Consider the following 57671-nt stretch of genomic DNA (forward strand, 5'->3'; position numbering starts at 1 on the left):
GAAAGAGATTATCAAAAAATTTAAGTTTAAAGACAGCGGCATTGTTCTTAACGCACCATTGACACTAAAGGAAGAATTTGAAAAACTTGGCTTTAAGACAAACTTTGACAATAAAGTTAAAAACGCCAATACATTGGTTTTTATCTATGACAATAAAGCGTATTTGAACTTTCTAGAAGCAAGTTTAAAAAATATAGAATACGACAGCGTGTTATGGTTTGCCTACCCTAAAGGGACATCGAAAATAAAAACAGACATTAATAGGGACACCATTAGGGTAACTGGTGAAGCATTTGGCATTACGACCGTAACAGCCATTTCAATTGACGAGACATGGAGCGCATTGCGTTTTAGACCTATTGAAAAAGTAGGAAAGTGAAAAAAGTATTACTTAATTCACACATTGCGTTATAAATTTGAAAAATTGTATGTTTCTATTTGAGACAAAGTTTATCATTCATCAGAAAATCGCCTCCCCGCAATGGAAAGGGGTTAAACAATAAAGACTATGAGGCCTATTGCCGTTACTGCTTATGCCAAGGAATGCTGGGATGCACTGGAACAGCCCAATGTGATAGAAAAAGTGCGTGCCGCTTATGCTCAGCTTCGTAAAACGGGCGAGCCAGAAGTGTCAATCGTGATGCCTGCATACAACGAGGAAAAGAATATTGTGCAAACGTTGTATTCCTTGTGTCACAACAACACTGGGAAAGCTGTGGAAATAGTGGTGGTAAACAACAATTCTAAAGACAAGACGGAGGAACTGGTGCTGTCTATGGGCGTTACCTGTATTTTAGAGACAAAGCAAGGCATTACAGCAGCCCGCAATGCAGGGCTGGCAGTAGCCAAGGGCAAATATGTGCTGAATGCTGATGCCGACTCTATTTACCCGAAAGACTGGGTGGCAGAAATGGTGAAGCCTTTTGACAAGGACAACGGCATAGCCGTGGTGTATGGCCGATTTGCTTTTATGCCTATTGGCAGCACGGGCAGGCTTACTTATTTTTTTTATGAATACTTTGCCGATGCCATGCGCTTCATGAACAAAAAACTAAAGGACGAGGCGGTGAACGTATATGGGTTTAATTCCGGCTTTAGGCGGGAGCAGGGCCTGCAGGTAGAAGGTTTTAACCACCCCCCAGGCACGAATGAGGATGGCTGGCTGGCTGTAAAACTTCGGGACAAGGGCTTTGGCAAATTATACGCCGTGAAAAGCATAAAAGCATTGGTATGGACAAGTGACCGCCGCATAGAGATAGATGGCGGGTTGTGGAAAGCTACTTTTACAAGGATAAAAAGGGTGTTTTTAAAAGCAGGCAATGACAGGACGGATTTGTAAAATATGGCTTCATACGCGTGTCATTTTTTTTCTTTTCTTTCTTCCTCTTCCCTTAAAACTTTGTGCAGCTTTGTTTCTTTGTGCTTTCGTGGCTTTGTTGCAAAAAATTTATAACAAGCCTTCAGGGTAAGCTACTTCTGCCAAGAAAAGCCCATGGGCGGGCGTATTGAAGTTGGCTTTGGTGCAATCTTTCCCTTCAATTATTTCCTTGAATTGGTTTATGGTAATAATACCCCTGCCTACTTGCAGCATGGTGCCTACTAAGCCCCTTACCATGCCTCGGAGAAAGCGGTTTGCTTTTACCTCATACACCAAGCAATCTTTTTCATAATACCATTGCGAATTCATAATATGGCAAATGAACGTTTTTACCTGTGTGTTCCGTTTAGAAAAAGCAGTGAAGTCAATATGCACCAGTACCATTTTGGCAGCTAGATGCAATGCCTCTATATCTAACGTGTAGGGATAAAACCAAGCTGTTTCGGTTAAAAAAGGGTTGCGTTGGTTGGTTATATAATATTTATAGCAGCGGTGCGTGGCACCAAACCTTGCATGTGCAGTGTCGGGAACCCTAGTGATTTGTTTAATCACAATATCCGAAGGCACAAGTGCATTGAGGTTGTAAATATGTTGTGGCTCTATTGTTATTTCCGTGTCCACATGAAAAAAATTCTGTAAAGCATGCACCCCCGCATCTGTGCGTGACGAGCAGGTAAGTTCAAAAGGCTGTTTGTAGCGTGTTTGCAATGCCGTTTCTATTGCAGCCTGTATGGTAAGGGCATTTGGCTGGCTTTGAAAGCCGCTGTACCGAGTGCCTTTATATGTAAGTTCTATAAAATAGCGAGGCATACACTAAAGCGTTTTTTGGAATTGTTGAATAATTGCAGGTTTAGTCAGTTGTGCCTTTAGGCTAGCATAGTTGCTTGCATCATATATGCTTGGCTTAGCAGCAATAAAAAAAGCCAGTTTATTTGACTCCGATAAAATGAGGAGGCTAAGGTTTTTTACCTGCTCGGCCGAAAAACAGTTTTTGGCAAATGTTTGCTTGGCTATCTCAATCATTTCTTCTTCCGTGGCGGCAGCCGCCATTTGCTTTCTTAAAGTAAGGAAATCGGCATTGGTGGCAATAATACACTCAGGCTTATTGGTTAATTTAGTTGCAACCGAAGGGGGTATTTTTTTTGAAGCATGGGCGTTGCTTTTTGTAGCCGCTTGTTTGACAGGAGCTACAACCGTAGCATTTGTAAAAGTCCCTGGCTTTTGCTGCATACCAGCCAAGGCTACGGAAGATGCCACTGTAGTATATGTTTGTAAATTTACAAGCCCAAAACTACTATCCCTTATTGGTTTTAGCAAAAAACCAAGGTCTTGGCTATTGATACTTACAATAAAATGCTGCTCGGGGTACTTGTTGCCCACAAAACCAATTTCTGCGTCATAATTGCCATTGACCAATTTAGGGATGGTAAGAAAGCCGTTGATAGAGGAGCTGTAGTTTGTTTTGCCATTGAGCAAAAGATAAAATGGTTCTTTGGTGGACGATTCTATGTATAAAAAGCATTTTTGTTGTGCTTGGGCTACACTGCATAATGCTATACATATTAATATGGGTACAATAAGCCGGATCATATTGGTTGTTTAAATCTGTTTTTACAAACATAATACTTTTAGTGGCTATTGAATACTGCTAGCTTCTCTTTTACAATCCCATTATAAAAGCCCCCTTACTAGCCACTGTATAAAAATGCTGCTGCAAGCGGGCAGCATCTTTTTCCCAATATCTTACTTTCCAGGCAGGGTTGGAGGCATCAAATACATATTTCTTGCAATCGAAAATGGAAGGCAACTGGCTGAAATATATTTTAGGATTATGCGTAATGATAATAACATCTGCCTTTATTTTCCTAGAAATAGGTGGGTGCTTGGGCAGTGGCTTGTCAATGATTAGTATTGTTTTTCCATTCGTAGTAATAATATGTTGATACACGGCTATGGTTGGCAGGCTATCGCAGGGGCTTATCCTGTTTAGCACCCGGCAAGGCTGCAAATGAAAATTGCGCAAAAAAGCATCTTCCGCTACTAGGCTGTCGCCAAGAAACTGGTACTGACTGCCTTCCACTATATCAATGGCGGTATGCTGGGGGATATTGTAAACTATAAGTTGCTTTTGTTGTGCTTTAGTTATAAAGTCCATACTCCGTAAAATGATAAAAGTCACTAAAAAGGCCATTGCGGTGAACAACCACTGTTGTTTTTTATACAAAAGCCAGCAGGCAATGCCAATAATGCTGCCATACAAAAGCAATGCCTGTGGGATAGATATTTGGATTCCCTCCCATACCGAGAATGGCAAATCGTTTACACGGGTTATATAATTGTTCATCAGCCCTATTAGCCATGCGGTTATTTTGCCAGTGAGCATGGCAAGCGGCGATATAAAGGAAACTATGAGTAACACTAACTCGGCATACAATATAAAGCCCGACAACGGCACTGCCAGCAAATTAGTAAACAGGAACAAAGTAGGCAACTGGTGGAAATGGTACAAGATAAGCGGCAGGGTAAGTATCTGGGCAGCAATGGTTACCGAACACAAGCCCCACAAACCATGCAATAATTTGTTTTCGAAATAAAACCAATGCTGGATATGTTTAGAGAACAACACAATGCTTAATACGGCAGCATAGCTTAGCTGGAAGCCAACATCCCACAAGCTAAAGGGATTGATTAGTAGGATGACGAAAGCCGATGCTGCTAGGTTGTTGTATATATTGGTTCGCTTGCCAATCCCCTCGCCAAGGGCAATAAAAGTAAACATAACTGCACTGCGCAAAATAGACGGGGCTGCGCCGGCTATAAAACTAAAGCCCCATAGAACAATTATTATAGTAACTGGCTTGGCTAGTTTTATCCATCTGCTAGGTTTAAAAAAAGAGAACAAGCTCACTATCAGGCCGTAGATCATGCCTAGGTGCAGCCCAGAAATAGCAATGATATGAACCACGCCCGTATTGCTGTAAGCCTGCACAAGTTCACGATCCAGGTCGTCCCGGTAGCCTATCAGTAGTGCTTCTGCCACGCTTAGTTGACTTGTGCCGGGGATGTTTTTCCTTAGGATGGCCAAGACTGCAAACCTTGCCTTGAAAATCCATGCGTCGAGCAAAGATGTCTTAGTGGTTTTTAACAATAGATAATTAGGCGTTGATAAAAAAGCCTGGTAATAGGTATGCTGAAAAGCGCAGTACTGCTGGTAATTGAACCCGCCGGGGTTGCCTGCTCTGGAAATGGCAGACAATGGTTTTGTAACTACTAGCTGGCTGCCATAATGCAATGAAGGCAGTGTGGTGTCTTTTTTAAAATACAGCAGCACATTCCCATCCACTTGCTGCCATTGGTTGTTTATCAAAATAGCTTCCGCTTTTGCCAGTGCCTTCAACGACTTTGCTTTTGTTACCAAAGGTTCTTGCAGGGTTAGCAACACAGGTTGGCCTTCTTTGTAATGGTTGCCTAGCCAGGAACTATCATTTGCTCCATTTTTAGTAAAACTAAGAATGCCGCCCAAGGCAACAAATAATATAGCCAAGGCACACCCAGCCAGCCAGCCGAATGAAAATTGAAACCCTAGCTTGGCAAACCTGAAAACCGCAAGCACAAACAGCGCCATGGCTGCTACCAGCAAAAAAGGGAATATGGGAATATTGCCATGATATTGAACCAATATGCCTATAGCAAGGGCAACAAGATGCCGCAAGATGGGTGCCTTTTTTAGGATAATATTGGTAGCCTGATTTTTCATGCAGTATTTAGAAAGGTTGAAAGAGTCTTAAAAAATGCTCATCATCACAGTATAATGTGATAATGAACTATTACCAAAAAGCCTCCCATTTGCTTTGGCATTGAGAGGCTTTTTGATAATAGTCATAAGATAGGAATTTCACAGAACGTTGGATTTCAAACGGGCGAGTATGGTTGAATGGTGAATGTCGGTAAAGCATTTGGATTAAACGGTAAAATGCCCCAATTATTTTACACGGTATTTTTCTGCACTTTTTACGCAAAAATTTTTGCGTAAAAAGTGCAGTTTTTGTTGCGTGTTTGACTATGATTTTTGTGTTGGTTACACGGTATTTTTCTTGCGGTTTTTACGCAAAAATATTGATAATCACATACATTATATATTATAGTATATTGATAATCAATGTATTATGCCTTTCAGGAATGATAAAAATGAATGAAGAGTAGATAGTTTTATACTGTTGAAATATAAAATAATTAAACTCAAAAATTTATAATCATGATTGCAATTGACAAAAAACCCCTAAGTGTTGGAAATTACGTTTCTACCGAGCATGTTGATACTGTAATTAAAAGCTACAAGAAAGAACGCTGGGTACACAACAGCGAAAGAATTGGCAAAGAAGACAGTCTTAGTGGCTGGTGGAGCATAGAAGAAATGGAAGATTACTTGGAACAAGCTAAAATGCACGGGGCTGATGGCGTTAAGTTGTATTTTGGTGCATATCCTAGCGATTATGTAGAAGAACCATTATATGCAGGCAGGCAAACATTGGTAATGGTAGCCACAAGGCAAAAAGAATGTGCTGATGGTGCCATTGCAAATAAGGATATTTATGTTAATAGGAACAATAAACCTGCATTAATTGCATATAACCGTATACAATTATGCCCGCCAAGCTGTAAGAAAGACACCAGCTTAGATATAGAATCTCCAGAAATTGGCGTTACAATAGTTGATCGTGGTGCTGGTGGTTTTGTAGTGATTTAAATAGTGTTTATATAAACCACAAAACAAAAAAAGTGTCCAAATGGACGCTTTTTTTGTTTTGTGGTTTATTCTCTTTTATTTCGATGCAATATGGCAGCTCAAATTGCAATTTTTTTTATTTTTCTAGGATTTCTTCTTTCTACCATTTTAGTTTTCAAGAAGGAGATGCCATTTTTTTTAAGGCCATTTTCGGCATTATTGCTAATTACTTTTTTGGTAGAAGTAACAGCACAAATTCTTGTTAGCCAAAAAATGCATACACTTGCGCTATATAATTTTTTTGGCTTAGTAGAAACACCATTATATATATATATTATAAATTGCTTAATCAAAACAGAAAATATCAAAAAAATTTCTACTTATTTAATAATATTCCAATTCTGTTTTGATATTTTTGATTTTATATTTATTCAGGCATCAGATACATTACATACAATACCTTATTCAACAGGATCATTAATTATTATTTTTCTTTGTATTTATTATTTTTACGAGTTGTTTACCATACCCAACTATATTCGGTTAATAAAAGACCCTGGATTTTGGATATGTACAGGCTTGCTATTTTATACTAGTGTAAGCTTTCCTATTTTGGTATCTATAAACATCATGCGGAATTTTCCTATGCAACTTGGGCGTTTGATAGGCGTGGTAAGTAGTGCCATGAATATTATTATGTACCTGCTTTTTTGTGTTGCTTTTTTGGTATTGTACAAACCCCAAAAAATGTTGCCTAGCAGCAAAGGACGGTAAGGGTGCATTTCAAAATTTCGTTTTTTGTTGTTTTGTTTTTGGCAGAAACTGGAAATATTTAATTCAATGTCTTGATATTTGGCACTTAAAAAGTATCCTATACGGGGGAATATTTGGATACCAATGGGGGAATATTTCCTCCAAGTAGGATTTTTATTTTGGGCTATATACCTAGCCATGCTAATTTTACATTAAAGGAGGAATTTGGGCATCTTGGCCTTTCCTCCCGAATCGAATGTTAGGTTGCTAAGGAAAATGATAATTCACCATCTAAATCTTATCAGTTTCTTATCAATAAACTATCATTTTCTTATAATAAAACTATCATTCCATTATCAATAAATTATAATAAAATTCACTTAAATTATCATAAAAAATGAGGCTAAAAAAACAAAAACAACTGAATATCAATGAGTTATAGGCAAAAAAGGAAAATAGCAAAAAAATAAACTAATAAAAAACAAGAAATAACCCATGTGAAATATTCGCTCAAGCTTTCGCATTCCCCTCCTTTGTTCTTGCTACATCTCCCTTGTTCTTGCCCCCTTTCCCTTTGGAGAGGGTTGGGCTGAGACCGGGCTGGGGTCGGATTAGTGGGCGGGTCTTTCACAATCAATTATCTATCCTTCCTTTAAATAGAAACCAATGACAATGAAAAGCGAAGATTTGAAATGCACCTGACAGTAAGCCAAAAGCATTTTGTTACTTTTTATTTCTTTTCTTTGTACCACTTTGAGCCTCTTTGGCTTTGTGGCAAAAAATACCCTCAATGCACTCTACCAATCAGGAAATTATCTTTGTCATAGCGGTTGCTTGTGCTATTGCACTGCTAATGGTGGTTTTTATTATTACTATTTTGTTTTTCTATCAACGTAGGCAGAACAGGCAAGAGCGGGAAATAATGGAAATGAAGGAGCAATACCAAAAAGAACTGCTGAACAGCCAGTTGGAAATGCAGGAAAATACGATGAAGCAAATAAGCGTGGAGCTGCACGACAACATAAAGCAGCAATTACTGCTGGTGAACATGACACTTAATTCATTGCTTGGCGAGGCCGATAGTTCGCTATATGGTGCCTTACAGGAAACCCGAACGGAAGTAAACAATATTATAAACGATGTTGGGCAACTTTCGCACAGCCTACATACAGACAGGGTAATGCAGATAGGCTTGCTGGATTCCATTCACTTTGAAGTGGAAAAATTAAAAAGAGTAAGGACTTTAGCTGTAACATTACGCCTTGCCGCACGTTACAATTACTACGATGGGCAAACAAGCACATTTATTTTCCGGATGTTCCAGGAAATATTGCAGAACATCATTAAACATGCGTGTGCTACCGAGGTAAATATTGATGTTTTTGACAAAGATGAAACACACTTTGTTATACAGGTGCAGGACAATGGGGTTGGGTTCGTTGTAAAAACAGTAGATGCAAGTGCAAAGCCGTCTGGAATTGGGTTGATGAACTTGTACAATCGTGCTAAATTGATAGGGGCAACAATAGATATAAATAGCGTGCTACAAAAAGGTACGATAGTTTCCCTAACTTTACCTATTCCCGAAGAAGAGGAAGTTTAAAATAAAACAATCCAATTAAGCGGATTTGAAAGAATGGCGAAAAAAATAGATAAAATAGAAGTTGCGTTGGCAGACGATCATCAATTGGTTCGTAATGCTGTGTCTAGGTTGGTTGCTTCGTTTACTAATTGTTCTGTTTTGTTTCAAGCTGCCAATGGCGAAGAGGTACAGGAACAATTGAAAAAAAACATTATACCAGATGTGTTATTACTAGACATTAGTATGCCTGTGATGGATGGTTTTGAAACAGCACAATGGATGTCAAAAAATTATCCGCAAGTGCGGATCCTTGCCTTAACCATGGAAACCGACGAGCAAAGCATAATAAAGATGCTTAGGTGCGGCGCTAAAGGCTTCTTATCAAAAAATACGGAACCTACAGAGTTGAACAAAGCCATCAACACGGTAATGCTAAAGGATATTTACATGCCAGAGGAAATGTCGTGGAAGCTGGTAACTGGGTTACAAAACGAAGCCCAAATGGCAGCCCAGCTAGATACATTAAGCGACAATGAAAAAAGGTTCCTAGCACTAACATGCACCGAGCTTTCCTACCCAGATATAGCCAAAAAGATGTTTATCAGCTTGCGCACGGTGGACAATTATAGGGCTACTTTATATGACAAGCTGAAAGTGCATTCAAGAACCGGGTTGTCTTTATATGCCATCAAGAACGGTTTGGCAGAAATTGAATTGCCTAACCCATAAAATGAAACTAATTTTTTAATGTGTTGCTATCTTCACAGCCATGCAATTTAAAGATGTAATTGGCCAGCAGGCCGTAAAGCAGCACTTAGTAGAAATGCTAGAGCAAAACCGCCTTAGCCATGCCCTTTTGTTCTTGGGCAAGGAAGGCTACGGTGCGTTGCCGCTGGCACTGGCTTTTGCACAATTAATTGTATGCCAGCCTGCCCCATCCCCCGTGGTGGAAGATTTGTTTGGAGGCATGTCTGCCTTGGAAACGAAGCCCAGTTTTATTGGCCCAGAAAACCTGGAAGAGCAGGATGCCTACCAGCGGGCAGCACAACTAATACACCCCGATTTGCATTTTTCGTACCCCATAATACCCCGCAAGCCCGGCGACAAGCCCAAAAGCAGCGACTACATTGCAGAATGGAGGGAATTTGTAAAACAATCGCCCTATAGCAATGTTTATGACTGGCTACAATATATAGGAGCAGAAAATAAGCAAGGAAATATTACTGCCGAGGAATGCAACGACATTATGCGGCAACTGAGCCTGAAAAGCTTTGAAAGCGAATACAAAGTGCTATTGCTTTGGATGCCCGAATACCTTGGTAAGGAAGGCAATAAGCTGCTGAAACTAATAGAGGAGCCACCACCCAATACTATTTTTATATTGGTGGCGGCAGACGAAGAACAAATTTTGCCTACCATACTCAGCCGCTGTCAGTTGGTAAAAATTCCCATGCTTGAAAACAAAGACATTGAAGAAGCGTTAGTAGCAAGAGCCAATGCCACTACTGAAAACGCATTGCAAATAGCTGCCATTGCGGAAGGCAACTACAGGGAAGCATTGCAAATACTGCAACATAATGAGGAAGACTGGCAGGGCCTACTAAAAGAATGGCTTAACAGCACGCTCCGTGGCGGACCTGTGGCACAGGTAAAATTTGCGGATGAAGCCAGTAAGCTAGGGCGTGAAAAGCAAAAGCAGTTTTTGCGGTATTTCAACCATTTAATAGGGCAAAGCATCCGCATAAAAGTTTTAGGGGCAAATGGCTTTGCCATGGCAGACAATGAGCTGGACTTTGCCTTGCGGCTAAATAAAATTGCCTCTGTAAGCCAGCAGCAAGCTATTATAGAAGAGCTGGACAAAGCATCTTATTATATAGAACGCAATGCGAATGGCAAAATGTTGTTCATGGCATTGACGCTTAGAATGTACCATATTATTCAAAACAAAGTGGTGGTAGGTACTAGGTAGTGTGTAAAATATAACAATGGCATATAAAAAATTCATTGGGGATTATTTGTTTACTGGCACAACAATGCTGGGAGGGGATAATGTATTAATTACTGATGAAAGGGGGGGGGTGCAAGCAATTGTACCGATGGCAGAAGCTGGGGAAGGCATTGAAAAGCTATCTGGCATTATTAGTCCTGGGTTTATCAATTGCCATTGCCACTTGGAACTTAGCCACATGAAAGGGGCTTTGCCAGAGCATACTGGCCTCGTGAATTTCATACTGGCTATATTGCAACAACGCCATGCCTCGGAGGATACGATTTATGCTGCAATGGCTAAGGCAGAAACGGAAATGCTAAACAATGGCATTGTAGCCGTGGGCGATATTAGCAACAATTTTTTTTCGCTTGAACAGAAGAAAAAGCAGAGGCTTTACTACCATAATTTTATAGAGGTAAGCGGTTTTTCGCCAGCAATGGCACAGCACCGTTTTGATGCGGCCATGCAAGTATATGATGTTTTTTTGGCCGAATTCCCTGCACAAACATCGCTTGTGCCGCATTCGCCTTATTCGGTTTCGCCAAAATTATTTCAACTGATTGATGGCATTACTGGTACCATTTCTTCTATCCATAACCAAGAAACTGCCGCCGAGAACGAGTTTTATTTGACAGGCAAAGGTGATTTTAATCGTTTGTACGAGACAATTGGCGTTAACCTAAATGCTTTCTACCAACCGTCTGGAAAATCTAGCTTGCAAACCGTGCTTCCGCTGGTAAGTAAGCCACAACAATTGCTGTTGGTGCATGATACATTTACCACACAACCCGATATTGACTGGCTTCAGTCATTGCCGCAGGCGCAGCAATATTTCTTTTGCATTTGTGCCAATGCCAACTTGTACATAGAAAACAAGCTCCCCCCAGTAGATTTGTTTTTACAAAACAATTGTTTACTGGTTATTGGCACAGATAGCTTGGCAAGCAATCACTCATTGAGTATTTTGGATGAAATAATAACTATTACTAAGCAATTCTCTCAAATACCCCTGCCCACTATTTTGCAATGGGCAACGTTAAATAGTGCAAAGGCACTGCAAATGGACAGCCATCTAGGCAGTTTTGAACCAGGTAAAAAACCGGGTGTCATACAAATAACCAATTTGAACGAAGATGGGGCTATAAATAAGGATAGTAAAGTAAAAGTGATTTTATAGTTGAATAGGCATTTGATGCTTCTGCCTACATTTGTTTAGTGTCCCTTTTAGCCTTCGTGCCTTGGTGGCGAGACAAAACTACCCCAATATTTCATGCAGTACAGGCAATGTTTTTAGTATCCCAAAGTCGGTAATATGCAGCGAGAGGTATTGCCCATAAGCTTCCAGCAGTTGAATACGCACCTGCCTGTTTAGTTTGATGTTTTCCAAATCCGTATAATAAACAATATTGTTTATTTGAGAAGTGAGCATGGCTAGCTCGTCTGTAAGGTAGTAAGCATGGTTTGGCGTTTCTGGCACAAAAAAGCCCTCTGCCAAATCTAAATAAGGGGTAGCTAAGCTATAATTTCCTTGTACTTGAAAGCCAAGTTGGTTGCCTAGGTGCAGCATAAAATACAAGGGCAGGTTGGCCGTAAGTGCATTACTACCTTTATCTACTTGCTGCAAAGTGTTTTCTATCAGGTAAAACAAGTCGGGGTTGGCTTCTGGCTGTTTTAGGGTATGCTGTAGCACTTCTACTATGTACATGGATACGCAGTTTTTTACCACGTCTGCTTGTATGGCTTGGTATGGGTATGCCAGGTGGTATTCCTTGATAAACTGGAGATGCTTTTGCTCGTTGTGGTAAACAGCCATGTCTAAAATAGTTGCTGCCTGAAAGTAAACAGCCTTGCCTTGCTTGCCCTTGGCAGCTTGCCTTGCCCCTTTTACAATATAGCTCTGCACGCCAAAAAGCTCGGTGTATATGGTGGTGATAATACTAGTGTCGCCATATTTCACGGTGCGCAAAACAATCCCCTTGGTATTGTGCAATTGCATGTTTGCAAAATACGGTGTTTAGGGGCAAGATATACAAATGTTGTTTTGTGTTTGTTGGCAGGAGCTGTGTAGAAAGTGTAGCTAAACTGTTTTTGCTTTGGATTCTAGCCATGCAGGCTTAGTATATGCTTATTGCGTCTTAGTTAACTAACCTATTTGAGGGAGTACTATTAATAGATAATAAAAAACGCTCAATGATATGCTCTTTTAAAAGATGATTTTTTGCATACGTTAAGGCATTTTTTTTATATCCGTTACAAGTATCTTCACTTGCAAGCAAATAAAGTATTGCTTTATACAATTCGTCAGGAGAAGATGGGGGTACAATTTTGCCCAATGTGTATTTATTAATTAAATGATAAAGCGACCCTGTTTCATTTACTGTAGCTATTAAGCACCCCCCAACTGCCATTATATTGTTTAGCTTGGAAGGGAAAAACAAATCGCCATCTATATTTTTTTGAATAATTAGATGTATGTCTGCCCGGTTTAGCAATACATTGAAGTCCTTGGCAGGTGCCAAATTAAAGAAAATAATATTTTCTAGGTTCTTGTCTTTGCACCTTGCTTCTAAAACCACCCTATATGGGCCTTCGCCACAAATGACAAATAGTATTTCAGGAAATGTTTTTAGTTTATCAGCTACTTCAATCAATATTTCCAGCCCTTGTTTTTCCCCGATAGAACCAGAATAAAGCATTACTTTTTTGTTTTGAAAAGATGCCAGCCCGTTTTTTTGTGGTTCAAAGCCATTAGTTGAAAAAATGGCGCTATCATCAATCCAATTTGGAAATAGCAAGCAGTCTTTTTTTGCTTTTACTTTTGCCGATATTTTAACTTTCATGCCTGCTGAAATGGTGGATATAAAATCTACACGGGCAAGTATTTTTTTTTCCAAAAAGAAAAGGACTTTTAATAATTTTTGGTTACTGATAAGCCTTAAATCTTTGGCAGCATCAATTTGCAGGTCTTGGATGTGGTATATAATTTTTGTTTTTTTAGAAAATAGCTTGTAATACATACCTACAAAACCAAGCAAAAAAGAAGGTGCAATGATGACTAGATAGTCATATTTTTTATCTAAGATAAGTTTTTTGCTTACAGAAATCATACTTAGTAACAAGAAAGAAAAGTCTTGAATCATTCTTTTTCGTCCTGTAGGCTGCTGGGGTATATAAATGGGTATCCTGCTTACATGTACACCATTATGAAATTCTTGCTTAAATTTATTTTGGTAACCTTCATATAGTTTCCACATTGGGTAATAAGGATTTCCGGTAATAATACTCACATCGTATTTTTTAACGTTTGCTAAATAATCACACATTTCTGCTGTGTACTTAGCAATGCCCGTAAACTCTGGGTAATAGTTATACCCAATAAATAGGTATCGTTTTTTTGGCATTAAAAGTTGTTTTATTAAAAGTAGAAAGTAAAATATTTTAGTGTTTTATGTTCACGCTATTGGATTGGTTTTTTGTAATGTAACGATGGGCTATACCCATCGCTAGCATATGACACCCCTTCGGGGCTTTGCGAACCTATTTGCCATAAATCTTTGTTGTATAGGAGTTTTTCGCATTTATCTATAAGGTTTGGCAACTTTTGGAAAGTTGCCAAACCAAAACAAGGAGTTAAGCGAAAAAATTTTATGCACCCTTACTTACCTTGGATTAAATCATTGCACATATTTGAGTCGAATCGTTTTTTCGTTTGTAAAACTAAAAATTAACATCAGTCAACTCTTTTATCCTGCAATAAATATTTAAAAAATAGCTCATTTTAAAAATTGCAAAAACAAACCCTCGTTTGCCATCCCTAAACCCACCCATTAAAATGTAACTGCCAAAAAAAAACAAAATGCCGATAGCAACAGACTGCATTAACTTATATTTTAATTTTTGTTTGTATGTGAAATTTGATTGATTGCTCCCTTTAATATTAAATACAAACCGTTTTGCCTCCCAAGCAGCGTAGTCATTGTGTTTTAGGATATAATGGTTTATACCCCGGTAGTCTTGGTGGTCTATCTTGCTAGAAAAAGCAGCAGTCTTGCCTTGGATAATAGGGTGCTCGTGTATTTCCATATCCAGTTTGCTCCAAGAGTCTTCATCAATCCTTTCATATTCCCCAGAGCCTATTTTAAAAAGGGCTAGTTTGTTTAAAGGATAACCTCCTTTTAACTTTTTGCCCATGAAATATATATTGTATTTCAGCCAATACCCTGCAATATTTGCGTTGGCATCGGCAATCTTATGTGCTAATTCTTTTTTAAAGTCTTCGGTGAGGTATTCATCCGCATCTAAAAACAATATCCAAGAACTAATAAAAGCATAATTGCGGAGCAGCCAATTCCTTTTCTTTGGGAACTTGCCATCCCATTCAAAATTAATGAATGTTGCCCCAAAGGCTTTTGCAATTGCAGGCGTATCATCAGAACTAGAAGAATCTATAATAATAATTTCCTTTACAAAACCTTTGCCGATGGCTTCCAAGCATTTTGGAAGGTTTTTAGCTTCGTTTCTAACAGGAATGGCAATGGTTACATCTAACGGTAATTGCATACTATATATCTATGTAAGGATACGCTTTTTAATGGGTAAACAAGGATTTCCAGAACATATCATCCAAGGAGGCAGGCTTTTTGTTACAACAGAGCAAGCACCCACAACTGCCCCTTCACCAACGGTAATGCCAGGATGGATAAAACATTTGGTTGCTATCCAAACTTTGTCTTCTATCTTGATTGGCTTTGTCTTTAATGGGAACCCCCTATCGGTATAATCGTGTGTGCCTGTGCAAACATAGCTGTCTTGCGAGATCACTACTTTTTTGCCTATACTTATATGGCCTTGCGAGTAAAGGTTTACGCCATTGGCTATGCCGCTATAATCGCCAATTTCAATATTCCAAGGCGCCCAAATGGTAACTTGTGGGTACACATGCACGCCTTTGCCAATTTTTGCACCAAAGCAGCGCAACAAAAAGCTACGCCATTGATGCAACGGCCTAGGGGAGTACCGAAAAAAAACAACATAAACAATACCCCAAACCAACCTGCCAATCCTGTTTTTCAAGGGAAAAGATGCACCAGTATAAGTATCTATGTTTATCATTATTAGTGCTCAATTTGTTTTTGCCACAAAGCCCTAAAGGCTCAAAGTGGCACGAAGGGAAGAAAAAAGAAAAAAAGTTACCATTCAGGTGCAAGTTTGGTTAATCTGCCATGAAGGCACGAAGACACAAAGCGACACAAAGTTTTAAGGGAAGAAGAAGAAAAGAAAAAAATTATGTTATTTATACCTTTAAATCTTTGTGCTTCTTCTTGTTTTCGTGCTTTTGTTGCAAAAACATAGCCTACTTGGAGAGTGGTAACAACTCCCTTTCTTGGGCAAGCAGGCACTCACTAATTTTCGCCGCAGTCTTGTTTAGCGTAAAATGATGGCTGTAACAACTTCCTGCATTTTTACTCATGGTTTGCTTCGCTTCTATCGATAATGCCAACCAGTTTTTTAAAAGTTGTACTATCCCTTCCAATGTATCATCTTCTGCAATACCAGCATTTGAAGCTATTATCTCCTTGTAGATATTTACTTTATTTGTTATTAAAACTGGCTTGCCACATGCTAAGGCCTCTGCCACAGCCAACCCAAAGTTTTCTTGATGGCTAGGCAATACAAATGCCTGAGCAGCATAATATGCACCCCACTTTGCATCGCCTGTCAACATCCCAGTAAAAAAGACTTTTGAAGCGAGGGCCGGGGAATTAGTTACCTTGTTAACATTCATTTTGCCATATTCTGTATCTGCTCCGGGCCCAGCTATAACAAGGTTGGGGATAGGGACCCCATCATTTTCGTTAACAATTATTTCGTATGCATCCAATAATAAATCTACACCTTTCTTCTCGTGTATGCGGCTTAAAAACAAAAGAAAAGGCACTGTATTTTGTGGGGGATAAAAATGATAGAAGGCATTTATAAAGGCTTGTTTGAAATTGGGGGGGGGCGCAATGCCCAAACTAATATTAAACTCAAGCCTAGGCGCATAACCACTAAAAGTTTCCCTTGCCAAGGCCATTTCCTGTTCACAGGTGAATAATAGCCCATCTGCCTGATTAACAACTTTCGCTTCTATTAACCTCCAATAAACCTCATTTCTAATGGCTTTTAGCTTTCTTGTGCTATCGTTTTGGAAATAAGGATCCAACATGCCATGAGGCATAATGTAATAATGCAGGGAAGATTCTGTTTTTTTCTTTATTTTTTGATAAGCTTTTAAGAAAACATACCCATGGGAGAGCCACAAAGCATGAATAATAACTTTATTATAATTCAGTAAATTATTTTCAAGCCAGGCTGAAAAGGCTTTGTTGTACTGCCATAGACCCTTTGCCTTGCCAATGGCGTGTATCACAAAGCTTTCTTGGGAAATATAATATTCAGCAGCATTGTCGAAACAAACAACTTCGTTTTTTATGTTTATTTTTTCTAGTTCAGGAATAATGTCTCTGATAACTTGGCAAGGCCCCCCAGAGAGCGGATCCATGGTTGGAATGATGTGTAAAACGGTCATTATTCGTTTATGAATTAAAAAATTGAATGTACTTCTTTGTTATAATATCTAAACTGTACCGCTCAATGTTTTTTTTGCCTTTTTGAATTAAGTCATCCCTGTATACGCTATCATTTAACTTTTCAAAAGCCAATTTAAAATCGTTTAGATCATGCGGGTTGGCAAAAAGGGCAGCCCCTTCTCCTGCCACTTCTTTCATTGGTTGTAAATTTGAAGTAATTACAGGTGCTTCACATGCCTGTGCTTCTATAATAGGCCAACCAAACCCTTCTGAAAAAGAAGGGAAAATAAATGCAAAACAATTGCTATACAATGTTACTAATTCTTGATGGGTTACATTGCCAATGTCGATTATCCTATCTTGAATTTCTAATTTTTCTACCAGTTGCATCAATTCGGCATTTAGGGCTTCGCCCGCAAATATAAAAACACCACCCCATTCATTTTTAACTGCCCCTAAAAGTTTAATAAGGAGCTGGCGGTTTTTCCTTTCGTGCGAAGTGCCAACGTGAAAAACAAAAGGCACCCCTTCTTTTATCCCAAACTTTTCAAGCGAGGCAATGCTTTCTGCATTGCCAGCGGCATTTTCTTGCTTGGCAAATGCGTTGTTAAATGAATTGGGGATGGCCAACCAATTGGCATTTTTAGGTTTATCTATGCCTGCAAGCCCGGTAAGCTCATTCAGGGTAAACGTTGACACACAGGCTATTTTAGGTATCTGCACAAGATTCCTTAATATCATTTGCTGCAAGTACTTGCCTGTTTTTGTAGACGTACAGTAAGCATCCTTATAGCCCAACGAACCTTTTATGGCCAACACATCGTGGCAGGTGATGCTTGTTTTGTTTTTGGGCAAATATTGATAGTACATGGAATTGGAATGGTCGCAAATATGGTATCGGATATTATTATCCTTTGTAAGCTTTAGTTTCAACAGTTTTATTTTTAAAATAGCTGGAAACAAAAGCCATTTGTCAATATATCCAACCCATTTAGCGATGCCTGTTTTGGTATTGGCAAAAAAATGCCCCAAAATGATTGTAGGCGACCAGATGCTTGCATCTACCCCTTCTTTTGTAAGGCCTAGTAAAAGCATCTCGGCAAACCGGATCATGCTTTCTTGCTCGTCTGATTTATAATTGCCAATTAAAATTATTTTCATATCAGTTTACTGGTATTGAATAGTATTTTAACCACAAGGGTCACAAGGAATAAAAACCACAAGGTACACAAGGCAATACGGATAGCAGGGCACAAAGAATTTGCACAACCCCAAAAAATAGCAGGGTTCCCGCATAGCCTTGTGTCCTTTAAGTGAAACGGTTTACCTAAATATTGCGCCTGCCTTGTGTGCTTTGTGCTAATCCTTTGTGTGCCTTGTGGTAAAACCCCCCCTTCTTCATATTAGGTTTAGTATAACTTACTTTTATTCATTGCCGCCATATTAATACCTGCACCAAAAACGGAAAACCCCAACGAAGTGGGCTGCGCCCATTGTCCTTGCAGCAATAATAAACCAGATGTGCTTATTAAAAGCCAAGCAAGGGGTTCATTTTCTTTTAAAAGGGCCCAGCTTTTTTGTAGGATGTTTACTGTTAATGCACATCGTGCAAGTATAATAACCATCCCTAAAAAGATGCCCATCTCGCCAATTAACCTGCCCCATTCACCCTCTGAAATTAAAAACCCTTTTGCCGACATTAGCCTAGCACCAGCATTGGTGCCCATACCTAAGCCCAAGCCTGCCAAGGAAGTGTTTTGATTGGTTATTGCACCCCACATGCCGCCTAAAAACCTATCTACAAAAACCCCCTGCACACCGCCCTCAATCCTATTGGCATTTTGAAACCTGTCGGAAAATGCAATAGTGGCTATCTGGAAGAACGTAAAAAAATTTAATATAAAAATCAACAATGCAAAAACACCCAAGCCTAACAGTAGCTTCCCAATTAGCTTTGGCTGCTTTAAACTATATAGCAGTAGAAAAATAAACGAGACCACTAATTGAAAAAAAACTGCCCTGCTAATGCTTAATGGAACTGCCGCTATAAGGGCTACGGTGGAAGCGATTAACAGCAACCTATTTTCTTTGATAAATTTACTATCCAACCAAAAATAAAAAATAAAAGCCCCAGCAAAACCATAAAACATAGAAAGCCCATTGGTAAAGGAAAAAGTGCCAGGCACCCTGAAAAAATGCCCTGACCCTGAAAACCCTGAACCTTCCTCGCCACCCACCCCTCGGTTTACCCATGCTGATTGGGGGCTAAACAATTGCATGGCTACCAGTATAGTCATGGCGATATTCAGCCAAAGTATTGTTTTACCTATTTGCAACACATCGTCTTTGTTTAAATAATGTGCTATAATGAATATAAGCGGGTAATGGAGCAAAAAAATGCGCAGGCCATAAACATCCACCAATAAATTGCCATGGCCAAAATAGATGGTTAGGAAAAAAGACAAAATGGTAGCTGACCACACTACCAACACAGAAATAGGGTTTGTGTAAACCTTGCTTTTGAACGATAGGTAAATTAACAGCATAGCAATAGGCTCCCTTGCCAAGAGCAATGGGCTGGCCAAAGAGGGGAACACCCATTTGCGCAATGCCCCTTCAAAAATCAACAAATAAAAATATACCCAAACAAGGTTTTTTACTTGCTTGATATTTTGTTGCTCAGCTAATATATCGTTTGCTACATTTTTCATTTAGTGTTTCTAATCACCACATAGACACATAGGACACGTAGTGCTTTTAGCATTTGTCTGGCTAATTCTTTTTTTGAGTTGCTGGCGAGTGCCAACCGAGCATTGCTTGCAACCATGATGGGGCAAAACTGAAACTTTTATGACCCATTTAGAGGGACATTGCCCGCTTGATTTGGCTGACTTTTGGCACCCTGAATTTATTTTTTAGGCAATCCCGCACCTCAACTCATTGAAATACAGCGTTTTGAGTATTTTACAAGTGAGTGTTTTGTGAGTGAAATGTGAGTGATTTTTGGGTGAAATGTGAGTGATTTGTGAGTGATTTCCGAGGAAAAGTGAGTGATTTGTGAGTGTTTTTTTGAGTATGGACGTAGTTCATAACAATGTTTTTTTGTATATTAAAAATGAGCCCCACAGGACACCGAGCCAAGGCTAGGCTAACCACAAAAAACCTCGGAGGCTTTGAATACCGGCAGCAAGGCAAGGCCAACTAAAGGGCTTGTGCAAATGAAAATAAGAGCCATATTTTACAAAGTTGGGATTGATTTGGGACTTGTGCAAAAGTACAATCCTATATGGGGGAAATATGCCCCCATGGATGCCCCAAAATGCCCCCATGATGGGGGAAAAGCTGAATTACAATGACATATACTCATCAGCATCGCAAAAAAGAATTAGCCATTTATCTATTCAGGTACATACGTAAATCGGCTGCCATTTCATCGCCATATTGCTGCCATGTCCTTTTTTTTGCTGTTTCTTTGGCTTGGTTGCTTATTTGCCCTAAAGTATCTGGGTGTAACAATAAGCCATCAATTACTTTAATAATGTCTTCTGTATCCCCTGGCTTCACTAGCCAGCCGTTTTCGTTATGCCTGATGAAACTTTCGCCAACAGTTCTGTTGGTTGTTACCACAGGCGTGCCTTGCGACATTGCCTCTGTGATTACCAAGCCAAAACCTTCAAACAAGGATGGGAAAATAAGCACATCGTGGTTGTGCATGGTCTTTAGTATCTCATCGTGGGGCAGGGTAGGTATCCATTGGTGTTTTTTAATATAGTCATCCAAAATTTTGCAGCCTTCCGACGCCTTGCTGCCTACAATGGTCAAAGTTACCTTTTCTTTAAAATGCTCAACTGCTTCAAATAGGCTGGCAATACCTTTTCTTTGTGTTAGCCCCCCCACATACAAGAGCTTTAAAGCCCTTTTGCCATCATATTTTGGCAGGGCTTTTTTTGTTTCATTTACTGGTGGGAAACCATAAGGGACAATGACCTTTTTGGTATTTGCAATTGCTTTGTTTTGCTCCAGCGTTTTGGCTGTAAACGCACTTGCAACATAAATCACATCTGCCAAGGCAAGCTCTTTATCTTTTTTCTCCAATTTCTCGTCAGAATCTTTAAAGCCCGTAATGGTTGCAGCCCACTCTGGCCTGCGTTCTTTCTCTTCTGATAATAATTGCCTATACGTTTTCCAATAACCAATAGGTAGGTCGTACGCTTTTTTAATCCCCAATGCCGATGCTGCGGAAAAAGTGTTCAATGCACAATCTTCGTAGCAATAGGCTAGCCCTATGTTTTTACTTTTTTTTCTTAAATAAGCTGCTGCTTTATCGTCAATATACCGCCCAACGCCATCAATGCTAAAAATGCCTGTTTCATGTTCGTTGAAACGATTAATACCAAGCTTAGGCAAAGCAAACCGCATCAATTCATACAGCGGGAACTGCTTTGTAGTTGGCTTGAGTATTTCGGCAAAACGCCTCCTTTCAAATTCTTTTAAAAAACTTGTTTTAGCTAATTTTTCCAAGAAGCTATTATCGTACACGGCAATGGAAGTGATAAATGTTTCTATCATACCATCCTCAGCCAAAAACCTCGCAAGGTTTTTTACGTTTTGGTTGCCGATGGGATGTGTAAATAAAATTTTCATTTCAAGTAATTTGCCACAAAGCCACAAAGGCTCAAAGTAGCACGAAGGAAATAAAGAAGAAAAAGAACCTATAGATTAGCTTTCCTTATAGGGAAATTGCCACGAATGCACGAATAAACACGAATAAAAGCATTAGTACCCATTAGTGCATTCGTGGCAACTAAACTATCCTATTTCTTTTACTGTCATGTACGACAGAAGGGCGGGGGCAAGCCCAGCCCCTACGAAAGGCGGCCGCTATGGGCATTTGAAAATATGGTATCCATGACATTTAGGTTTTTTTGTCCAAAATATTTTTCAATAGCCGTAAGCCAAGTAATATCAGTAACACTTAGGCTTAAAATGGCATCAAATGCTTTAAATGTATCTTCTTTATCATTTTCGCACAACATAATGCCTGTTTCTGTTGCTGCTAAAAATTCAGCGAGCGAACTTTCTTTTGGACCATGACCAAGTATGGGGCGGCCTGCCAGCACATAAGTGCTCAACTTGGTAGGGAGGCTTGTTTTACTGAAAATCCTGAACCGCTTTTCAAAAGGGTACATGCAATATACAAAGTTGCATATTGCCAGCTCTTTTACCACAAACTCTTCGTTTGATGTCTTGTAAATAGTTATATAATCAAGATTAAGATTGGGGTTGCTAAACTGGTGCCCCCAAACGTGTATTTTTAAATTAAGACCTCTAAGGATAGTGAACTCGTGTAGGTTTTTGCAAAAGTTTAGAAACATTTTTTCAGAATAAAGAGACCCAATATGGCCTATATGTAAATCCTTTGAACCTTCGGAGGAAACCCCTATGCCTTTTATTGTTTGGTTTAATGACAAAAAGCGGTGGCAAATTTGCCCTTTCCTATCCGTCATTTTTAAATAATATTCCTGCATCCCTTTGCTTATCACATCAAAACTGCTAACAGCCTTTATAGCTTTGATGGTCATGTTGTTTGCCTCGGCTGACATTAACCTATAGCGGAAAGAACGGGCGCACAAAGCACCTGCCCAATCGTCGTGTATGGTTAAGTGTACTGGTATTTTTTTTTGCGCATTGGCTAATTCCAATGCTACCCTTATCCCTTCGTTGTGGGAAACAACCCAATATGCATCGCAGTCAACCTGCAATAACCTTTTTACTATTTCGTCAATTTCTTTTACTCGCTTGCCAGCTAACATTTTAAAGGTTTTGACTATGTCAGCAATGATATTGCCACCCATAAAGCTGCTGCCTATATAACCTGCTTCATAACCGCTTGCAGCATTTTTGGCAACATATATCCACTCGATATTTGCGTTGGGCAACGCATTTACTAGGCTTTTTAAAATTACAGCCCCTCCTCCTGTTGATGGCGAGTGGGCACTAAACAAACAAACCCTCATTGATAATTGATAATTGATAATTGGTAATTGATAGTTACCAATTAAGGTTACTAGTAGGTATTTTTTTGCTGCTTGTTATCAAACAAAAACAGCAATTGCTTTGAAACTTCATTTAGTTCTTCAAATGCTGGTACCTTCCTTTCAGATAACAAAAACGTTTCTAAGCCACCCGGCACATACTCGTATATACTGTAAAACCTTTTATTCAGGTATGATTTTAAGGCTGTATCTATTTCACTTTTTTTAGCCAAGCTAATAACACTTAACCCATGCTCTAGCATTGCGGCAACAGAGCCACTTTTATCTATCTTGGAATAGATGGTGGTGGTTAAACCAAAATCTAGTGTGCTTAATAGTTTAGATACTTCCTCGGCAGTAATTTCCTCATGGGCAGCAATATCTATTTTGTGTTGCTGGCATACCGATGTAAAATATTCTTTTTGCTTGCCACATCGGCCTATCAATAGCAGCTTAGCGTTGATATTGAATTTACTGCAAAATACTTCAACCTCACTTGCAAAAGAGGCTACATCGTTTTTTTCGTGGATGGTACCAAATATCCCAAAACAGATAGTGCTATCAGGTATATTTTCTACAGCGGTTTTTACTTTTTGGGTTTTAAAGTCAATGCGCCTTATATTAGAAAACAAAGGAAGTATAGTGGCACTCACCCCTAATTTAGCCAATTGCTGCGCATATAAAAAGGATTGCGTTGTAACTAATTTCACTTTTGCTTTATGAATAAAAGCTTTAATCAATATCCTTTGAAGGAAACCATACAATAATTCTTTTGCTGAACAGTCTTTGTCCATCCCAACCCATAGCTCATGAAACATGATATGCACATGGTGGTTGCTGGTAATGCTGTTTACATATTTCCCGAAGAAAAAAGGGAAGCCTTTGTTGTTGTAAGCAAAAGGGACATATTGCAAACTGATCCAGTCGGGCTTTCCTTTCTCAACCCAATTTTTGGCAATGATAAAGTTCAGTTTATATTGCCGATTGTATGGGATGCGTAGTATTGCTATTGGGGTTTGGTCATAATGCTGGGTTTCTTCTTTTTTGGTTGCAACAAATTTATCCATCAAGCTGATGATAGTGGCTTGGTGCCCCAAACGGATAACCTGCCCGGCAAGGCGGCGGGTATAATCGCCTACGCCATCTTTCCCCTCTTCCATGCACCCACAAACAAAGACAATTTTCATTTATTTTATAAAATGCTGCATGTTTTTAAAAAAACCAACTGGCGATAAATATTCCAGCCAAATAGCCCTAGCATTTTTTTGCATTGCTAAAAAATCGTCATTGGAAATATTATTGTGAAAATCGGCTACAATATTTGCGATATTGTCAATATCCTTTTCTTCTACCCACACGCAATACTTTTTCCAATCTATAATATGGTCGAAAGGCAAAACACAATCTGTATTTAAAAAAATGGGGATGCGGCCGCAGCAAAGTGTTTCAAAAAAACGCACTGAATTATTGCCAATGCCCCTTACGCAAAGCGTATAATCGCTATTGACAATGTTATTGATGAAATTAACCCTAAATTCTTGGTTGGTTTCGTTTGTTGCCCCACTATTTAGCCCTATGGGCCCAAAACCAAAATTGGGCTTTATCCTAAAATTGGAGGTTATTTTTTTTGATTTTTTTAAACCAATCAACGCCCTGGACCTGTAAGAATGAGAAGACAAAGCAGGGAAATGTTTCATCAAACCCAAATAGTTGGCAATTAGCTTAACAGCGGATATTAGCTTTTCTTTTCCAAATTTAACCTCCAGTGGGGGCGAATATCCCGAGAAGCCGATTACAGGTTTTTCTGTTTTGTTCCGCAGGGTTATGTTACCATCTTTGTATTTTTCTATAAAATCCTCAAAAAAATGTGGCCATGAATACCGGTTGGCGGGCTGGGAAGACTTATTCATAGCACCATCAAAAATGATTGCGTTTTCTATCGGAACGGTTAAATTATGTATGTCATGCCCTGTGAAAACAAAGATTTTTTTACCAGATGCTTTAACCTTGCCTAAGTAAGCTGAAAGAGCAGCTTTTGCATTTTCCTGGCCATTTTTTATGGGGTAATTTACTGGCAAGATGGCCACATCGGCATCTTCAATGTTGTCAACAATCTGTAAATAGCCTTTACCTTCTTTGAACCATTGATTGTACCTGCCACAAATAACATTGTTTGGGTTGGTGTCGTATTCATGCATTCCAATAAATGGAATCAACATTTCAATACTGTCTCCATATTGCAAAATATCAAAGTCGGTAAATATTTTTAACATACTTAGGTATTTTTTTGAGCCACAAAGGCACAAAGACTCAAAGCGGCACGAAGTTTTTAAAGGAAGAAGAAAGGAAAAAGAAGGGAAATTATGTTATAGATGCTTAAAATTTTTCGCATTGTTTAGTTAGACTTCACCCCAAGCCGACCTCACCCCAGCCCTCTCCAAAGAGAGAGGGAGCAAGAACAAAAGCGAGGAGCAAAGCAAAAAACATAGCCAATAGCTATACGAAAATTAAAATAAGGCTAATATAAAGGTGTTCTATATAATAAGCATACCCCTTGAAATGGAACTTTGCCAACTGCTTAAACCCAGAAAACGAATAGCCAATCAAAATTTTAAGCCGTGTTATCCTGTAATTGTATATCTCTTTAGGGTTTCCATGAATTTTATTAAAATGCTTGTGCGAGCGTATATGTTTTTTGAACGAACCAAAGGGTTTTGCCTTTCTCCAAGGATGAACTACGCAGGCTTCGGGCAAAAAATAGATTGTTGCTTTTTGGCTCACCCTCATGTAAAAATCTATATCTTCCATTGCGGCATAAGGGAAGGTTTCATCAAACCCGTTCAGCGTCCGAAATAGGCTGCTGCTTATGGCAAAATTGCACGACCACAATTTTCCGCCTGTGAGGTTAATTGGTGCTTCCTCATCAAATCTTAACTGCTTGCGGTCTGCCTTGGTTAAGCCTTCATACACCATAAACTCATTGGCAATAAATGCATCAGCATACGTCTTTAGCCAATTTTCGGAAGGCAAACAATCGTCATCAGTAAAAACCAGCCATTTCCCTTTTGCGTTTTTGGCAGCAATGTTCCTGTTTGCGGCAGGCCCTTTTTTAGCCCCTGCAAGCCATGTAGCCCAAGGATATACTGCTACTAATTCCTTGGCTACATTTCCGTGGCTGTCATCAGTAATGATAACCTCGAATGGTTGGTTTATTTTTTCAATATTCAGTGCCAAGGCATCTAAACATTTTTTTAATAAATCGTTTCTATTGTAGGTAGGGATAATGACAGTAAATAACAAAACGTTGGTTTAATTTAACTAGGTTGTGGAATTGCCACAAAGGCACAAAAACACGAAGAAGCACAAAGTTTTAAGGGAAGAAAAAAGAAAAAAATTATACTGATTTTAAAACTTCTTTTATTTTTTTCAGCTTCTGCAAAAAAGCTATTTTGGGTTTCTTTTCATTTTTTATTTTTTCGTCCCATTCTTGTTTTTCAACATCCGTTAAATATTGGTAAAAAAGTTCATCAACCGCCCTAGGCACACACATGTTGCACCCAGCCCAATGTATTAAGTAAGGCATCTTTTCCTGTTCCACCCAATATTTTTCAAACCCTGCATCCACATAATCGCCTGCCCAGGTTGATTCCATGTTAAATGGTGGCAGTGTAATATTAGTTATGGCTACTTTGCTCTTTAGCACCAATATATTGATACCTGCTTGGTCCTTGTAGTTATAATTATTGGTAAAAAGCGTTTCCCTAAAATTGTTTTCACAATAGTTAGTAAGCATATTTTCGTCAGGATACAATACCTTATCACATGCCCATTGCCCACTATTAAATACCAATTTATGCCAAGTGGTGGTTTGATTTTTGTATGCTACTATCGTTTCATCTGTTGTCGTATGGGCTGGGTTGTTCCAGTGTAAACAAGAAGTAATAAACCCTTTGTGTGTTTCCAAAACTTCTTCCGGATTTTTCTGGAAAATAATATCGCTATCAACAAATTGATAGTTTTTTACTGTAAAACATTGTATTTTCTTAAATGCTGGCCATAGTTTATTTTTCTCTATCCAAGATGCAATTGGTTCCATATCCCACCAAATACAATTGTCTGGCAATTCAAAAAGCTGGTTGTCATACGGTATCACCCAAACAGGTAGTGTGCAGCCCACCGCCCTTAATGACCTTACCATCGCCAAGAACCGTAACTGGCTGTTGCTATTAGCAATTGTAATAATTTTATCTAATACCATATAGAAAACTAATTAAAATGCCAACGCCAGCCATATTGCCACATTTTGTGCCTTACGGGCGATGTGTAATGCCGCAAAGCAATGTGTGATGGCAAATAAGGGGTATCGAAACTAAATTGGTCGCCAGTATCCAAAATAAACGTCCTAGCGTCGAGGCTTTTGGCATTTTGCTTTTGAAAGGCATATTCAAAAGCTAGCTGCTCTGTAAAATAGGCATTAAAATCACCGTTTAGGCTTTTAAGAAATATAATTAAGTCGTTATTGTCAAAATCAGTATTAAACAAAAAGAAGCCAGAATTTAAACGGGTAAAAGCATTTTCAGTGAACCATTTTGAATCATCATCAGATAGCGTGTCTGCCATAAACCAATTATCGGGTTTAATCAATGGCGATGTAATATATTTTTTGAACTTGGAATAAAATATTATATCAGAATCAGCATATATTGTTATCCCCTTTTTTGGATGGTTGATAATGGCATTTAATTTTTTTGCAAGAAAGTACTTGTTATTGCAATCATAAATTACATTGTCAATGGGTTCGCTATTGTCCCAATCCAATATTTCACAGAATGGGAATAGGGAAAGAAGCGTTTTTTTATCTTCTTCCGTATAGGTTTTGTCGGTATAAATAGTCCATTTTGTGGGCAACCCTACATAATAGAGAAATGAAAAAATGGATAGTATTTGATCGGGAATGGATACTTTTCCCGAAAAACTAAGCATATCTACTTCTATCGGTTTTAGGGAATTATTGGCTTTAATAAAAGACATTATTTGCTTAGTTCTTGATAAAAACAATGACCTTCTATACTTGGCAATATTTGTTGTTACAAGCCAAGTGATTTTATGTTGAAAGGGAAGCCTAAAAGCCATGTGCTAAAAAATTGATTTTTTCGCCACAAAGGCACGAAGCCTCATAGTGGCACGAAGAAAAGAAAGAAAGATTACCACTCATGCGCAAGTTTGGTTAATTTGCCACAAAGGCAAAAAAAACTGGTTATATAATAACCTCCTTTATTTTCCTGGCAGGATTGCCTACCCAAATCTCGTTCGACGGCACGTTTTTAGAAACTACACTTCCAGAGCCGATAATTGAATTATCGCCAATAGTAATTCCCGGCAATATACACGCATTCATCCCAATCCATACATTATTGCCTATTTTCACTGGCTTGCAGTGCTGCCCTATATCTTTTGGGTCGTTTACCCTGTTAGCCGAGTTGATGATATGATTGATGGATGAAATGCCACAATTGCTTGATATTAAACAATTATTGCCTATTTCCACACCATAAGCACTATAAATAACAGTGTAAGCACTAATAGACGAATTGTGGCCAATGGAAAAGTTGTCAGGTACTAGTATAGTACAGGTAGGGTCAATAATTACATTGTTCCCACAATATTTAAAGAATGAACGGTAGTTATCCCATTTAATCTTTTGGATTATCTTCTCTATTTTGTTTACTACCAGATAGGAAATACTAAACATAAGCCCCTTTTTTAAAACCCACCATTGAAATGCTTAACTGTAATAGCAATACCCCAATGTTTACCAATAGCCCCATTTCTAAAACGCCCATTGTTGTAGAGATATTTAAAAATGCGATTGACAATATTTCAATCAGCACAATGATTACTATATAGCTTATAGATGCCCACCAATATACCCATTTTAGCACGCTGCTCATTGTCCACAAGGTTACGGACCAATACCCAATGGTAGAAGACAAAACCAATAAAAATATATAATCGTTATTGAGGTAGGTGAATTTTTTTCCTAGAATACTTTTCAAGAAAGACGGAAAAAAATAGGTAAATACCAAAATGCCCCCCCCTATACACAATGCCCCTATAAAAACAGTCAAATACTTTTTAAGCAAAGCAGTTTTGTCAGACTTGGCTATGAATGGCGCTATCACCAAAGAATTAAAAGAGTTGAAAAACAGGAAGAACTGGGAAAGCTTGCCTAGTGCTGCTATTTCTGCAATGCCCGTAGATTTTCCAAATAATGAAATCAATAATATTTGAATTTGCCCGTTCAGGGCATTGAAGATGATGCTAGGCAGCAAAGGCCTTATATACCTGAATATTTCTGCTATGTGTTCATGGGTACTATTTTCAATATCAATGGAAATGTATTGCTGGGCAATTCTTTTATACGTCATCCCATTTGATAAGTACGCAAGGGCATTTAAAGATATGATGCATAAGGCACTAATAATGCCTATTTTGAACAGCAAAAAAGCGGCAACCAATTTCACACCTGCCATTATTAGCTGTGGCTGAAATAGTTCCGACAACCTTTTGTGCATTACCAGCACCGAGTCGTAAACGCTACAGTTTGCTTGCCAAAAAACACCTAGCAATAAAGGCGTGAATATTTCCAACACTTGAACCAAACCCCAATTTTGTTTTTTAGCAATAAAGGGTATGATGATACAAGAAAGCACAAGGCTTGCCCCAAAAAAGTAGCTCCTCAACTTTCTTGCAGCTGCAACATAACTGCCAACAACTATTTTGTCGTTCCATTTAGTACCTACCAATGCTATAATGCTGCCCGTGAACCCCAAATCAGATACGCTAAGGATAAGTGTTTGGAAACTAAATGCCACGCCAAATATTGCTTGCTCGCTAATGGGCAGCCACCTTAGCAAAAAGAACCCTGTAACAACATTGATGATTTGTAAAAGAAGCTGCCCTTTTAAAAAACTAAAGAAATATTTTAAACGATTTTTATGTTGTAGCATTTAAGAAATTGGTATTCGAATCACCACATAAGTAAGAAAAAGAAAAAGTGATTGCTTTAGCCACAAAGGCACAAAAACACGAAGAAGCACAAAGAAAAAGAAGTTTATAAGGTATTGTATAACATGAGGCAGGTTCTTTTTCTTTTCTTTTTTTCTTTCCTTCGTGCCACTTTGAGCCTTCGTGCCTTTATGGCGAAAAAAAATTATTTGCGCCAGCTTAAAAACCTACTAAAAAAACCATTCACCCCTTTAGGCGCATCATTGGTGTATTGGTAGCTATACTTAGCGTATTTGTATAAATTGTAATCGTAATTACCGTTGTGCGATATATCGTTAATTACAACTGAAAGATTGTTAAAACTGCCATTGCTAACTAGCTTATCTATTTGCGGCAGCACCTTTTTAGAGGTAAATCGTTGCCTTACAATATATAGCCCGATGCCTGCATAACCTGCAATTGCTTTTGCATCGCTAATTATCCCAATTGGCGGGGTATCTATTATAATATAATCAAACTGCTTGTTTAGCTCGTCAAACAATGTTTTCAGTTTTTCCGACAGCAACAATTCAGATGGATTGGGGGGGATCAAGCCGCAAGGTATGATGTATAGGTTGGGTTGAATTTCGATAGGGTGGATTATCTCCTTTATATCCACTTTTTCATTATTCAAATAATAAACGATGCCCTTTTCCTTCTCACTTATTTTCAAAATTTGTGATAGCTTTGGTTTCCTTAAATCCATTTCAACCAGCAATACTTTTTTATTGGTCAAGGCCAGTGCCATGCCTAGGTTAATGGATACAAAAGACTTGCCCTCGTTTGGGGTAGTTGATGTAATCAATATCGATTTTGCATTTTTTTGCTTTAGTTCAAACAAAACATTGCTTCTCAGCAAGCGGAAGTCTTCGTTTATGTTGTCCCTGTCTATCCCGTTCACGGCAAAATATTTGTTGTTTTGGGTCCTTGATATTTCACCAATTACAGGAACATCTAAAACAGATTCCACATCAAATTTGGTTAAAATGTTTGCATAAAGCGAATGGAACAAATAAATAATTAAGGTTGGCAGCATAAAAGCAATTAATATGGAAGCAGACCAGATGGTGTTTTCGCTTGCCCCTAACCTGTTTTCTATGCTTGCAGTTTGTATAATATAGCTATTGCTTTCAGAGCCTGCCAAGGAAAGGCTTAGCTCCTCCTTTTTCTGCAATAAATACAAGTACAGCTTCTCTTTTATGGCTTGCAGTCTTTCAATCGAAGCTAATTCCTTTTCTATTTCTGGCAGGCTGCTCAAGTTGTTTTGAATTGCCAAATATTCTTTCTCTGTTTGCTTTACGGATAGGTTGATAGATTTTTTTATGTTTTCAAGGTTTTCTTTAATCTTTATAATCAAAGAATTTAGCCTGCCCTCTACCAATTTCACGTTGCTGTTCTTCGGTTCTGCGTCCTTTAAAAGGTCTTCCCTTAGCAAGGCATTAGTATTGTACAATTTAATGATTTCAAGCAAGGTTGCATCTTCCACGCCTAAGGAAGAGGGTATCAGCGAGTATTTTTTTGAAGGGTTGTTTGTATAGTCTAATATTTGGTTGCAAATCATTTCTTTCAATTTCAGTTGCTCCAGTTTGTTTCTATCAACAACGGAGGCTTCCTCGTCTGACGTGCTTTGCCCTTTGATATTAAATATTTTATTATTTACCTTATACTCTTTTATCTCGGTTTCTATTTTGCCCAGATCATCTTTAATGTCGCTAATCCTGTCATTCAAAAAGCTAATAGAATTTTCTAAATTCCTGTTTTTAAGGTTAAGGTTTTGCTTCTGGTACTCAGCAATAATAGCATTCAGCAGTAAGGTGTCGCGTTGCTCTATATTGTCCAAAAGCGAAACGCCTATCACGGACGCATTGTCGCTAATAGCTTTGGCAGACATGCCATATAAAATATTTTTAGCAACAATTGGGGTAGGTACCCAACAAATGAGTAATTGCTTTTTTGAAAAGGCCTTGTCAATATTTAGTTTTATAGAAAATTTATCCGTATTAAATAAGCTATTGTTAGGGATATGGGTTTTCTTTTTGTTGTACTCAATATCCAGCCCCTCATTGCCATCATTAACCAATAGAAAAGTAAAAAAAACAGAAGAATCTTTAACCGACTTGAATTTAATATTATTAAAAAGCAAATCTTGGTACACCTCTTTCTCGCCAAACAGTGTTTTTTGTTTTATAATAGTATTATAACCTATTTTATTAATTACGGCTTCTATCAATTTAGTGGACTTGAGCATTTCTATCTCATTGTCTAAATTGGGCTTTGAAATACCGTTTAGTGAGCCTGCGGCATCGTCAGCCACATCCAATTTTGCACTATTTGTGTTATTGGGTTTTATTAATATCCTTGCCGATGCTTGAAAACTCACCGATCGATTGTCGATAAAAAGCTTCGTCAATAGTATCATTAAGCATAACGACAAAACATAATAATACCACTTCATTAGATATTTCCTAAAGTCTAACTCGGGCTTATTCAATATTATGTCCTGTTTCAATATTCTTTTAATTAAGTAAAGTTTTTAATACTACCCACTACTTTTTGGCCACAAAAGCACAAAGAAAGATAAGTTTAAGGGTATTGTATAATACGAAGCTGGTTGTTTTTCCTTTTTCCTTAGTGCCGCTTTGTGCCTTCGTGGCAAATCAACCAAAACTACCGTTTAAAAATATTCACCAATATAGCAACTGTTGAAATAGCGGCCATCAGCAAAGAATAATCCCTGTAACGATTGTTTTGTACCACATCGTTTGCCAATAACTTTTCTTTTTTAAACTCCACATACACCACATCACCCTGTTTTAAATTATAAAACGGCGATTCAAAAAAGTTTCTTTTGGTAATATCTACCCTGCCAAATTGCTTCGTGCTATCTTTATTTGTTCGTACAACTAATATATTGTCCCTCTTGGCAAAAATGGTCAAGTCGCCGCTTTGTGAAATGGCTTCTATCAAATTTATTTTGCCGTCACTTACCCTTATGGTTCCTGGCTTGCTTACTTCCCCTAAAACATGCACTTTAAAATTCTGCAGCCTTACTTGGGCAACCGGGTCTTTTACATACTCCTTTAATTTGTTTTCTATAGCGGCCTCTGCATTGGGGATAGTTAACCCACTCAGTTTTATTTTATCCAGTTGAGGCAGTTTTACATAGCCATCCTCGTCTAAAACATAGCCCCCGGCATTGCCAATTTCCGTATTATCAAAAAGAAAATCTTTTGCATATAATTTATTTAAAGTACTAATTTTTATAGATAAGATATCTCCAGGTTCTATAATGTAGTTTTCCTCGATACTTTTTATGGCATTTTTATTGCTTGTACTGTCTTCAAAATACACCATTTTCTCACCTAAGTGCCTTTGATTTGTACAGGAAACAATAAGAAAGGATATAATAAAAAGACAACTTAATTTCAATTTAACGATCATCATTTGTAGCTTGACAATTTGCGGGTAAAAAACAAATTTACACTTGAGCAGGGTATGATGAAATAAAAAATCAATTTTTTGGATATTTCAGTAATTGCTGGAATTTTGCAGCAATTGCACAGCTTCGCCACCTCACTCACATATTTAATTTTTGTGAGTGTTTTTTTTTGTAAATTTCACCTATTATTAAAATTTGACCTAAGTGAAAAATAAAATGGTTTGGTTTTAATGATTAAATTAGTAGGAATTTAATGTTTTAAAATTGTACATTCAAAAATTTCTACTTTCATTTCTTTGATGGGAAGTAGGTATTAATATATATTGTTACAATAATAGTAAAAAAAATCAAATATTTTTATTTTTGTGCCATAACCCTCTAACCCATTGACAAACCTGCCAAAAACCTATTTTGCCGTTTAAAATTTGCATAGCTTCTAATTTAATAACATTCCCGCCAATAAAAATTGTTTTTCTGCTACTCAAAATATTTTAGGCGTAAGCCATAAATGAAATAATAATGCACTATCGGCTAACCTAAAACTTGAATCCGCACTAATAAAAAGATGAGTATAGAAAAAGTACAATAACCAAGAATTTTAATCCTGATAATCTAACTTGTACAAGATGCAACAAAATTAAACGAAGGTTAAACCTGAAAAATACCCAATATTGGGTATTTTTCAGGTTTAACCTTCGTTTTCCTTATAGTAAGGCTGCATGGGGTTTTTGTTTTGCCCAACCTTACCTTTACACAAAATATCTGCTTTTGAAAGACAGCTTTATGAATTGGGTGTTGTTTGTTGTGCTATCCTTGATATGGGGAAGCTCTTTTTTGCTGATGAAAATAGGCATGGAAAGTTTGGCGCCTTATGAGGTAGCTGCCCTGCGTATATTAAGCGCCGGGGTAGTGCTTATACCCTTTTGTCTTAAAGCATTTAATGAAATACCATCCAATAAAATAGCCATTGTGTTCCTGTCGGGGTTGATTGGGAATTTTTTCCCAGCTTTTTTGTTTTGCCTAGCAGAAACAAAACTAAACAGCTCCTTAACAGGCATGATCAATTCCCTTACGCCGCTTTGTACCGTGGTAATAGGTATTTTGTTTTTTAAAATGATGGCTGGGCTGCAAAAACTGATAGGCGTATTAATTGGCTTGGCAGGGTTGTTTTTTTTGGTATCTCCAAACGGGCAATTGCATTTTGAGAATTTTAATTATATATCACTGGTATTGCTAGCTACGGTTATGTATGCCGTAACTGTAAATATGGTGAGCCGCCACATGGTTGGCATTGGCTCTATTAATATTGCTTCCGCAGCGTTTGTTATGCTAATCCCTGCTTGCCTAGCGGTGCTTTTGGCCACTGGTTATTTTTATAAGCCGCTTGGGCAAATGGCGTTTATTAAATCCACGGTAGCTTCCTGCACTTTAGGCATTGCAGGCACAGCCTTTGCAACGGTATTGTTTTACAGGCTCGTAAAACGTGCTGGGGCATTGTTTGGCTCCATGGTTACCTATGGCATCCCTTTTATAGCCGCTGGCTGGGGCATTTTTTATGGCGAAACCGTTACTTTGTTTCAAATAGGCTGCTTGGGCATTATTTTAAGCGGTGTTTATTTGGTGAATAAGAAACCTAAATCGATATAGTTGAGGAAACATTGGTTAAGGGGCAAGCTGATGCAAAAACCCAACCCAATTATCAATTATCAACTATTAATTATCAATTGATATTGTCTTTCCATCTCCATAAATGCAGGCAAGCATAGCTGCGGTAGGGCTTCCATTGGGCAGACAGTTGCAGCATATCGGCTTTCAGCTTCTTTTTATCCGAGGCATCTAGGCCATACAACTGCTGTATGGCTTGCTGAATACCTAGGTCGTCCACCGCAAATACATCCTCCCGCCCTAGGGAAAATAGCAGCAACATTTCCACCGTCCATTGGCCAACGCCTTTTATTTGGGTTAGAAGTTTAATGATTTCATAGTTTTCCATGCCCAGCAACAGGGTATCTGTAATTTTATTTTCCAGGCAAAAGGCGGCTACATTTTGAACGTATTTTACCTTGTTGTTGCTTAACCCTATTACCCTTAATTTTTCAAAAGGTGTGTCTATTACTTGTTGAGGTGTGGGTTCTGCACCATTGTACAACGCTAAAAACCGCTTGAAAATAATAGACGCCACTTTGGTGTTTAGCTGCTGGCTCATGATGCTGGCAATCAACCGCAGGGGTATGTTTTGGTGCAATACCAATTGGTGGGTGGCTGTGCCAAGGATGGTAGCCAGCTTTTTGTCTTTCTGCAAGTGGGCAGTATATTCCATTGGTTGAAGATAAACTTTTGAAACAAAAAAATATTTGTACATACAAATAAAACTACTTTATATTTGCACTATCAAATGAAGACGACGGAAAGTAAATATAACCAGTGCCTCTATTTTGCAGCCAATGCATTGGCCAGGAAAGTAGAAAAACTGGCAATTGAAAGCTGGAAGCCTGTGGACCTTTCGCCAAGCCACGCTTATTTGCTGATGATGGTACTAGAAGAACCCGGGCTGCAGCCGGGGTGTATTGCTAACCATTTGCAGCTTAGCCCAAGCACTATTACACGCTTGATAGAAAAACTGGAAGAGAAAAAATTGGTTATCCGCATTACGGAAGGCAAAACAACAAATGTGTTCCCTTCACCCGAAGGCAAAGAGCTGATGCCTATGCTAAAAGAATGCCTTACAGATTTCTCAAAAAGCTCGTGCGACATATTGGGCAAAGAAGAAAGCAAAAAGATGGTTTGGAATATGTGTACACTGGCCGATAAGCTGAGTTGATTTTTTTTGTTTAATCATTTGTATATACAATAATAATTCTTTAAAACAAACCAGTATGAATTATGTTATCACAGGTTCCTTGGGGAACATAAGCAAGCCAATAGTTGCGGCATTGGTTGCAGCTGGCCATTCGGTAAAAGTAATTACTAGCAGTGCAGACAGGGTAGCTGCCATTGAAGATCTCGGTGCTACAGCATTAGTAGGCTCCGTGGAAGAAGCAAGTTTTGTGAATAGCTCGTTTGCAGGGGCAGATGCTGTTTACCTGATGGTGCCGCCCAAATGGGCAGTAGCCAATTGGCTGGCCTACCAGCAACAAATATCAGACAACTATGTAGCTGCCATAGCTGCCAACAATATAAAATATGTGGTGCAGCTAAGCAGCATTGGGGCGCATTTGCGCAAAGGCGCAGGCCCTATTGACGGCTTGGGCTACCTAGAAGAAAAACTAGCGCCCTTAACGGATGTAAACTTGCTGATGCTAAGGCCTTCGTACTTCATGAACAATTTATATGGCATGATTGGGTTGGTAAAACAAGCCAATATTTTCGGGGCAAACTTTGGTGGCAAAGAGCCGCTTGTGCTGGTTGACCCAAGCGATATTGCTGCCGTGGCTTCAGAGGCATTGCTGCACTTTGCTTTCAAAGGGCATTCCATACAATACATTGCTAGCGACGAACGCACAACAGATGAAATAGCCGCCATACTTGGCGAAGCCATTGGCAAGCCAGGCACGCCATGGGTAGTGTTTACAGATGAACAAAGCCTTCAAGGAATGCTGGGGGCTGGCCTTGACGAAGAAATAGCCAATGGCTACACGCAAATGGGCAAATCGATAAGGGAAGGTCTGATACAAGAAGATTATTTTAAACATAAGCCTGTATTGGGGAAAATAAAGCTGGAAGACTTTGCAAAGGGTTTTGCAGCGGCTTACAACGCATAGCAAGAAACGTTTTTTGCCACAAAAGCACAAAAACACAAAGCAGCACAAGGAAAAAAACAATCAAATCACCAATTTAAAATTAAATAAAATGAGCAAAGTAGCATTAGTTACCGGTGCCAACAAGGGCATCGGGTTTGAAACAGCCAAGCAATTGGCACAAGCAGGCGTAACTGTTTTGGCAGCATCCCGCAACGAAGAAAGGGGCTTGAAAGCAGTAGAAACATTAAAAGTCCAAGGCGTAAGCGTTACGTTTTTACAGTTGGATGTAGATAGTGATGCATCTGTACAGGCAGCGTATGACTACATCAGCAACAAGTATGGCAAACTTGACATACTGGTGAACAATGCTGGCATCATTGTGGAAGAAGGCCACTTTGGCGACAACAACGTTACTACTATTGAAGAAAAAGCATTTAGGCAAACCTTTGACACCAACTTCTTTAGCGTTGTGAAACTTACCAATAAATTGCTTCCTTTAATAGAAAAAAGCGAAGCAGGGCGTATTGTAAACCTAAGCAGCATTTTGGGTTCTTTAACGCTTCATAGCGACCCCGATTCTCCTATTTATGCCTCTAAGCTGTTTGCATACAACACGTCTAAAACAGCATTAAATTCGTACACCATCCACTTAGCAGCAAAATTGGCTGGCACAAATATCAAGGTAAATTCTGCACATCCTGGCTGGGTAAAAACAGAACTGGGTACCGATGCCGCACCGATGAGCATAGAAGATGGGGCAAAAACTTCTGTGGCACTAGCCCTATTAGGCAGCGATGGCCCTACAGGCAAGTATATCCACTTAGGTCAAGAACTGCCATGGTAGGTTTGTAAATTAACATTTGGAAATTTAATTTATAGAGTTACATTTGCAAAAATTTTGAAGCTATGTTTTGGACCCTAGAATTAGCCAGTTATTTAGAAGAAGCTCCTTGGCCGGCCACGAAAGATGAATTGATTGACTATTCAATTCGTAGCGGTGCGCCTATTGAAGTAGTGGAGAACTTGCAAGAACTAGACGACGAGGGCGAGATATACGAGAGCATTGAAGACATTTGGCCAGACTATCCTAGCCAGGAAGATTTTATGTTCAACGAAGACGAATATTAATAAGAAACTTTTCATTACATCCCTTTTGCACAAAAAGAGAGGCTGCTCCATTGCATTGCCTCTCTTTTTCTGTTATGCCTACCCTACCAGCCATTTACTTAGCTTTACTCAAACATAATTATTCCTATCCCTTTTTGGCTTTTTCTGCAGCATTGTATTTTTTCTCTGCATCCTTGGCTTTTTCAAAATCAAGTACTACGCCATTGATACAAAAACGCAAGCCTGTAGGGGGCGGGCCATCTTCAAACACATGACCCAAATGTGCCTTGCAGCGGCCGCATTGTGTTTCTGTACGACTCATGCCGTGGGTGTTGTCGGGCGTGTAAATAATAGCACCCTTGCTGATTGGCTCGTAAAAACTAGGCCAGCCGCATCCGCTTTCAAATTTGGCATCGCTTTTAAACAAAGGGTTACCACAGGCGGCGCAATAAAATGTGCCTGCTTCTTTAAAATCCTCGAATTTGCTGGTATAAGGCCTTTCCGTACCCTTTTGACGGGCTATATAGTAAACCTCTGGGCTTAGTACTTTTTTCCACTCCTCGTCTTTCAGGTTTACTTTGCTGCTGTCTGTTTTTGAATAAACAGGGTTGTTTGTTTTTGCATTGTCCATATTTTTTTTATTTACGGTTGTTTGGGAATTGCAACTCTGGAATATAAAAGTTGCCGCTACTAATAAAAAATTTGTTGTTTTCAATTTTTATAATTTACAGTTATATCCTTTTTTTTACTAAAGCTAGGCTTATTTAACTGGATACGCATGGGATGAAAAGCCTTACAAAAAAAACAATTTTATTGCTGTAAGGTTTTGTTAAAGCATATTTCGCAGCAATTGTTATATTCGCACCTAAAATAGCAGGATACTGTACATGTTTAATATCATTTTATTTGGCCCCCCGGGCAGCGGCAAAGGCACACAGAGTGAAAAACTGATAGCTAAGTACAACCTCAAGCACCTATCTACGGGCGATTTATTGCGGAGTGAAATTGCAGCAGCCACGCCACTTGGCATCGAGGCTAAGAAAATGATGGATCAAGGTCAGCTAGTGCCAGACGAAGTGGTGGTAGGCATGATAAGCTCGGCACTGGATGCCAACCCACAGGTAGCAGGGTTTTTGTTCGATGGTTTCCCACGGACTACAGCACAAGCAGAGGCATTGGACAAATTGCTGAAACTAAAAGGCACGTCTATAGGTATTGTGTTAGCACTGGAAGTTGGGGAAGAAGAAATAGTGTCACGCCTACTAAACAGGGGCTTAACCAGTGGCCGTAGCGACGATACCAACGAAACCATTATCAGGAACAGGATTACAGAATACAAGAACAAGACATCTATTGTAGCCAACTATTACACGGCTACCGATAAGGTAAAACATATAAAGGGGGAAGGCAGCCTAGATGAAATATTTAGTGCCCTATGTAAAGAAATAGAGGCAAAAATGCCTCAAAAATAGCTCTCGGAGCAAACTGCAAATGAAGGAAGCCCCCTCTGTACTAACTACAGTTTGGGGGCTTCTTATTTTTATACCTACTTATAATATTCCCCCGCCGGCTGCCTGTATATTTTGTTTTGCTGGAATGCTTTAAAAAAATTCAACTCTTTATCGTGTGTGTTTGCCCATCCCTGATAAGCCTCTGGGCTAGCTGCCTCGCCAAAAATCCATTGGTTATACGCATCAAAAAAACCTTCTTTTACTAGGTATTGGTTATTGTCGAACAAATGGAAAGGTGTTTTTTCGTTTTGCTTGCTGTAAAACCAATCTAAGATAAAGCGTGTACGCAAAGCCCCTAGGCTTTCAGCATCTATACTGTTTTTCACCGCACTTTTGCTAAGGCTGATGGTTTGGTACCATGCTTTTTGGAAATCGGAGTTGGCAGGGTTTGCTGCTAGCTTGTCCAACTGGTCGCCAGCCAATATTTTTTTATAGGCATCCAGCAGTTTTACTTTGATAGTAGCAGTATGTGCGCTGTAGCTATCAAGGTTGATAAAAATTTCCCCATATTGTATTACCCAGAACAAGTCTATCTGTACTTTGCTGTAATACATGGTGGCATTGTAGTAATTGTTGCTATAGTTAGGGTCTGCTTTTATGCCAGTCTCCCACTGCAAAATGGCATCTGACAATTTATTTTGCATGGCAAACAATTCGCCATATTCATTGTACAGTACCCCGCTTGATGCAAATTTTACCAAGCCTGCCTTGTACAATGCCTCTGCCTCTTTGTAAGCAGCTTTGCCCTTGTATGCAAGGCCTAGTGTTTGGTATACCTGCACATTGGCTTTTGGGCTGGCTATCAATTGCTTCCCAAGCTCAATGGCCTTTGCATAATCTTTTTGCAGTACCAGCAGGTAGCAATAATCGGCAAGGGCATCTGCATTGTTGGGGTCTTGCTTCAATAATGTATTATAATTGATTGCCGCATTTTCAAAATCGCCATGCATCATATAGGTTCTTGCAGTTTGGTACAAGCTAGTAGCCGGCTGGGCAAAAGCTGCAAAAAAGGAGCTTGAAAGCAGCATAGAAAAGATAAATTTTTTCATTTCGTTTTGTTTTAAGCCTTTATTTTAAAAAGGGTTACAAGTACATATTATAGATACTTATAACCCTTGTATTGGTGCATTGGTAAAGTTAATAAATTAATAAAACTATGCTACCCAGTGTTTATTTTGCCACAAAGCCACGAAGGCGAGAAGAAGCACTAAGAAAAAGAAGAAAAAGGATTATATGCTTTGTATTTCTTCTACCATTAGAACTTTGTGCCTCTTTGTGGCGTCGTGCCTTCGTGGCAGATTAACCAAACTTGCACCTAGTAGTAACATAAAACTTTATTCATAAATCAAGTGCGTAAGCACACCGTCCCTTAGCTTAGGCTCGAACCATGTGCTTTTAGGGGGCATAACGTTGCCACTGTCGGCAATATCAAACAATTGCTGGATGGTTACAGGGTACAGGCTAAAAGCTACTGACATGTCGCCGCTATCAACCCTCTCTGCAAGTGCTTGCAAGCCCCGGATGCCGCCTACAAAATCAATACGCTTGTCTGTGCGAGGGTCAGCTATGCCTAGGATAGCATCCAAAATATTGTTTTGCAGTATGGTAACATCCAATATGCCAATTGGGTCGGTTGTGTAAGTATTTTCCTTTGCCGTTAGTTTGTACCATGAACCGCCCAAATACATGCCAAACTCGTGCAAATTTGTGGGTTTTAAAGGGGTGTCGCCTACCACTGTAACAGTAAATTTCTCATTCAATGCATCTAGGAATTGCTCTGTTGACAGGCCATTTAGGTCTTTTGCCAAGCGGTTGTAATCCATGATGTACAATTGGTTGGACGGGAACAAGGTAGTAAGGAAATAATCGCTCCCCTCTGTTGCATCGTTGCCCAATGCTTTCCTAACTTTTGCAGCAGAAGCAGCACGATGGTGGCCATCGGCTATATAAGTGAAAGGTACTTCTGTTTCAAACAGGCTGGTGATTTTTGCCACGGTTGCATCGTTGCTAACCTGCCAAATGGTGTTTTGTATGCCATCGTCTGCCAAGAAATCGTACAAAGGTGCATTGTTGGCTTTCCAATTGACAATCAACGTATCAATAGCTTCAACATTTTTATAAGCCAAAAACACATTGCCTGTTTGCGCGCCAGAAGTTTTAATATGGTTTATCCTATCCTGTTCTTTTTCAGGGCGGGTAAACTCATGTTTTTTGATGATGTCGTTTTCATAATCATCTACGCTGCTTACACATACTAGCCCCGTTTGGCTACGGCCGTTCATAATTAATTGGTAGATATAATAACAAGGCTTGCTTTCCCTTATCAAAGTCCCATTTTCTATAAACGCTTGTAGGTTTTCCTTTGCCTTTTCATATACTTCGGGGCTATGTATATCAACCGTTTCAGGAAGGCTTACTTCGCTTTTGGTAACCCGCAGGAACGAATAAGGGTTGCCATCTGTTTCTATGCGGGCTTCTGCACTGTTCAATACATCATAAGGCCTGCTGGCTACTTGCTTGGCAAGCTCCGCTACAGGGCGCAATGCTTTAAAAGGTTGGATGTTGCTCATATTGAGTTATACGTTTTTGAGTTGTACGTTATAAGTTGTATAATTGTTGTATTTGGCAACTTTTGGAAAGTTACCAAATCAAGTTATCGAATCTAACAGAGCAGTTAGGCGAAAAACTTTTATGCCCCCTGCAAAAGTAGGGGTAGGCTGGGTATATAAAAAAGGAATAAATTTGTTTTAGGGTAGTATAAGGTGGGCGTGCAAAGAGGTAATTATTAGCGATGTTTTATAAAGGGTTGAAATAACAGAAACTCTGCTGGCAGCAGGCTTGGCAAATGAGGCACGAAAACCTAACCAAATATAGTGATGGCTATTTTGTTGATAGTTTTCCAGGTGCATAAAAGCATTCCGCTTTTGGTGTAAGCAGGTTTATAAATGTGTGATAATCCCATCGGGATTTTACGTTTATAGAAATCAACCGCTGCTATCGTTCGACCTAAGCGGGGTCGCAGGTGTTTGCAGGCCAATTATTTTCTATAAACGTTTGATGCCAGCGGCATCAGAGCCGACCATCAAATCAATATAAAGAGGCATTTAAGCAAAAAACTCCTATGCAATCAATATTCATGGTAAATAGGCTCGAAAAGCCCCAAAGGGGTGTCATATACTAGCGATGGGTGTAGCCCATCGAATAAGGCGTGTTAAAACAATGCCCAATAAATTTTGGTCTTCATATCCCGCCCACTTTACCTATACTTGTACCAGGATCCTGTATTGAATAGCAATACGGTTTCGTCTTCTTTTACCCAGTCTTTTTCTATCAATTTTTTCAGCCCCATATAAGTGGCGCTGCCTTCTGGCGACAGCAAAATACCTTCTGAGGAAGCTATTTCATGGATGCCTTGCTCCATTTCATCTTCACTTACGCAGATGGCTGTGCCATTGCTAGTCCTTACGGCTTCTAAAATCAAGTCCTTGGCAAATGGTCTTGGCACTGCCAAGCCTAATGCTTTTGAAGGAGTGGCTATATAACTATCGGGTATAGCACCGTATTGTAATGCCTGTATCATGGGGTTGCAATTTTCTGTTTGTACTACTACCATACGGGGTAGCTTTCCGTTTATCCAGCCCATTTCTCTCATTTCCCCAAAGGCTTTCCACATACCTATCAGGCCTGTGCCACCGCCAGTGGGGTATATGATTACATCGGGCAATTGCCAGTTGAGCTGCTCGGCTATTTCGTAGCCAAGTGTTTTCTTGCCTTCTAATCGGTAAGGTTCTTTCAGGGTACTCATGTCAAAATACCCTTTTTCTTGCTTTAGTTGCCCTGCTTTTTTGCCGCAGGCATCAATTAGCCCATCCAATAAAATCAGTTCTGCGCCATATAGCCTGCATTCTTCTTTTAGCGTTTCGCTGGTGTGCTTGGGCATGATAACAGTGGCTGCAATGCCAGCTTTTGCGGCATAAGCACTCAATGCCCCGCCCGCATTGCCAGCAGTGGGTATCACTATATGCGCTATGTCCAGTTCCTTTGCCTTGGAAACAGCGGCACTAATGCCCCTTGCCTTAAAAGACCCAGTAGGGTTTAGTGCTTCGTCTTTTAGCAGTATTTTGTCTATGCTTAGTTTGCCTGCTGTTTTTGATAGGTTGTAAGTGGGTGTCCAACCTTCGCCAAGGGAAACGAGGTTGCTTTCATCCAGTAATGGCAACAAAGCTGCATACCGCCACATGGAACTAATAGAGGTATCAATTGCCTCTTTTGAAACTTGATTGGTATTATAAGCACTTAATAAAGGCTGATTGCAACAAGTAGCAAATGTTTGTAAGCTATATATACTATATTGTTTATTGCACGATGGGCAATACAAATGTGTAATAGTCGAAAGGGTTGCTATATCCTGTTCCATGCAGTAAAGCTAAGTGGAATGATATAACTACATTGCTCACAAGTTATTATGAAGCATAACTAAATGTTATACTCCTTTTTAGCTGTCTTGATAAATATTTTGTTCAGGTTGCTGTTCTCACCCATTCGTTGAATGAAATAAAAGCTACGTTCTATATTCAGTCCTTCAAATTCTATACTTACCAGCTCGCCATAGCGCAGCTCTTTCATTACAGAACGTTGTGGCAAAAAACCAAGGCAATCCGATTCAATGATAAAGTTTTTCAGGGCCTCTGTACCACCTAGCTTCACTTTTACCTGTAGTTCATTTTCTTTTATGCCGTGCTGTTCCAGTACAGATTTTAAAACTGCCAATGTGCCGCTGCCCCTTTCCCTTAGCGCAATGGGCATTTGGGCAATGTCTTGTATGGTATAAATCTTTTTTCGTGCCAAAGGGCTTTTGGCACTACAAACGGCTATCACCTTATCAGTGGTAAAAGGCATATAGTCTATGTTAGACAAACGGCCATTGCCCTCGATAATGCCTAGGTTAATTTCTTTGTTTATCAATGCATTCAATACCGATTCTGTATTCCTGTTCAGCACACTAATATCAATATTCGGGTACTGTTGGTGGAATTGCGACAATACTTTTGGTAAAATATACAATGCCACTGTGGTGCTTGCCCCCAGTTTTAGCCTGCCCTCTACCTGCATGGCATTGCTAAGCAAAGATATATCGTGGGCAGTTTGTTCCTGTATGTTTTTTACCTGCAATAGCTTTTCAAACAGCAGGCTACCCACGGCGGTAGGTTCTATATGCAGCCCCTTGCGTTCAAACAGCTTGGTTTTGTATTCCTGTTCCAGTGCCTTGATATGCTTGCTAATGGCTGGCTGCGATATAAACAACACCGCCGCCGCCTTGGAAAAACTTTTTTCCTTGGCTACTTGAAGAAACACTTCATGTCTGGTAGAAAGCATGGTGTAAAATTAAAGGATTGTATTTAGCCACTAAGGCATAAAAACACGAAGAAGCACAAAGAAAAAGAAGTTTAAAGGTTATTTGGATACGGGGGCAGAAAAGTTTTTTGCTTTACAGATCTAATGCACAGCATTGAGCCGAGGGCATCGGCATCAAACGGGTATAGAAAATAATCAATCCATAAAGCACATGCGCCCCCCGAAGGAGTCGAAGGGAAGCTATTTTTCGATTACTATAAACGTAAAATCCCAGTGTGATTAAGGTGCATTTATAAAATCGCTCCTCTATAAAATCGAAAAATTCCTACAAAACCGAGATTCATGGCAAATATGCCTGCAAAGCCCCGAAGAGGTGTTATATACTAGCGATGGGTATAGCCCATAGCCCATCGGATAAAACAAAGTGTGCCGCTTTGAGCCTTCCTGCCTTTGTGGCGAGAAACCCCAACTGTTAAAACTACCCCCCTATCCTTAAACTTTGCTTAACCTATTATGTCTGTTAAATACGCACTTATTTATTGCTTTTAACGCCATCAATCATTTTAATATTATGAAAACATATTCAAAAGTATTCCTGCCCTTATTGGTACTGATTGCCGCCATTGGTATTTTTTCTTCCTACACCACATCCGAGCAAAGCATGAATTCGGCTAAGTTCCCTTACAAAAAAGCAGGGCTTACCGACAAGCAGGCTGCCGCCCACCTGCTTAGCCGTTTTACGTTTGGGGCTACGCCAGGCCAGGTGGATGAAGTAGCTAAAATAGGCGTGGAAAAATGGTTTGAGCAACAACTTGAAGCCAGCCAGCCCGATGATTCGCTCTCCGCAATGTTGAACCCTTACGAAACGCTGTCCATGGACAATACGCAGATTGTCAATATTTATCCTCAAAACAACAATGTTACCCTAAAAATGGCTATAAAAGATGGCTATATTAAATCAGACTCTGGGCAGTTTGATAAAAAAGAATACAGGCCGCTACTAGAGGCATATATGAAGGAAAAGGGCTTGAAGCCATCTGGTGAACTATTCCGCCAGTTAATTAACCAGAAAATATTGCGCGCCGCTTATAGCAACAACCAGCTAAAAGAGGTAATGACTAGCTTCTGGTTCAACCATTTCAATGTGTCGCTCACCAAAAACGAGTGTGGCCATTATATAACGGTATATGAAAAAGATGTACTGCGGCCCAATGCCCTTGGCAACTTCGGCACCTTATTGCTGGCAACTGCCAAATCGCCTGCTATGCTGGCTTATCTAGACAATTTCCGCAGCGTAGCCAGCGAAGGCAACGGCAACACGGAAGCAGGTGCTAAAAGGCTTCGTGAACTGTATGCGCAGCAACTGATGATGAACCAAACCGGCGACACAACGGGCAGGTATAAAGAAATAATGGATAAAATTAAAAAAGCCAAAAACGCACAGGGCTTGAATGAAAACTATGCCCGTGAGGTGATGGAACTGCATACATTGGGCGTGGATGGCGGCTATACGCAAACGGATGTAACCAATGCCGCAAAAGTACTTACTGGCTGGACCATATACCCCATGCACGATTATTATGGCGGGCAGCAAGCCATTAAAAAAATGATAGAAAAAGTAGGCGAGGAAAAATTGAAACAACAAGGCTTTGTACACGATGGCGATTTTATGTTTACCGTAAACAAGCACGATAAGACAGAAAAAGTAGTATTGGGCAAAACCTTCCCTGCTGGCGGTGGCTATGATGAAGGGGTGAAACTACTGGATATATTGGCGCACCATACTTCAACTGCACATTTTATCTCTAAAAAACTGGCAGTGCGTTTTGTGAGCGACAACCCACCACAGGCATTGATAGATAGGATGGCAAAAACGTTCTTAGACAAGGATGGCAACATAAAAGAAGTATTGATGACAATGGTAAAATCGCCAGAGTTTTGGGCAGCGGATGCACTAAGGGATAAAATAAAATCGCCTTTTGAGTTGACCATCAGCACCGTGAGGGCATTGAATGCAAAAGTTACGCAGCCTTACCAATTGTTCAACTGGATCAATAAAATGGGAGAGAAAATATATTACTACCAAGCCCCTACTGGTTTTCCAGACAAGGCACAATATTGGATCAATACAGGCTCCTTACTTAGCCGCATGAATTTTGGTTTGGCAATGGCTTCTCAACGGATACCAGGTGTTACTTTTAGCCTTGTAGGGTTGAACAACAACCATGAGCCAGAAAGCGCAGAAGCCGCATTGGCAACTTATTGCAAGCTCCTGATGCCCGAAAGGAAGGTAGATGAAACTGTAAAGAGGCTCCAACCACTAATCAATGATCCCCAGTTGCACAAAAAAATAGATTCTGCTGCAAGCAAAGCAATGTCCATGGCACCGCCGCAAGAGCCGCAATCGATGACCATGAACAGTGGGGACGACATGATGATGAGCAATGGTGATGGTGAAGGAACCGCGCACGACAAAAAACGGTTATTAAAAGAAAAGCCTGGCAAGAAAAAAGTGCCCGATTACACCATCCAGCAATTAATGGCCATGAATGCGGGGAACAATACTATGCTCTCGCAAGTAACGGGCATTATCATTGGCTCGCCAGAATTTCAAAGACGATAATTCTTTAGTTATGAGTCATAAATTATAAGTTATAAATTTTAACCTATAATGATAAGTAAAAACTCATAACTAATAATTCATAACTCATAATTATTTACACCGTGAACACAAGAAGAGGTTTCCTAAAATCAGGTGCTTTGGCACTTTTTGCCGCAGGCGTTGGTGGGGTACCCACATTTATAGCCCGCGCGGCCAATAGCGATAAATTAATATCGCCTTACAAGAAAAACAAAAAGCTGGTTTGCATATTCCAGCGTGGGGCAATGGACGGGTTGATGGCCGTAACACCGTTTACGGACGACAACCTAAAAATAGCACGGCCTACCTTGTTTATGTCGGCCGCAAAAGGGTCGTCAGCCAATCCGCTGATAGACCTGGATGGCCGTTTTGGCCTTCACCCATCCATGAAAGCCTTTGAGCCGCTTTTCAGGGAAAAAAGGCTGGGTATTGTACATGCAGTAGGCTCGCCCAATAATACTCGCTCGCACTTTGATGCACAGGACTACATGGAAGCAGGCACGCCTTTCACCAAAAGCGGCAACAGCGGCTGGCTAAATAGGGCTATTGGCCTGCTAGGGCATGAAGGGGCTACGCCATTCCAGGCCGTAAGCCTTACCAGCTCTTTGCCACGTTCCTTTTATGGCGACAATGCCACGCTGGCCATTAGCAATTTGCAGGATTTTGCCATCCAAATGCGGGGCAACCCCATGAGTGCCAACATGGCCTCTAAAAGCTTTGAGGACTTGTACGACCAAACATCTTCTTCGCTATTGAGCAAAACAGGCAAGGAAAGTTTTGATGCAGTGAAAATGCTGCAAAAAACAGACACTAAAAATTACAAGCCTGCAAACAATGCAGTATACCCCGAAAGCCAGTTGGGCAATTCATTAAAGCAAATAGCGCAGCTAATAAAAATGGACGTAGGCCTAGAAGTGGCATTTACAGAGTGCGGCGGATGGGACACGCACTATAACCAAGGCGTGGAAACAGGTGTTTTTGCTAGGAACGTGGATGATTTAAGCAAAGCCATTGCTGCTTTCTGGGCAGATATTTCGGCTTATCAAGATGATGTAACCTTGATGACCATGACCGAGTTTGGCCGCACCGTGAAACAAAATGGCACCGCAGGCACAGACCATGGGCGTGGCAGTTGCTTGTTTATCCTAGGCAATGATGTAAACGGCGGCATTGTGCATGGCAATATGCCCATATTAACCAAGGAAAACCTGGAAGATGGGCGGGACGTGCCAGTAACCACCGACTTCCGCAGTGTTTTCAGCGAAGTGGCAGACAGACATTTGAATATCAATAACGACAAAGTTTTGTTCCCAGAATGGGATGGCAAAAAAATTGGTGTTATGAAAGCGTAATGAAAATAGCCACAAAGGCACTAAGACTCGAAGCAGCACTAAGAAAAAGAAGGTTAAAAGATACTGATAATATAAAATTCCTTCTTTTTTCCTTTCTTTTTATTCCCTTAAAACTTTGTGCTTCTTTGTGTCTTTGTGCCTTCGTGGCAGATTAGCCAAACTTGCACCTGCATTATAACATTGTTTTTACTCCTATTCCGCTCTAACCATAACTTTGCTGCCGCATGAATTTATCTATTACAGAAGCAGCCCGGCACACGGTTGCACTAGAGGCAAATGCTATTGCTGGCCTCCAGCAATTTATTGATAGCGGCTTTGAGGCAGCTGTGAATGCCATATACCACTGCAAGGGCAGGGTCATTGTAAGCGGCATTGGCAAAAGTGCCATCGTAGCCCAAAAAATTGTAGCTACATTCAACTCTACAGGTACACCCTCCCTATTTATGCACGCTGCCGATGCAATCCATGGCGATTTAGGCATGGTGCAGCTAGACGATATTGTAGTTATTTTGAGCAAAAGCGGCGAAAGCCCAGAGATAAAAGCCATTGTGCCACTGATTAAAAATTTCAATAACCTATTGATGGCCATTGTGGGCAACACGGATAGTTTCCTTGCCAAACAATCTGACTTTGTTATCAATACCACCGTAAGCAAAGAAGCCTGCCCAAACAACCTGGCACCTACAAGCAGCACAACTGCCCAAATGGTTATGGGCGACGCCATAGCCGTGTGCCTGATGCAGCTAAGGGATTTTGGCAATGAAGATTTTGCACGTTACCACCCAGGCGGCAACCTTGGCAAGCGTCTATACCTGAAAGTACAGGATCTTATTGCCAATAACCTTGTACCCAAAGTGCTTCCCACAGCTACGTTAAAAGAAGTGATTATGGAAATCACTGAAAAAATGCTGGGTGTAACAGCCGTGGTGGATGAAACCGGCAAGGTAAAAGGTATTATAACCGATGGCGACCTACGCCGTATGCTGGAAAAAAGGGACGACATCAAAAACATAACTGCTGCCGATATTTGCTCCCCCAACCCAAAAACAATTGAACCTTTTGTAATGGCAGTAGATGCCATGGAGGTATTTGCCTTACACGACATTAGCCAATTGATAGTGGAAACCAATGGTCACTACCTAGGCATATTGCATTTGCACGAATTGATAAAAGAGGGTATCGGCTACACTTAACTTTTTATCGCCTTTTATCGTCACAAAGACTCGAAAGCACAAAGGGTTTTGAACCCAAAAAGGGATGCATTTCAAAATTTCGTTTTTTTTGTTTTCTATTTGGCAGAAACAGGCCATATTAATTTATTACACAATAAAATCCCTTGGTGCTTGCAGTTCAACAAGCATCCTATATGGGGGAAATTTGGGATGTCCATGGGGGAATATTTCCCCCATATAGGATTTTTATTTTGGCCTATATATCTATGCAAGCGAATTTTACATTAAAGGAGCAACTGGGGCATCTTTGCCTTGCCTCCCGAATCGGATGTTAGTTGGCTTGGGAAAATGATAATTCACTATCAAAATCTTTTCAGTTTCTTATCAATAAATTATCATTCTAATATCATAAAACTATCATTCCATTATCAATAAACTATCATAAAATTCACTTTTATTATCATAAAAAATGAGGCTTTAAAAAACATAAACACCTGAATATCAATGAGTTAAATACAAAAAAGATAAACACGAAAAAAATAAATCACGGGAAAAGAAGAAAAAATCCATTTCAAATCTTCGCTTAGTTCTTCAATTTTCCCTCTTTCCTTCTCCCTTTGCTCGTGCATTCGTGGCAATTTTATTTCTTTTTTTCTTCGTGCTTCTTTGTGCCTCTATGTGCTTTCGTGTCTTTGTGGCTACGGCCGTGTTAATAATTTAATACCCACCACTATTTTTAACCTTTATATTTGGTTTTTGAACTTTAAAACAACACAATAGGAAAATGAGTACTGAACACAACCCCAATTATTATGTAGCCATCATGGCTGGAGGCATAGGCAGCCGTTTTTGGCCACAAAGCCGCACTGGGTACCCCAAGCAATTTTTAGATATTTTGAACACAGGCAAAAGCCTGATACAGTGGACATTTGAGCGCTTTGCCCTCTTTGTGCCAAAAGAAAATATTTATGTAGTTACCGCTGCCGAGTATAGCAGTATATGCGCAGAGCAATTGCCCGATATTCACTTGGAAAACATAATTGCCGAGCCTAGTCGCAAAAATACCGCCCCTTGCGTGGCATATATTTCCTTTAAATTATTGCAGCAAAATCCTAATGCTGCTTTGATTGTTGCCCCTAGCGACCACATGATTGCCGACACCGCAACATTCATTGACATTTCAAAAAAGGCATTGGACTTTGTAAGCAAAAACAAAGCATTTGTTACCTTAGGCATACAGCCTACCTATCCTAACACAGGGTATGGCTATATCCAGTTTGACCAGAATGATGATGCAGGTGATGGCATCTACCGTGTAAAAACATTTACCGAGAAACCCAACCTAGAAATTGCCAAGAAATTCTTGGAAAGCGGTGATTTCCTTTGGAATGGCGGCATCTTTATCTGGAAAGCACAGGATGTGGTGGATGCGTTTGAAAAATACGATACCGATACATTTGATTTGTTTGATGCAGAAAAACAACACCTGAACACCCCGGGCGAAAAAGAAGCGATAGACCGTATTTACCCACAGTGCAAAAATGTAGCGGTGGACGTGGCCCTGATGGAAAAAGCAGAAAACGTATATGTTATTCCTTCTTCTTTTGGTTGGAGCGATTTAGGTACATGGACAAGTGCTTATGACAACCTAGAAAAAGATTCTTTGGGCAATGCCGTTGCCAGCGACAGCACAATTATTATAGATGCGGCTAAGTGCATGGTAAGTGCGCCTCCAGGCAAGCTGATTGTATTGCAAGGGCTAGAAGATTACATCGTAATAGACACCCCTGATGCTTTGCTTATCTGCAAAAAAGAAAAAGAACAAGCCATTAAAGAATATGTAGCCGAGGTAAAACGCAGCAAAGGCGATAAGTACTTGTAGGTTGTTTTAAATTTTAAGTTTTGAATTTTGAATTAAGGCAGGGTATCATTGTAGAATGCCCTGCTTTTTTCATTTTTATTGTCAACATCTTTAAAAAAAACGTTACAACCTTATTGTTTTATTCTAGATTAAAATTCTAATAAATTTGGTTTCTAAAGAAAAAACTAGTGGAGAAAATTACTAAACAAATCATTCAAGATTTTATTTCTACAACTAAAATTGACCTACTTCCAACACAGAAAAGGCTATGCCTACCAATTATAAACAGGATGTATAGAAAAATGTCTGCTGGCATTGCATTTTCTGCTATAAAGGTAGATGGCAATTTGATTGGCGATGGTCATCATAGATATTTAGCCGCTCTTTTAGCGAACTACCCTATTGAAAAAACACCCACATTTAGTACATCCGCAACTATATTAATAGAATGGGAATCAGTTTTATTTGAAGATGAGGATTGGGATACCACTGCCAAAATAAATATGCTTAATAACCAAGACGCAGAATACAATAATATGCCAATCTCCCAAATTTTTGATTTATTGAAATAAGGTGTATTTTTGTTAGGATGTTGATATTTTTAGATATAGATGGCGTACTGGTACCTGCAAAAGGTTGGAAAGCCCCCGAATTGCTAAATGATGGATTCCCTGCATTTAGTAACAAGGCTACCCGTACCCTTAAGGATTTGATTTCGGAAGATACCACTTTTATGCTTACAACTTCCCATAAATCAAATTATACTATTGAGGAGTGGAAAGCTATTTTTAAAAAACGTGGCATTGATATTCACAACATAAAACCCCTTGAAAACAATATAAATAACCTCAGCAGAAAAGATGAAGTTGTAAATTGGTTCAATGCCAATAAAACAACTGAAAACTTCATCATTATAGATGATGATAAATCTTTAAATGAGCTTCCTGATTTTTTAAAGAAAAACTTAATATTAACCAGCCCACTTGTTGGCCTTACAGATGAGCATTTAGAAGATGCAAGAGCTATTTTAAATAAAGGCTTACAAGTAGTTTAGTAACCAGTTACCAAACCAGTTAAGCATTTTGCAAATATCCCTCCTTGCCACCCCCTTCTTTGCCTCGACAGAAAACTGTACTTTTGCAACTTTTAAAGAAAGAAGCAATAATGAAATCGACAATAACGGTAGAAGTAAACCTAGACGAGGATAAAGTACCCAGCGAAATATTATGGACGGCCACAGACAGCACGGCCGACATGATGCAGAAATCAAAAGCCACCATGCTTTCTTTCTGGGATGGCGAAGACAAAAGCGCAATGCGGATAGATTTGTGGACAAAAGACATGATGGTGGATGAAATGGCCGATTTTTACTATCAAACCATGATGGGCATGGCCGATACGTTTGACCGTGCCACGCACATGCACCCATTGGTAGCAGAAATGAAGGCTTACGCAAAAGATTTTTATGCCAAGTTCAGGGCAGCACAATTGAAAGAAGCAAAATAATTGTTCTAAGTTTTATTATTTGAGTTTTATGTTAATAAACAAAATTCAAAACACAAAACTTAAAACACAAAACTTAAAACAATAACAAAATGAGTTTAGAAACAGAAGTAATGGCACTAATGAAAGAGGCCATGAAAGCAAAAGATGAAGGCGGGCTGCGTGGGGTGAGGGCTATAAAAGCAGAAATAATAAAGGCAAAAACAGAACCAGGTGCAAACGGCGAAATATCTGCCGAAGGCGAACTAAAACTGCTTCAAAAAATGATGAAGCAACGCAAAGACAGCCTTGCTATTTTTCAAGAACAAAACCGTGCAGACCTTGCTGCCAAGGAATTGGAAGAAATGGCCGTGATAGAAAAGTTTTTGCCCAAGCAAATGTCAGAAGCAGAAATAAAAGAAGCAGTAGCTACCATCATCGCACAAGTAGGTGCTGCTTCCGTCGCAGACCTAGGCAAGGTGATGGGCGTAGCCTCCAAGCAACTGGCTGGCAAAGCCGATGGCAAAACCATATCTGCTTTAGTAAAGGAATTATTGACAAAGTAAGACAGTCTAAGCCAATTTATTAAGCCTTTGCCACGAATGCACGAATCGACACTAATCTTTTTATTTGTGAATATTCGTGCATTCATGGCAAAATGGTTTTATTGGATACTCAAGTAGGCTATAGTTTTGTGTTTATATGCCAATCCTAGGCACAATTAATGCATTGACTTACAACACCGTCCCTTTCGAACCACCCTCGCTAGGCGTCAAAGCAAATATTTTATCGGGTGCAAGACCTTCTTCCACCCTGTGCGACACATAAAGTATGGCAGTAGTACTTTCGGCAGCAATTTTGTTAATAAGCATCGATACCAATTCCACATTTGCATCGTCCAAGCCGCTCATGGCTTCGTCCAGTATTAGCAAAGGAGGGTGCTTTACCATGGCACGGGCTATCAAAGCCATGCGTTGCTGGCCTAAAGTGAGGTTGCAAAAAGGTTTGTTTTTTAGGTGTACCATCCCAATTAGGTGCAGCCATTCGTCTGCCAGCCTTAGTTGAATGTCCGATGGCTGCTTGTACAACCCAATAGAGTCTAAAAAACCAGAAACAATCATTTGCCCCACAGTGTGTCTAGTACTAAACAAATCGGTCATGGCAGGGGTAAGGTAGCCAATCTTTTCTTTTATTTCCCAAACGGTTTCGCCACTGCCTTTTTTCCTTCCAAACAGTATTAAGTCCTGCCCATATGCTTTTGGGTTATCTCCTGTAATCATAGTAAGCAAAGTGGTTTTTCCAGCTCCGTTGGGCCCCACCAATTGCCAAAAATCACCTTTCTTTATTGTCCAGTTTATTTTTTTTACAATTACCCTGCCTTCGTAGCTAACCGTAACGTTTGTAAACTTTACCAGCTCGCTGCCTTGTATATCAAATGCGCGAATAGGCTTGGGTACAGGGGCGGGCAAGGTTTCCAAATGTGCTGCCAGGTGCTGGCTAAGATAAGCCTGCACACTATCATAAAAAATCAATTGATTGCCCTCTAAACTTGCTGCATTAGCAATAAAGGGCAGCAAGTCCTTAGCCCGGTTAATGAATTGCACAATAGATATATGCTCGCTTATTTCAATCAACTTTTGCAGCAATGATGCCTGCGTGGCTATATCAAGGTTGTCAAAAGGGTTGTCCAGCACAATAAAATCTGGTTTTTGCGCTAACAGATAAGCCAGCAATGCCTTTTTCTGCTCCCCACTTGATAACGTCCTAATGCTTCGGTTATATTCCTTAGAAACCACCAGTTCCTCGTGCAGGGCTTCTTCATCTATAAATTCTTTGAGGGCAATGGTAGAAAACAATGCCCCCTTTTGCCCATTAAACGTGGCAAGTGCATTTGTAGCTTTTGAAGACAGCAACTGGTGTATAAGCCCATGCTTATCTGCATTATTCGATAAAAAAACTGCCCAATGATTTGCCATAAGAACGCCGAAAAACTATACCTTTAGTAGATAATGAAATCTGACCACTGACCACTTATGACTTACGACTTACCACTCGTTTTAAAGCCATTATATACCCAAAATGTATCCCTTCATGAAAATTGACAAACGTAATGGCATCTTCAATAGAAGCGATGTTTACGCCATACCGGTTTGTAAACAAGGTATAGTTGGCAAACGCCCCGTTGGCATAATCTTGCTGGAATTGCTCAATAGTCGATAAAAACAAAAACTTGATGGCGGCTATTTCCTCGCTGTTTACTACATTTTCTGGCTTAGTTCCTGGCTTGTAGCTTTCAAAATATTTTTCTTCTACAAACAATGGCAACCCAGAGCGTACATAACACAAGCCTTGCTGGCTAGACATTAAATGGGCGAGGTTCCAGATAATGTTGTTATTGAAACCAGCAGGTATTTCATTTAATTGCTCCACCGTTAAGTCGCTCACAAACTGCAACAGTGCCTGCCGGGTGCTTTTGATAATCTCAATTTGCTTTTCCATAAGAGCAAAAGTATAGGGAAAAAACAAAGGCTAATGTCTTGGAATTGTAAAAAAACACATTATTTAACCCAATTTAGTAAAAATAGATGTATGTACACTATATTTGCATATACAAACATTTTGAGAATGCAACAAGTACTTGACATTTTAAAATTGGCACATCGTGGCGGCTTTGAACCGGCCATGGAACTGCTGTACCACAAAGAGCAACAAATACCGGGTTCTATCAACTATAATATCAACCGCTACTATGCCCAAAACGAGTGGTTGTCAGACGATGCCGGAATGTTGGTGTACCACTACAACGAAAAACAACCGAATGATAATTTTCTAGAGCTTCGCTATTGTATTACTGGCAACAAATATTGCTACGACAAAAGTTGTTCGTTCTGCAAAGACAAGCCTACTGACTGCAATGGAAAGCAAGTAACAGTGGATGTTTTCAATTTCCACTTTTCTGCCAGTTTCTTAAACCAGTTTACGCACAATGTAAAACTGAGCAGCCGCAAAGATGAGGTTTTGGCTTTTAAGCACCCCAACGCATTTACCAAAGTATTCCCTTTGTGCAATAAAAAAAGGAACGTGCTGGATGCTTTGCTAAACCATAGCTACACAGGCGCATTGGAAAACATTTTTATCAATGCCAAAGTGCATGAAATATTACTGTACAGCTTAGACTGTCTGGTTGACGAGAAAGAAGAAGGATTTAGCTGCAAGTTTTTGGAAGACGAGAGGAGCAGGGAAGGGATTTATAAGGCAAGGGAAATTTTGCTACAGCATATTGGCGACCCCATTACCATCAAAGAATTGAGCCGGAAAGTAGCCATGAACGAGTGCTATGTAAAAAAAGGCTTCAAAGAAATATTTGGCACCACTATATTCGATTTTTACCAGCAACAACGGATGGAACATGCCAAATACTTGTTGTACGAAAAAGGCTTGAGCGTTACAGATGTATCAGCAGCATTAGGGTATTCTTCCATTTCGCATTTTTCTGCGGCTTTTAAAAAGCATACAGGGCTGAAACCTTGCGAATTGTTGAAATAACTGATACATTCTCAGTTTTATTACCACAAAGGCTTCAAGGCTCGAATTAGCACAAAGAAAAAAGTAAGAAGAAACGCATTATATGGTTTTTCTTTTCCCTTGAAACTTTGTGCCTCTTTGAGTTTTTGTTGCATATAGCTGGTGAGAAGTAACTCAAAAAAACACTAACAAATCAACTTACGCACCAACAAACTATCAATCATTTATATTTTACATCAAATTTTTTATTGAAAATCAACCACTTACAAAGGTGTAGTAAAAAATACTTTGTGAAACGCAATGTTATTCACATACTTCCCCTTACCTTCGCCGCCTAAATTTAAAAAAGCCCTGTGGGATAGCACAGGCAACTTAAACATTTTACAATGAGCAAACTTCATTT

Annotated in this window: 53 protein-coding genes (1 of these 53 running past the window's edge); 23 read left to right on the forward strand and 30 right to left on the reverse strand. The window is 39.6% G+C overall.

The window, feature by feature from the left end; genetic code table 11:
• Together ACHFIY_RS13730 and ACHFIY_RS13735 are read left to right on the forward strand one after the other, a co-directional pair.
• A partial coding sequence (locus tag ACHFIY_RS13730; protein WP_410846676.1) for a hypothetical protein occupies positions 1 to 379 on the forward strand: 379 nt, incomplete at its 5' end.
• Positions 380 to 508: 129 nt separating this feature from the next.
• On the forward strand, positions 509 to 1339 hold the full coding sequence (locus ACHFIY_RS13735) for a glycosyltransferase family 2 protein (protein WP_410846677.1): 831 nt from the start codon (positions 509 to 511) through the stop codon (positions 1337 to 1339).
• A gap of 108 nt (positions 1340 to 1447) precedes the next feature.
• Here ACHFIY_RS13735 and truA read toward each other — a convergent pair whose 3' ends face one another.
• The 3 genes from truA to ACHFIY_RS13750 all read right to left on the reverse strand — a co-directional run bounded on the left by truA (position 1448) and on the right by ACHFIY_RS13750 (position 5135).
• Complete coding sequence (gene truA, locus ACHFIY_RS13740) at positions 1448 to 2188, reverse strand: tRNA pseudouridine(38-40) synthase TruA (protein WP_410846678.1); 741 nt, start codon at positions 2186 to 2188, stop codon at positions 1448 to 1450.
• Between the two features lie 3 nt (positions 2189 to 2191).
• A complete protein-coding gene (locus tag ACHFIY_RS13745) occupies positions 2192 to 2968 on the reverse strand; it encodes a DUF4476 domain-containing protein (protein ID WP_410846679.1) in 777 nt (258 codons plus the stop codon).
• Positions 2969 to 3038: 70 nt separating this feature from the next.
• Positions 3039 to 5135, reverse strand: a complete 2097-nt coding sequence (locus tag ACHFIY_RS13750; RefSeq protein WP_410846680.1) for a ComEC/Rec2 family competence protein — start codon at positions 5133 to 5135, stop codon at positions 3039 to 3041.
• Between the two features lie 498 nt (positions 5136 to 5633).
• On the opposite strand from ACHFIY_RS13750, the gene ACHFIY_RS13755 reads away from it, so the two are divergent.
• Positions 5634 to 6125 (forward strand): hypothetical protein, encoded by a 492-nt coding sequence (locus ACHFIY_RS13755; RefSeq protein ID WP_410846681.1) that lies wholly within the window; start codon positions 5634 to 5636, stop codon positions 6123 to 6125.
• Positions 6126 to 6691: 566 nt separating this feature from the next.
• On the opposite strand, the gene ACHFIY_RS13760 is transcribed toward ACHFIY_RS13755, so the two are convergent.
• On the reverse strand, positions 6692 to 7057 hold the full coding sequence (locus tag ACHFIY_RS13760; protein ID WP_410846682.1) for a hypothetical protein: 366 nt from the start codon (positions 7055 to 7057) through the stop codon (positions 6692 to 6694).
• 590 nt (positions 7058 to 7647) lie between these two features.
• On the opposite strand from ACHFIY_RS13760, the gene ACHFIY_RS13765 reads away from it, so the two are divergent.
• From ACHFIY_RS13765 to ACHFIY_RS13780, 4 genes are read left to right on the forward strand one after another with little or no spacing between them, the layout of a single operon-like run.
• Positions 7648 to 8460 carry a sensor histidine kinase gene (locus ACHFIY_RS13765; RefSeq protein WP_410846683.1) on the forward strand — a complete coding sequence of 271 codons (813 nt, stop codon included), beginning with the start codon at positions 7648 to 7650 and terminating at the stop codon, positions 8458 to 8460.
• 33 nt (positions 8461 to 8493) lie between these two features.
• Positions 8494 to 9168 (forward strand): response regulator, encoded by a 675-nt coding sequence (locus ACHFIY_RS13770; protein ID WP_410846684.1) that lies wholly within the window; start codon positions 8494 to 8496, stop codon positions 9166 to 9168.
• A 40-nt stretch (positions 9169 to 9208) separates the two neighbouring features.
• A complete protein-coding gene (locus ACHFIY_RS13775) occupies positions 9209 to 10408 on the forward strand; it encodes a DNA polymerase III subunit (protein WP_410846685.1) in 1200 nt (399 codons plus the stop codon).
• A 16-nt stretch (positions 10409 to 10424) separates the two neighbouring features.
• Positions 10425 to 11606, forward strand: a complete 1182-nt coding sequence (locus ACHFIY_RS13780; RefSeq protein WP_410846686.1) for an amidohydrolase family protein — start codon at positions 10425 to 10427, stop codon at positions 11604 to 11606.
• Between the two features lie 78 nt (positions 11607 to 11684).
• On the opposite strand, the gene recO is transcribed toward ACHFIY_RS13780, so the two are convergent.
• From recO to ACHFIY_RS13870, 18 genes are all read right to left on the reverse strand, one after another.
• A complete protein-coding gene (gene recO / locus ACHFIY_RS13785; protein WP_410846687.1) occupies positions 11685 to 12425 on the reverse strand; it encodes a DNA repair protein RecO in 741 nt (246 codons plus the stop codon).
• A 139-nt stretch (positions 12426 to 12564) separates the two neighbouring features.
• Positions 12565 to 13830, reverse strand: coding sequence for a WcaI family glycosyltransferase (locus ACHFIY_RS13790; protein WP_410846688.1), 1266 nt, complete (start codon positions 13828 to 13830; stop codon positions 12565 to 12567).
• 316 nt (positions 13831 to 14146) lie between these two features.
• Complete coding sequence (locus ACHFIY_RS13795) at positions 14147 to 14989, reverse strand: glycosyltransferase family 2 protein (protein ID WP_410846689.1); 843 nt, start codon at positions 14987 to 14989, stop codon at positions 14147 to 14149.
• 9 nt (positions 14990 to 14998) lie between these two features.
• A complete protein-coding gene (locus ACHFIY_RS13800; RefSeq protein WP_410846690.1) occupies positions 14999 to 15541 on the reverse strand; it encodes a WcaF family extracellular polysaccharide biosynthesis acetyltransferase in 543 nt (180 codons plus the stop codon).
• Positions 15542 to 15782: 241 nt separating this feature from the next.
• Positions 15783 to 17000 carry a glycosyltransferase gene (locus tag ACHFIY_RS13805; RefSeq protein WP_410846691.1) on the reverse strand — a complete coding sequence of 406 codons (1218 nt, stop codon included), beginning with the start codon at positions 16998 to 17000 and terminating at the stop codon, positions 15783 to 15785.
• 7 nt (positions 17001 to 17007) lie between these two features.
• Positions 17008 to 18162, reverse strand: a complete 1155-nt coding sequence (locus ACHFIY_RS13810; RefSeq protein WP_410846692.1) for a glycosyltransferase family 4 protein — start codon at positions 18160 to 18162, stop codon at positions 17008 to 17010.
• A 248-nt stretch (positions 18163 to 18410) separates the two neighbouring features.
• Positions 18411 to 19712 carry a hypothetical protein gene (locus ACHFIY_RS13815; protein ID WP_410846693.1) on the reverse strand — a complete coding sequence of 434 codons (1302 nt, stop codon included), beginning with the start codon at positions 19710 to 19712 and terminating at the stop codon, positions 18411 to 18413.
• A gap of 682 nt (positions 19713 to 20394) precedes the next feature.
• Positions 20395 to 21645: a glycosyltransferase family 4 protein gene (locus tag ACHFIY_RS13820; RefSeq protein ID WP_410846694.1), complete on the reverse strand. Its 1251-nt coding sequence runs from the start codon at positions 21643 to 21645 to the stop codon at positions 20395 to 20397.
• A 221-nt stretch (positions 21646 to 21866) separates the two neighbouring features.
• Positions 21867 to 23018: a glycosyltransferase family protein gene (locus tag ACHFIY_RS13825; protein WP_410846695.1), complete on the reverse strand. Its 1152-nt coding sequence runs from the start codon at positions 23016 to 23018 to the stop codon at positions 21867 to 21869.
• Positions 23019 to 23068: 50 nt separating this feature from the next.
• Positions 23069 to 24223 carry a hypothetical protein gene (locus ACHFIY_RS13830; RefSeq protein WP_410846696.1) on the reverse strand — a complete coding sequence of 385 codons (1155 nt, stop codon included), beginning with the start codon at positions 24221 to 24223 and terminating at the stop codon, positions 23069 to 23071.
• The gene (locus ACHFIY_RS13835) at positions 24224 to 25309 is read right to left on the reverse strand and encodes an exostosin domain-containing protein (protein WP_410846697.1); all 1086 of its coding nucleotides are present in this window, start codon (positions 25307 to 25309) and stop codon (positions 24224 to 24226) included. It abuts the gene before it with no gap.
• Positions 25310 to 25532: 223 nt separating this feature from the next.
• Positions 25533 to 26336: a glycosyltransferase family 2 protein gene (locus tag ACHFIY_RS13840; protein ID WP_410846698.1), complete on the reverse strand. Its 804-nt coding sequence runs from the start codon at positions 26334 to 26336 to the stop codon at positions 25533 to 25535.
• Positions 26337 to 26430: 94 nt separating this feature from the next.
• Positions 26431 to 27294, reverse strand: coding sequence for an alpha-mannosyltransferase (locus ACHFIY_RS13845; protein WP_410846699.1), 864 nt, complete (start codon positions 27292 to 27294; stop codon positions 26431 to 26433).
• Between the two features lie 8 nt (positions 27295 to 27302).
• Positions 27303 to 28067 carry a hypothetical protein gene (locus tag ACHFIY_RS13850; protein WP_410846700.1) on the reverse strand — a complete coding sequence of 255 codons (765 nt, stop codon included), beginning with the start codon at positions 28065 to 28067 and terminating at the stop codon, positions 27303 to 27305.
• Positions 28068 to 28293: 226 nt separating this feature from the next.
• On the reverse strand, positions 28294 to 28788 hold the full coding sequence (locus tag ACHFIY_RS13855; RefSeq protein ID WP_410846701.1) for an acyltransferase: 495 nt from the start codon (positions 28786 to 28788) through the stop codon (positions 28294 to 28296).
• Positions 28781 to 30046 carry a polysaccharide biosynthesis protein gene (locus ACHFIY_RS13860; RefSeq protein ID WP_410846702.1) on the reverse strand — a complete coding sequence of 422 codons (1266 nt, stop codon included), beginning with the start codon at positions 30044 to 30046 and terminating at the stop codon, positions 28781 to 28783. The genes ACHFIY_RS13855 and ACHFIY_RS13860 overlap by 8 nt, the downstream gene beginning before the upstream one ends.
• 203 nt (positions 30047 to 30249) lie before the next feature.
• Positions 30250 to 32592, reverse strand: coding sequence for a polysaccharide biosynthesis tyrosine autokinase (locus tag ACHFIY_RS13865; RefSeq protein WP_410846703.1), 2343 nt, complete (start codon positions 32590 to 32592; stop codon positions 30250 to 30252).
• Between the two features lie 158 nt (positions 32593 to 32750).
• Complete coding sequence (locus tag ACHFIY_RS13870; RefSeq protein WP_410846704.1) at positions 32751 to 33437, reverse strand: polysaccharide biosynthesis/export family protein; 687 nt, start codon at positions 33435 to 33437, stop codon at positions 32751 to 32753.
• An 853-nt stretch (positions 33438 to 34290) separates the two neighbouring features.
• Between ACHFIY_RS13870 and ACHFIY_RS13875 the strand changes: the two genes are divergently transcribed.
• Complete coding sequence (locus tag ACHFIY_RS13875; RefSeq protein WP_410846705.1) at positions 34291 to 35169, forward strand: DMT family transporter; 879 nt, start codon at positions 34291 to 34293, stop codon at positions 35167 to 35169.
• A 73-nt stretch (positions 35170 to 35242) separates the two neighbouring features.
• Here ACHFIY_RS13875 and ACHFIY_RS13880 read toward each other — a convergent pair whose 3' ends face one another.
• Positions 35243 to 35884, reverse strand: coding sequence for a DNA-3-methyladenine glycosylase family protein (locus ACHFIY_RS13880; protein ID WP_410846706.1), 642 nt, complete (start codon positions 35882 to 35884; stop codon positions 35243 to 35245).
• A 33-nt stretch (positions 35885 to 35917) separates the two neighbouring features.
• Here ACHFIY_RS13880 and ACHFIY_RS13885 point away from each other — a divergent pair, with 33 nt between their 5' ends.
• The 4 genes from ACHFIY_RS13885 to ACHFIY_RS13900 all read left to right on the forward strand — a co-directional run bounded on the left by ACHFIY_RS13885 (position 35918) and on the right by ACHFIY_RS13900 (position 38390).
• Positions 35918 to 36343 (forward strand): MarR family winged helix-turn-helix transcriptional regulator, encoded by a 426-nt coding sequence (locus tag ACHFIY_RS13885; protein ID WP_410846707.1) that lies wholly within the window; start codon positions 35918 to 35920, stop codon positions 36341 to 36343.
• A gap of 55 nt (positions 36344 to 36398) precedes the next feature.
• Positions 36399 to 37283, forward strand: a complete 885-nt coding sequence (locus tag ACHFIY_RS13890) for an NmrA family NAD(P)-binding protein (RefSeq protein WP_410846708.1) — start codon at positions 36399 to 36401, stop codon at positions 37281 to 37283.
• Positions 37284 to 37371: 88 nt separating this feature from the next.
• On the forward strand, positions 37372 to 38106 hold the full coding sequence (locus ACHFIY_RS13895) for an SDR family oxidoreductase (protein ID WP_410846709.1): 735 nt from the start codon (positions 37372 to 37374) through the stop codon (positions 38104 to 38106).
• A gap of 62 nt (positions 38107 to 38168) precedes the next feature.
• Entirely contained in the window at positions 38169 to 38390 is a 222-nt protein-coding gene (locus tag ACHFIY_RS13900; protein WP_111293716.1) for a DUF2795 domain-containing protein, read from the forward strand.
• A gap of 124 nt (positions 38391 to 38514) precedes the next feature.
• On the opposite strand, the gene msrB is transcribed toward ACHFIY_RS13900, so the two are convergent.
• Complete coding sequence (gene msrB / locus ACHFIY_RS13905) at positions 38515 to 39000, reverse strand: peptide-methionine (R)-S-oxide reductase MsrB (RefSeq protein ID WP_410846710.1); 486 nt, start codon at positions 38998 to 39000, stop codon at positions 38515 to 38517.
• A 256-nt stretch (positions 39001 to 39256) separates the two neighbouring features.
• Here msrB and ACHFIY_RS13910 point away from each other — a divergent pair, with 256 nt between their 5' ends.
• Positions 39257 to 39841, forward strand: coding sequence for an adenylate kinase (locus tag ACHFIY_RS13910; protein WP_410846711.1), 585 nt, complete (start codon positions 39257 to 39259; stop codon positions 39839 to 39841).
• Between the two features lie 74 nt (positions 39842 to 39915).
• Here ACHFIY_RS13910 and ACHFIY_RS13915 read toward each other — a convergent pair whose 3' ends face one another.
• The 4 genes from ACHFIY_RS13915 to ACHFIY_RS13930 all read right to left on the reverse strand — a co-directional run bounded on the left by ACHFIY_RS13915 (position 39916) and on the right by ACHFIY_RS13930 (position 45256).
• Positions 39916 to 40929, reverse strand: coding sequence for a tetratricopeptide repeat protein (locus ACHFIY_RS13915; protein ID WP_410846712.1), 1014 nt, complete (start codon positions 40927 to 40929; stop codon positions 39916 to 39918).
• A gap of 285 nt (positions 40930 to 41214) precedes the next feature.
• Positions 41215 to 42450: a DUF1015 domain-containing protein gene (locus ACHFIY_RS13920; protein ID WP_410846713.1), complete on the reverse strand. Its 1236-nt coding sequence runs from the start codon at positions 42448 to 42450 to the stop codon at positions 41215 to 41217.
• Between the two features lie 686 nt (positions 42451 to 43136).
• Positions 43137 to 44297: a threonine synthase gene (locus ACHFIY_RS13925; protein WP_410846714.1), complete on the reverse strand. Its 1161-nt coding sequence runs from the start codon at positions 44295 to 44297 to the stop codon at positions 43137 to 43139.
• A 59-nt stretch (positions 44298 to 44356) separates the two neighbouring features.
• Positions 44357 to 45256, reverse strand: coding sequence for a LysR substrate-binding domain-containing protein (locus tag ACHFIY_RS13930; protein ID WP_410846715.1), 900 nt, complete (start codon positions 45254 to 45256; stop codon positions 44357 to 44359).
• A gap of 550 nt (positions 45257 to 45806) precedes the next feature.
• Here ACHFIY_RS13930 and ACHFIY_RS13935 point away from each other — a divergent pair.
• The 8 genes from ACHFIY_RS13935 (at position 45807) to ACHFIY_RS13970 (ending at position 54309) form a co-directional block, all read left to right on the forward strand.
• A complete protein-coding gene (locus tag ACHFIY_RS13935; protein ID WP_410846716.1) occupies positions 45807 to 47858 on the forward strand; it encodes a DUF1800 domain-containing protein in 2052 nt (683 codons plus the stop codon).
• Between the two features lie 101 nt (positions 47859 to 47959).
• Entirely contained in the window at positions 47960 to 49228 is a 1269-nt protein-coding gene (locus tag ACHFIY_RS13940) for a DUF1501 domain-containing protein (RefSeq protein WP_410846717.1), read from the forward strand.
• Between the two features lie 224 nt (positions 49229 to 49452).
• Positions 49453 to 50421, forward strand: coding sequence for a KpsF/GutQ family sugar-phosphate isomerase (locus tag ACHFIY_RS13945; protein ID WP_410846718.1), 969 nt, complete (start codon positions 49453 to 49455; stop codon positions 50419 to 50421).
• 763 nt (positions 50422 to 51184) lie between these two features.
• The gene (locus ACHFIY_RS13950) at positions 51185 to 52282 is read left to right on the forward strand and encodes a mannose-1-phosphate guanylyltransferase (RefSeq protein WP_410846719.1); all 1098 of its coding nucleotides are present in this window, start codon (positions 51185 to 51187) and stop codon (positions 52280 to 52282) included.
• A gap of 167 nt (positions 52283 to 52449) precedes the next feature.
• Positions 52450 to 52833 (forward strand): hypothetical protein, encoded by a 384-nt coding sequence (locus tag ACHFIY_RS13955; RefSeq protein WP_410846720.1) that lies wholly within the window; start codon positions 52450 to 52452, stop codon positions 52831 to 52833.
• 17 nt (positions 52834 to 52850) lie between these two features.
• Entirely contained in the window at positions 52851 to 53315 is a 465-nt protein-coding gene (locus tag ACHFIY_RS13960; protein ID WP_410846721.1) for an HAD domain-containing protein, read from the forward strand.
• 110 nt (positions 53316 to 53425) lie between these two features.
• The gene (gldC, locus tag ACHFIY_RS13965) at positions 53426 to 53767 is read left to right on the forward strand and encodes a gliding motility protein GldC (protein ID WP_410846722.1); all 342 of its coding nucleotides are present in this window, start codon (positions 53426 to 53428) and stop codon (positions 53765 to 53767) included.
• A gap of 89 nt (positions 53768 to 53856) precedes the next feature.
• Entirely contained in the window at positions 53857 to 54309 is a 453-nt protein-coding gene (locus tag ACHFIY_RS13970; protein WP_410846723.1) for a GatB/YqeY domain-containing protein, read from the forward strand.
• A gap of 168 nt (positions 54310 to 54477) precedes the next feature.
• Here ACHFIY_RS13970 and ACHFIY_RS13975 read toward each other — a convergent pair whose 3' ends face one another.
• Positions 54478 to 55719: an ATP-binding cassette domain-containing protein gene (locus ACHFIY_RS13975; protein ID WP_410846724.1), complete on the reverse strand. Its 1242-nt coding sequence runs from the start codon at positions 55717 to 55719 to the stop codon at positions 54478 to 54480.
• 55 nt (positions 55720 to 55774) lie between these two features.
• Positions 55775 to 56242, reverse strand: coding sequence for a DinB family protein (locus ACHFIY_RS13980; RefSeq protein WP_410846725.1), 468 nt, complete (start codon positions 56240 to 56242; stop codon positions 55775 to 55777).
• Positions 56243 to 56368: 126 nt separating this feature from the next.
• Between ACHFIY_RS13980 and ACHFIY_RS13985 the strand changes: the two genes are divergently transcribed.
• On the forward strand, positions 56369 to 57289 hold the full coding sequence (locus ACHFIY_RS13985; protein WP_410846726.1) for a helix-turn-helix domain-containing protein: 921 nt from the start codon (positions 56369 to 56371) through the stop codon (positions 57287 to 57289).
• A 365-nt stretch (positions 57290 to 57654) separates the two neighbouring features.
• Positions 57655 to 57671, forward strand: partial view of a 50S ribosomal protein L13 gene (rplM, locus tag ACHFIY_RS13990; RefSeq protein WP_410846727.1) — the beginning only. It continues 427 nt past the right edge of the window; 17 of the gene's 444 nt are visible here — the first part of the coding sequence; the start codon lies at positions 57655 to 57657; its stop codon lies beyond the right edge, outside the window.

Origin of the sequence: Parasediminibacterium schistidii, assembly GCF_046546515.1 — a bacterium.
In the GTDB taxonomy this organism is placed as follows: domain Bacteria; phylum Bacteroidota; class Bacteroidia; order Chitinophagales; family Chitinophagaceae; genus Parasediminibacterium.

Coding starts and splice junctions, on each gene's coding strand:
- ACHFIY_RS13735 (WP_410846677.1), top strand. CDS start 509: ATGAGGCCTATTGCCGTTACTGCTTATGCCAAGGAATGCTGGGATGCA.
- truA (WP_410846678.1), bottom strand. CDS start 2,188: ATGCCTCGCTATTTTATAGAACTTACATATAAAGGCACTCGGTACAGC.
- ACHFIY_RS13745 (WP_410846679.1), bottom strand. CDS start 2,968: ATGATCCGGCTTATTGTACCCATATTAATATGTATAGCATTATGCAGT.
- ACHFIY_RS13750 (WP_410846680.1), bottom strand. CDS start 5,135: ATGAAAAATCAGGCTACCAATATTATCCTAAAAAAGGCACCCATCTTG.
- ACHFIY_RS13755 (WP_410846681.1), top strand. CDS start 5,634: ATGATTGCAATTGACAAAAAACCCCTAAGTGTTGGAAATTACGTTTCT.
- ACHFIY_RS13760 (WP_410846682.1), bottom strand. CDS start 7,057: ATGGCTAGGTATATAGCCCAAAATAAAAATCCTACTTGGAGGAAATAT.
- ACHFIY_RS13765 (WP_410846683.1), top strand. CDS start 7,648: ATGCACTCTACCAATCAGGAAATTATCTTTGTCATAGCGGTTGCTTGT.
- ACHFIY_RS13770 (WP_410846684.1), top strand. CDS start 8,494: ATGGCGAAAAAAATAGATAAAATAGAAGTTGCGTTGGCAGACGATCAT.
- ACHFIY_RS13775 (WP_410846685.1), top strand. CDS start 9,209: ATGCAATTTAAAGATGTAATTGGCCAGCAGGCCGTAAAGCAGCACTTA.
- ACHFIY_RS13780 (WP_410846686.1), top strand. CDS start 10,425: ATGGCATATAAAAAATTCATTGGGGATTATTTGTTTACTGGCACAACA.
- recO (WP_410846687.1), bottom strand. CDS start 12,425: ATGCAATTGCACAATACCAAGGGGATTGTTTTGCGCACCGTGAAATAT.
- ACHFIY_RS13790 (WP_410846688.1), bottom strand. CDS start 13,830: ATGCCAAAAAAACGATACCTATTTATTGGGTATAACTATTACCCAGAG.
- ACHFIY_RS13795 (WP_410846689.1), bottom strand. CDS start 14,989: ATGCAATTACCGTTAGATGTAACCATTGCCATTCCTGTTAGAAACGAA.
- ACHFIY_RS13800 (WP_410846690.1), bottom strand. CDS start 15,541: ATGATAAACATAGATACTTATACTGGTGCATCTTTTCCCTTGAAAAAC.
- ACHFIY_RS13805 (WP_410846691.1), bottom strand. CDS start 17,000: ATGACCGTTTTACACATCATTCCAACCATGGATCCGCTCTCTGGGGGG.
- ACHFIY_RS13810 (WP_410846692.1), bottom strand. CDS start 18,162: ATGAAAATAATTTTAATTGGCAATTATAAATCAGACGAGCAAGAAAGC.
- ACHFIY_RS13815 (WP_410846693.1), bottom strand. CDS start 19,712: ATGAAAAATGTAGCAAACGATATATTAGCTGAGCAACAAAATATCAAG.
- ACHFIY_RS13820 (WP_410846694.1), bottom strand. CDS start 21,645: ATGAAAATTTTATTTACACATCCCATCGGCAACCAAAACGTAAAAAAC.
- ACHFIY_RS13825 (WP_410846695.1), bottom strand. CDS start 23,018: ATGAGGGTTTGTTTGTTTAGTGCCCACTCGCCATCAACAGGAGGAGGG.
- ACHFIY_RS13830 (WP_410846696.1), bottom strand. CDS start 24,223: ATGAAAATTGTCTTTGTTTGTGGGTGCATGGAAGAGGGGAAAGATGGC.
- ACHFIY_RS13835 (WP_410846697.1), bottom strand. CDS start 25,309: ATGTTAAAAATATTTACCGACTTTGATATTTTGCAATATGGAGACAGT.
- ACHFIY_RS13845 (WP_410846699.1), bottom strand. CDS start 27,294: ATGGTATTAGATAAAATTATTACAATTGCTAATAGCAACAGCCAGTTA.
- ACHFIY_RS13850 (WP_410846700.1), bottom strand. CDS start 28,067: ATGTCTTTTATTAAAGCCAATAATTCCCTAAAACCGATAGAAGTAGAT.
- ACHFIY_RS13855 (WP_410846701.1), bottom strand. CDS start 28,788: ATGTTTAGTATTTCCTATCTGGTAGTAAACAAAATAGAGAAGATAATC.
- ACHFIY_RS13860 (WP_410846702.1), bottom strand. CDS start 30,046: ATGCTACAACATAAAAATCGTTTAAAATATTTCTTTAGTTTTTTAAAA.
- ACHFIY_RS13870 (WP_410846704.1), bottom strand. CDS start 33,437: ATGGTGTATTTTGAAGACAGTACAAGCAATAAAAATGCCATAAAAAGT.
- ACHFIY_RS13880 (WP_410846706.1), bottom strand. CDS start 35,884: ATGTACAAATATTTTTTTGTTTCAAAAGTTTATCTTCAACCAATGGAA.
- ACHFIY_RS13885 (WP_410846707.1), top strand. CDS start 35,918: ATGAAGACGACGGAAAGTAAATATAACCAGTGCCTCTATTTTGCAGCC.
- ACHFIY_RS13890 (WP_410846708.1), top strand. CDS start 36,399: ATGAATTATGTTATCACAGGTTCCTTGGGGAACATAAGCAAGCCAATA.
- ACHFIY_RS13895 (WP_410846709.1), top strand. CDS start 37,372: ATGAGCAAAGTAGCATTAGTTACCGGTGCCAACAAGGGCATCGGGTTT.
- ACHFIY_RS13900 (WP_111293716.1), top strand. CDS start 38,169: ATGTTTTGGACCCTAGAATTAGCCAGTTATTTAGAAGAAGCTCCTTGG.
- msrB (WP_410846710.1), bottom strand. CDS start 39,000: ATGGACAATGCAAAAACAAACAACCCTGTTTATTCAAAAACAGACAGC.
- ACHFIY_RS13910 (WP_410846711.1), top strand. CDS start 39,257: ATGTTTAATATCATTTTATTTGGCCCCCCGGGCAGCGGCAAAGGCACA.
- ACHFIY_RS13915 (WP_410846712.1), bottom strand. CDS start 40,929: ATGAAAAAATTTATCTTTTCTATGCTGCTTTCAAGCTCCTTTTTTGCA.
- ACHFIY_RS13920 (WP_410846713.1), bottom strand. CDS start 42,450: ATGAGCAACATCCAACCTTTTAAAGCATTGCGCCCTGTAGCGGAGCTT.
- ACHFIY_RS13925 (WP_410846714.1), bottom strand. CDS start 44,297: ATGGAACAGGATATAGCAACCCTTTCGACTATTACACATTTGTATTGC.
- ACHFIY_RS13930 (WP_410846715.1), bottom strand. CDS start 45,256: ATGCTTTCTACCAGACATGAAGTGTTTCTTCAAGTAGCCAAGGAAAAA.
- ACHFIY_RS13935 (WP_410846716.1), top strand. CDS start 45,807: ATGAAAACATATTCAAAAGTATTCCTGCCCTTATTGGTACTGATTGCC.
- ACHFIY_RS13945 (WP_410846718.1), top strand. CDS start 49,453: ATGAATTTATCTATTACAGAAGCAGCCCGGCACACGGTTGCACTAGAG.
- ACHFIY_RS13950 (WP_410846719.1), top strand. CDS start 51,185: ATGAGTACTGAACACAACCCCAATTATTATGTAGCCATCATGGCTGGA.
- ACHFIY_RS13960 (WP_410846721.1), top strand. CDS start 52,851: ATGTTGATATTTTTAGATATAGATGGCGTACTGGTACCTGCAAAAGGT.
- gldC (WP_410846722.1), top strand. CDS start 53,426: ATGAAATCGACAATAACGGTAGAAGTAAACCTAGACGAGGATAAAGTA.
- ACHFIY_RS13970 (WP_410846723.1), top strand. CDS start 53,857: ATGAGTTTAGAAACAGAAGTAATGGCACTAATGAAAGAGGCCATGAAA.
- ACHFIY_RS13975 (WP_410846724.1), bottom strand. CDS start 55,719: ATGGCAAATCATTGGGCAGTTTTTTTATCGAATAATGCAGATAAGCAT.
- ACHFIY_RS13980 (WP_410846725.1), bottom strand. CDS start 56,242: ATGGAAAAGCAAATTGAGATTATCAAAAGCACCCGGCAGGCACTGTTG.
- ACHFIY_RS13985 (WP_410846726.1), top strand. CDS start 56,369: ATGCAACAAGTACTTGACATTTTAAAATTGGCACATCGTGGCGGCTTT.